This window comes from Rhodothermales bacterium, from assembly GCA_041391505.1.
Taxonomy (GTDB): Bacteria; Bacteroidota; Rhodothermia; order Rhodothermales; family JAHQVL01; genus JAWKNW01.
Map to the genome: position 1 here is coordinate 1 of JAWKNW010000020.1, position 57,671 is coordinate 57,671.

49 protein-coding genes (1 of these 49 running past the window's edge) are annotated in these 57,671 nt (G+C 63.7%); 18 read left to right on the top strand and 31 right to left on the bottom strand.

The genetic code is table 11. The annotated features are described in order from the left end of the window. The 3 genes from R2834_17100 to R2834_17110 form a co-directional block, all read right to left on the bottom strand. The coding region (locus R2834_17100; GenBank protein ID MEZ4702054.1) for a mechanosensitive ion channel family protein at positions 1 to 1,069 on the bottom strand (1,069 nt) is incomplete at its 3' end. A 21-nt stretch (positions 1,070 to 1,090) separates the two neighbouring features. Then, entirely contained in the window at positions 1,091 to 1,726 is a 636-nt protein-coding gene (locus tag R2834_17105; GenBank protein ID MEZ4702055.1) for a hypothetical protein, read from the bottom strand. 64 nt (positions 1,727 to 1,790) lie between these two features. Then, positions 1,791 to 3,005, bottom strand: coding sequence for an ATP-dependent 6-phosphofructokinase (locus tag R2834_17110; GenBank protein ID MEZ4702056.1), 1,215 nt, complete (start codon positions 3,003 to 3,005; stop codon positions 1,791 to 1,793). Between the two features lie 280 nt (positions 3,006 to 3,285). On the opposite strand from R2834_17110, the gene R2834_17115 reads away from it, so the two are divergent. Then, positions 3,286 to 4,503 carry a hypothetical protein gene (locus R2834_17115; GenBank protein ID MEZ4702057.1) on the top strand — a complete coding sequence of 406 codons (1,218 nt, stop codon included), beginning with the start codon at positions 3,286 to 3,288 and terminating at the stop codon, positions 4,501 to 4,503. A gap of 9 nt (positions 4,504 to 4,512) precedes the next feature. On the opposite strand, the gene R2834_17120 is transcribed toward R2834_17115, so the two are convergent. Next, a complete protein-coding gene (locus tag R2834_17120) occupies positions 4,513 to 5,364 on the bottom strand; it encodes an HDOD domain-containing protein (protein ID MEZ4702058.1) in 852 nt (283 codons plus the stop codon). 7 nt (positions 5,365 to 5,371) lie between these two features. Continuing rightward, entirely contained in the window at positions 5,372 to 6,388 is a 1,017-nt protein-coding gene (locus R2834_17125) for a pentapeptide repeat-containing protein (protein ID MEZ4702059.1), read from the bottom strand. A gap of 259 nt (positions 6,389 to 6,647) precedes the next feature. On the opposite strand from R2834_17125, the gene R2834_17130 reads away from it, so the two are divergent. The 4 genes from R2834_17130 (at position 6,648) to R2834_17145 (ending at position 13,401) form a co-directional block, all read left to right on the top strand. Further along, positions 6,648 to 7,868 (top strand): alanine dehydrogenase, encoded by a 1,221-nt coding sequence (locus R2834_17130; protein ID MEZ4702060.1) that lies wholly within the window; start codon positions 6,648 to 6,650, stop codon positions 7,866 to 7,868. Between the two features lie 270 nt (positions 7,869 to 8,138). After that, a complete protein-coding gene (locus R2834_17135) occupies positions 8,139 to 9,236 on the top strand; it encodes an amidohydrolase family protein (protein MEZ4702061.1) in 1,098 nt (365 codons plus the stop codon). Further along, complete coding sequence (locus R2834_17140; protein MEZ4702062.1) at positions 9,187 to 11,826, top strand: M1 family aminopeptidase; 2,640 nt, start codon at positions 9,187 to 9,189, stop codon at positions 11,824 to 11,826. Before R2834_17135 ends, R2834_17140 begins: the two co-directional genes overlap by 50 nt. Positions 11,827 to 11,958: 132 nt before the next feature. Beyond that, complete coding sequence (locus R2834_17145) at positions 11,959 to 13,401, top strand: PQQ-dependent sugar dehydrogenase (protein ID MEZ4702063.1); 1,443 nt, start codon at positions 11,959 to 11,961, stop codon at positions 13,399 to 13,401. Here the strand turns inward: R2834_17145 and R2834_17150 are convergent. Continuing rightward, complete coding sequence (locus R2834_17150; protein ID MEZ4702064.1) at positions 13,388 to 15,820, bottom strand: protein kinase; 2,433 nt, start codon at positions 15,818 to 15,820, stop codon at positions 13,388 to 13,390. The two genes, R2834_17145 and R2834_17150, sit on opposite strands and share 14 nt — an antisense overlap. 377 nt (positions 15,821 to 16,197) lie before the next feature. Between R2834_17150 and R2834_17155 the strand changes: the two genes are divergently transcribed. Together R2834_17155 and R2834_17160 are read left to right on the top strand one after the other, a co-directional pair. Further along, a complete protein-coding gene (locus R2834_17155; protein ID MEZ4702065.1) occupies positions 16,198 to 17,463 on the top strand; it encodes a threonine synthase in 1,266 nt (421 codons plus the stop codon). Positions 17,464 to 17,776: 313 nt separating this feature from the next. After that, positions 17,777 to 18,256 carry a hypothetical protein gene (locus R2834_17160; protein ID MEZ4702066.1) on the top strand — a complete coding sequence of 160 codons (480 nt, stop codon included), beginning with the start codon at positions 17,777 to 17,779 and terminating at the stop codon, positions 18,254 to 18,256. A 21-nt stretch (positions 18,257 to 18,277) separates the two neighbouring features. On the opposite strand, the gene R2834_17165 is transcribed toward R2834_17160, so the two are convergent. The 8 genes from R2834_17165 to R2834_17200 form a co-directional block, all read right to left on the bottom strand. After that, a complete protein-coding gene (locus tag R2834_17165; GenBank protein MEZ4702067.1) occupies positions 18,278 to 19,048 on the bottom strand; it encodes a hypothetical protein in 771 nt (256 codons plus the stop codon). A 25-nt stretch (positions 19,049 to 19,073) separates the two neighbouring features. Then, positions 19,074 to 19,661 carry a hypothetical protein gene (locus tag R2834_17170; protein ID MEZ4702068.1) on the bottom strand — a complete coding sequence of 196 codons (588 nt, stop codon included), beginning with the start codon at positions 19,659 to 19,661 and terminating at the stop codon, positions 19,074 to 19,076. 424 nt (positions 19,662 to 20,085) lie between these two features. Next, positions 20,086 to 21,000, bottom strand: coding sequence for a D-hexose-6-phosphate mutarotase (locus R2834_17175; protein MEZ4702069.1), 915 nt, complete (start codon positions 20,998 to 21,000; stop codon positions 20,086 to 20,088). A gap of 225 nt (positions 21,001 to 21,225) precedes the next feature. Beyond that, a complete protein-coding gene (locus R2834_17180) occupies positions 21,226 to 21,708 on the bottom strand; it encodes an asparaginase domain-containing protein (GenBank protein MEZ4702070.1) in 483 nt (160 codons plus the stop codon). Between the two features lie 35 nt (positions 21,709 to 21,743). Next, positions 21,744 to 22,889 (bottom strand): SpoIIE family protein phosphatase, encoded by a 1,146-nt coding sequence (locus R2834_17185; GenBank protein ID MEZ4702071.1) that lies wholly within the window; start codon positions 22,887 to 22,889, stop codon positions 21,744 to 21,746. A 13-nt stretch (positions 22,890 to 22,902) separates the two neighbouring features. Continuing rightward, positions 22,903 to 24,318, bottom strand: coding sequence for an adenylate/guanylate cyclase domain-containing protein (locus R2834_17190; GenBank protein MEZ4702072.1), 1,416 nt, complete (start codon positions 24,316 to 24,318; stop codon positions 22,903 to 22,905). A 101-nt stretch (positions 24,319 to 24,419) separates the two neighbouring features. Further along, the gene (locus R2834_17195) at positions 24,420 to 24,809 is read right to left on the bottom strand and encodes a response regulator (GenBank protein MEZ4702073.1); all 390 of its coding nucleotides are present in this window, start codon (positions 24,807 to 24,809) and stop codon (positions 24,420 to 24,422) included. A gap of 12 nt (positions 24,810 to 24,821) precedes the next feature. Continuing rightward, complete coding sequence (locus R2834_17200; protein MEZ4702074.1) at positions 24,822 to 26,801, bottom strand: tetratricopeptide repeat protein; 1,980 nt, start codon at positions 26,799 to 26,801, stop codon at positions 24,822 to 24,824. Between the two features lie 124 nt (positions 26,802 to 26,925). Between R2834_17200 and uvrB the strand changes: the two genes are divergently transcribed. From uvrB to R2834_17245, 9 genes are all read left to right on the top strand, one after another. Then, positions 26,926 to 28,986 (top strand): excinuclease ABC subunit UvrB, encoded by a 2,061-nt coding sequence (uvrB, locus tag R2834_17205; GenBank protein MEZ4702075.1) that lies wholly within the window; start codon positions 26,926 to 26,928, stop codon positions 28,984 to 28,986. Positions 28,987 to 29,040: 54 nt separating this feature from the next. Further along, positions 29,041 to 30,240 (top strand): helix-turn-helix domain-containing protein, encoded by a 1,200-nt coding sequence (locus tag R2834_17210; GenBank protein MEZ4702076.1) that lies wholly within the window; start codon positions 29,041 to 29,043, stop codon positions 30,238 to 30,240. Positions 30,241 to 30,325: 85 nt separating this feature from the next. Next, on the top strand, positions 30,326 to 32,671 hold the full coding sequence (locus tag R2834_17215) for a TonB-dependent receptor (protein MEZ4702077.1): 2,346 nt from the start codon (positions 30,326 to 30,328) through the stop codon (positions 32,669 to 32,671). Between the two features lie 179 nt (positions 32,672 to 32,850). Continuing rightward, the gene (gene rpmE / locus R2834_17220; GenBank protein ID MEZ4702078.1) at positions 32,851 to 33,063 is read left to right on the top strand and encodes a 50S ribosomal protein L31; all 213 of its coding nucleotides are present in this window, start codon (positions 32,851 to 32,853) and stop codon (positions 33,061 to 33,063) included. Positions 33,064 to 33,145: 82 nt separating this feature from the next. Next, entirely contained in the window at positions 33,146 to 34,489 is a 1,344-nt protein-coding gene (locus tag R2834_17225; protein ID MEZ4702079.1) for a thymidine phosphorylase, read from the top strand. A gap of 103 nt (positions 34,490 to 34,592) precedes the next feature. Then, on the top strand, positions 34,593 to 35,369 hold the full coding sequence (locus R2834_17230; protein MEZ4702080.1) for a PspA/IM30 family protein: 777 nt from the start codon (positions 34,593 to 34,595) through the stop codon (positions 35,367 to 35,369). Positions 35,370 to 35,377: 8 nt separating this feature from the next. Beyond that, positions 35,378 to 35,872 carry a hypothetical protein gene (locus R2834_17235; protein MEZ4702081.1) on the top strand — a complete coding sequence of 165 codons (495 nt, stop codon included), beginning with the start codon at positions 35,378 to 35,380 and terminating at the stop codon, positions 35,870 to 35,872. Positions 35,873 to 35,934: 62 nt separating this feature from the next. Next, positions 35,935 to 36,801, top strand: coding sequence for a hypothetical protein (locus tag R2834_17240; GenBank protein ID MEZ4702082.1), 867 nt, complete (start codon positions 35,935 to 35,937; stop codon positions 36,799 to 36,801). Between the two features lie 26 nt (positions 36,802 to 36,827). Next, positions 36,828 to 37,607: an enoyl-CoA hydratase-related protein gene (locus R2834_17245; GenBank protein MEZ4702083.1), complete on the top strand. Its 780-nt coding sequence runs from the start codon at positions 36,828 to 36,830 to the stop codon at positions 37,605 to 37,607. 12 nt (positions 37,608 to 37,619) lie between these two features. Here R2834_17245 and R2834_17250 read toward each other — a convergent pair whose 3' ends face one another. From R2834_17250 to rdgB, 6 genes are all read right to left on the bottom strand, one after another. After that, positions 37,620 to 37,910, bottom strand: a complete 291-nt coding sequence (locus R2834_17250) for a hypothetical protein (protein ID MEZ4702084.1) — start codon at positions 37,908 to 37,910, stop codon at positions 37,620 to 37,622. A 287-nt stretch (positions 37,911 to 38,197) separates the two neighbouring features. Further along, entirely contained in the window at positions 38,198 to 38,749 is a 552-nt protein-coding gene (locus R2834_17255; GenBank protein MEZ4702085.1) for a hypothetical protein, read from the bottom strand. A gap of 42 nt (positions 38,750 to 38,791) precedes the next feature. Next, the gene (gene floA, locus R2834_17260) at positions 38,792 to 39,778 is read right to left on the bottom strand and encodes a flotillin-like protein FloA (protein ID MEZ4702086.1); all 987 of its coding nucleotides are present in this window, start codon (positions 39,776 to 39,778) and stop codon (positions 38,792 to 38,794) included. 30 nt (positions 39,779 to 39,808) lie between these two features. Further along, the gene (gene moaC, locus R2834_17265; GenBank protein ID MEZ4702087.1) at positions 39,809 to 40,300 is read right to left on the bottom strand and encodes a cyclic pyranopterin monophosphate synthase MoaC; all 492 of its coding nucleotides are present in this window, start codon (positions 40,298 to 40,300) and stop codon (positions 39,809 to 39,811) included. A 122-nt stretch (positions 40,301 to 40,422) separates the two neighbouring features. Further along, a complete protein-coding gene (dtd, locus tag R2834_17270; GenBank protein ID MEZ4702088.1) occupies positions 40,423 to 40,875 on the bottom strand; it encodes a D-aminoacyl-tRNA deacylase in 453 nt (150 codons plus the stop codon). Continuing rightward, positions 40,872 to 41,474: an RdgB/HAM1 family non-canonical purine NTP pyrophosphatase gene (gene rdgB, locus R2834_17275; GenBank protein MEZ4702089.1), complete on the bottom strand. Its 603-nt coding sequence runs from the start codon at positions 41,472 to 41,474 to the stop codon at positions 40,872 to 40,874. Before rdgB ends, dtd begins: the two co-directional genes overlap by 4 nt. A gap of 108 nt (positions 41,475 to 41,582) precedes the next feature. Here rdgB and R2834_17280 point away from each other — a divergent pair, with 108 nt between their 5' ends. Beyond that, positions 41,583 to 42,008, top strand: a complete 426-nt coding sequence (locus R2834_17280) for a hypothetical protein (GenBank protein ID MEZ4702090.1) — start codon at positions 41,583 to 41,585, stop codon at positions 42,006 to 42,008. A gap of 175 nt (positions 42,009 to 42,183) precedes the next feature. Beyond that, complete coding sequence (rpsU, locus tag R2834_17285; protein MEZ4702091.1) at positions 42,184 to 42,378, top strand: 30S ribosomal protein S21; 195 nt, start codon at positions 42,184 to 42,186, stop codon at positions 42,376 to 42,378. Between the two features lie 52 nt (positions 42,379 to 42,430). On the opposite strand, the gene R2834_17290 is transcribed toward rpsU, so the two are convergent. The 11 genes from R2834_17290 to R2834_17340 form a co-directional block, all read right to left on the bottom strand. Continuing rightward, positions 42,431 to 45,847 (bottom strand): multifunctional oxoglutarate decarboxylase/oxoglutarate dehydrogenase thiamine pyrophosphate-binding subunit/dihydrolipoyllysine-residue succinyltransferase subunit, encoded by a 3,417-nt coding sequence (locus R2834_17290; GenBank protein ID MEZ4702092.1) that lies wholly within the window; start codon positions 45,845 to 45,847, stop codon positions 42,431 to 42,433. 568 nt (positions 45,848 to 46,415) lie between these two features. Continuing rightward, the gene (gene rlmD / locus R2834_17295; GenBank protein MEZ4702093.1) at positions 46,416 to 47,582 is read right to left on the bottom strand and encodes a 23S rRNA (uracil(1939)-C(5))-methyltransferase RlmD; all 1,167 of its coding nucleotides are present in this window, start codon (positions 47,580 to 47,582) and stop codon (positions 46,416 to 46,418) included. A 34-nt stretch (positions 47,583 to 47,616) separates the two neighbouring features. Beyond that, positions 47,617 to 48,261 (bottom strand): cyclic nucleotide-binding domain-containing protein, encoded by a 645-nt coding sequence (locus R2834_17300; protein ID MEZ4702094.1) that lies wholly within the window; start codon positions 48,259 to 48,261, stop codon positions 47,617 to 47,619. Beyond that, positions 48,251 to 50,623 carry a BamA/TamA family outer membrane protein gene (locus R2834_17305; protein ID MEZ4702095.1) on the bottom strand — a complete coding sequence of 791 codons (2,373 nt, stop codon included), beginning with the start codon at positions 50,621 to 50,623 and terminating at the stop codon, positions 48,251 to 48,253. The genes R2834_17300 and R2834_17305 overlap by 11 nt, the downstream gene beginning before the upstream one ends. A gap of 153 nt (positions 50,624 to 50,776) precedes the next feature. Next, positions 50,777 to 50,983 carry a DUF2795 domain-containing protein gene (locus R2834_17310; protein MEZ4702096.1) on the bottom strand — a complete coding sequence of 69 codons (207 nt, stop codon included), beginning with the start codon at positions 50,981 to 50,983 and terminating at the stop codon, positions 50,777 to 50,779. A gap of 242 nt (positions 50,984 to 51,225) precedes the next feature. Continuing rightward, positions 51,226 to 52,203 carry a M23 family metallopeptidase gene (locus R2834_17315; GenBank protein MEZ4702097.1) on the bottom strand — a complete coding sequence of 326 codons (978 nt, stop codon included), beginning with the start codon at positions 52,201 to 52,203 and terminating at the stop codon, positions 51,226 to 51,228. A 476-nt stretch (positions 52,204 to 52,679) separates the two neighbouring features. Then, positions 52,680 to 53,696 carry an HPr(Ser) kinase/phosphatase gene (gene hprK, locus R2834_17320; GenBank protein ID MEZ4702098.1) on the bottom strand — a complete coding sequence of 339 codons (1,017 nt, stop codon included), beginning with the start codon at positions 53,694 to 53,696 and terminating at the stop codon, positions 52,680 to 52,682. A 13-nt stretch (positions 53,697 to 53,709) separates the two neighbouring features. Next, positions 53,710 to 54,705 carry a MoxR family ATPase gene (locus R2834_17325; GenBank protein ID MEZ4702099.1) on the bottom strand — a complete coding sequence of 332 codons (996 nt, stop codon included), beginning with the start codon at positions 54,703 to 54,705 and terminating at the stop codon, positions 53,710 to 53,712. Positions 54,706 to 54,892: 187 nt separating this feature from the next. Continuing rightward, entirely contained in the window at positions 54,893 to 56,050 is a 1,158-nt protein-coding gene (locus tag R2834_17330; protein MEZ4702100.1) for a hypothetical protein, read from the bottom strand. Positions 56,051 to 56,255: 205 nt separating this feature from the next. Next, complete coding sequence (fmt, locus tag R2834_17335; GenBank protein ID MEZ4702101.1) at positions 56,256 to 57,203, bottom strand: methionyl-tRNA formyltransferase; 948 nt, start codon at positions 57,201 to 57,203, stop codon at positions 56,256 to 56,258. Between the two features lie 30 nt (positions 57,204 to 57,233). Next, a protein-coding gene (locus R2834_17340) for a GWxTD domain-containing protein (protein MEZ4702102.1) crosses the window boundary here: on the bottom strand, positions 57,234 to 57,671 show its 3' end. 879 nt of this gene lie beyond the right edge of the window; the window shows 438 of its 1,317 coding nt (coding positions 880-1,317); its start codon lies off the right edge, out of view; it ends in the stop codon at positions 57,234 to 57,236.

Consider the following 57,671-nt stretch of genomic DNA (forward strand, 5'->3'; position numbering starts at 1 on the left):
CCCGGAGCAGGCGTTCGGGCCATTCCTTGATGTAGAGGTCGCGCTTGGGAAACGGAATTTCGATGCCGGCTTCGTTCAGCGTGCGATAAATCGCCCGGTTGATCCGGTTCACGATCTGTTCGCGTTCTTCCGGTCGCTCGATCCAGCAGCGCACCTCGAAATCGAGCGAGGAATCGCCGAAGCCCTTGAAGTGCACGCGCGGCTCCGGGGTCTCGAGCACGCTCTCGTCGGACTTCGCCGCCGCCATGATCAGCGGTTCCATGTCTTCGATGCGCGTCCCGTAGGCCACGCCGAACGGCACGCGCATCCGCTGCCGGCGCGAGGGGCCGCCGCTTTCGTTGATGATCTTGGAGTTGGCGATGATCGCGTTAGGCACCGTCACCTCGACCTGGTCGAGCGTCAGGATCCGTGTGCTGCGCAGGCCGATCTGTGTCACCCGGCCGCGCTCCGACCCGTCGAGCACGATGAAGTCGCCGATTTTGTAGGGGGAATCCGCCAGGATGGACACGCCGGCGAACAGGTTCGCGAACGTCTCCTGGGCGGCCAGGCCCACCCCGAGCCCGACGATGCCCGCGGAGGCCAGCCATCCGCTCACGTTGATATCCCAGTTCAGCATGATCAGGTAGCTGCCGATCCCGAAAATCACCACCTTGGCCACGATGTCGAAGAGCGGCACCGTCGGCATCTGGACGGCGCGGAAGCGATCCTCGTTGCTACTCATCCAGCGCAGCACGACCGACGTGAGGCGGATCGTCGCGGTCGCCCAGATGAGGACCATGAGGGTTTTGATGATGCCCTGGACGACGTCGGCCGCCTGCCCCTCCGGCAAGACAGTCTCGATGGCGATGCGCAGTCCGACCAGCATCACGGTCTGAAACACCGGACGATGCAGCACCTCCAGGATGCGGTCGTCGACATCCGACCGGGTTCGGCTGGCCAGCCGGCGCACGAGCCCGATCATGAACCGATCGATCAGGCGCGCCAGGATCAGCGCCCCGGCGAGCACGAGGACGGCGTTCAGGTAGGGATGGGCACTGAGGTACTCCAGGTACGGGCGGATGGTATCCATGAGGCGCGGGTCACGAGGTTATCACCAGTTGGCGCCGTCGCCGTCTACGAGGCGCCAGAGGTACCAGCTGGCGATGCTGCGAAACGGACGCCACCGCTCGCCATAGGCTTCGAGGGTGCGCGGCGTCGGGAGGTCGTCCGATCCATCGAGGAGTTGAAAGCCTTTGCGTACGCCGAGATCCGTGGAGGGCAGCACGTCGGGCCGGCCGAGATTGAAGATCAGGAGCATCTCCACCGTCCATCGCCCCACGCCGCGCACCGCGCTGAGCCGATCGATGATCTCGTAGTCGGAGAGATCGTGGAGGTCGGCCATCCGGGGGACCGTCCCGTCGAGCGTCTTGCGCGACAGGTCCTGGATCGCCGCGAGCTTGTTGCGGGACAGGCCGGCGCCCCGCAGGGCCTCGTCGGGCAGCGCGAGGACGGTTTCCGGATCCATGCGCCGTTCCGGATCCAGCTCCAGCACGCGCCGATGGATGGTGCCGGCGGCCTTGCCGGAGAGCTGCTGGTAGACGATCGCCTTCAGCAGGGCGTGATACGGATCCTCGATGGGTTCCACGACGAGCGTGCAGGCGCCGCATCGCGCGATGACAGAGGCCAGCGCGCGATCGGCTTCCGACAGGGCGCGCTCGGCAGCGCGCAAATCATACGGTGTACTCACGCCGTTGCCCGATGGAGGATGCCGCCGGCCGGCAGAACGATCGCCCTGCCGGCCGGCGTGCTGTTCATCCGTTCGAAGGAAGCGGTCCGCTCGACATCAGGAAGAGCGGGCTCTGTTCGAACGCGTTGTATTTCGGACGCAACCGTTCGGTGTTGTAGTAGCGGTCGACATCCACCACCTTCTTCGTGCCCACGATCACGTCGATCGGCACGTTGCCGTAGCAGCCTTCGCGCACGCACACCAGGCGGCCCGAGACGCCTTTCATCACCAGTTCGAGCGCCAGGGTGCCGTAGGCCATCGGGACGATCGAGTCGAGCGCATCCGGGTTGCCCGAACGTACCATGTACCCGAGACGCTGGTTGATGACATTGACACGCCGGCCGTTGTTGAATTTGGCGGACAGGTTCTTGAGCGCGGTAGCCACCTTGTCGCCGATCCCACCGAGCTTCTTGTGCCCGTACTGGTCGGTTTCGTCGCTCAGGAACGACATGTTTTCTTCCCCGCGGATGCGGGCGCCTTCCGACACCAGCACCACCGAGTAGTGGCTGGGGTTGCGCTTCCGGTCGTACACCATCAGTTCCGCCAGCTGCTCGATATCGAAATCGTGCTCGGGGATCAGGCAGCGGTCGGCGGCGCCGGCCATCGTCGGCAGGACGGCCGTGAAGCCGGCGTAGCGGCCAAACACCTCGATCACCAGGAAGCGTTCGTGGGAGCCGGCGGACGTGCGCAGCGCGTGCGTCAGTTCGATCGTGCGGGTCACGCACGTGCCGAAACCGATGCAGTAGTCGGTGCCCGGCACGTCGTTGTCCATCGTCTTCGGGATGGCCACCACCTTGACGCCCAGGTCGTGCAAACGATGACCGTAGCTCAGCGTGTCGTCGCCGCCGATCGGAATCAGGTAGTCAATGCCCAGAAACTCGATGTTGTTCAGGACCGACGGGGTCACGTCGTTGATCTCCGCCGTGTATTTGTCGCGCAGATGCGGCGGCACGATCGATTGCGGGAGCGTGCTCGGCCGGGTGCGGGAGCTGTGGAGGAACGTGCCGCCCGTACGGCCGGCGCGGTTGACGGTGTCCTCCGTCAGTTCGATCACGTTGGCGCTATTATCCGCATGTTTATCGGGAATGATATCGACCAGGCCGGCCCAGCCGCGACGGATGCCCAGTACGCGATACCCTTCGCGCAGCGCGCGAATCGTCACCCCGCGGATCGCCGGGTTCAACCCCGGCACGTCGCCGCCGCCCGTCAAAATCCCGATAGTCCCTTTGTAACCTGCCATGACTTCATACCTCCTGATTGCAAGACACGGACAAACCCTGATTCGCCTCGACAGCCGGCAGGTCAGGCCGGATCCGCCGAGGCCTTGATAGTGGTCGTTACGGAGGGTCGCCTCAGAAGAGAGGACGCCCGCTGCGGTCAGGAACTGGCTGTATCTCCTCGCTGCCGCACTTCCTCACAACGCGTTGAACAAGTCCGGAATGTAGTACGGGGAACGATGAAGATGACATTAAATTCCATGCTGTCGCCTATTTTCCGGCGATCGATCACCCGCCGATTCCATGATGCACCCACCCTTCGCCCGCGCCCTGCTGACCGTTTGCCTCTTCATGGCCGCCTGCGCGACGCCCGCCCGGGAGCCGATCGTTACGCCGCTGCCAAACCCGGCGCCGGCTGGGAGCCGGACGCCCAACCTCGCCACCGGCCCCGACGGCACCACCTACCTCACCTGGCAGCGATCCGATAGCGCCGCGGCCGGACTCTATTTTGCGCCCTTCATCGCGGACGCCTGGCAAACCCCGGCGCCGATCGCCGCGGGGGTTGACGCCTTCGTCAACTGGGCCGACTTCCCCGCCCTGGCGGCGCAACGCGATGGAAGACTCCTCGCGCACTACCTCGACCGCCAGCCCGCCGGGGGCTACGCCTACGATATCGCGCTGGTCCACTCGCGGGATCGCGGCGCCTCCTGGAGCGCCCCCACGCTCGCCAACACCGACGGCACGCCGACCGAGCACGGGTTTGTGTCGATCCTCCCCTGGGAGACCGATGGCTTTTTCCTGACCTGGCTGGACGGCCGGCAGACGGGCGGCGAACCCGCCGGCGCCATGTCGCTCCGCGCCGCCTTCACCGATGCGGACGGACGCGTCACCGAAGAGGTTTTGCTGGACGACCGGACGTGCGATTGCTGCCAGACGGGCGCCGCCTGGACGGGCTCCAGCCTCATCGTCGTCTACCGCGACCGGTCGGACGCCGAAGTCAGGGACATCTATTACACCCGCCTGGCGGACGGCGACTGGTCGGCGCCGGCGCCGGTGCATCGCGACGGATGGGAGATCGAGGGGTGCCCGGTGAATGGCCCGGTGGTCGACGGCCTCGCGCCGGCGGTGGTCGCGGCCTGGTTTACGGCCGCCGGCGACGCCCCAAAGGTCCTGGCCGCCGTATCGACGGACGACGGGATCTCATTCGCCGACCCGCTGGTCGTCGACGACGCGTCGCCGATCGGGCGCGTGGCGATCCGGATGCTCGACGCACGGTCGGCGATGGTCGTCTGGCTCGCCCGCTCGGGCGATGAAGCGATGCTCACCGCGCGCGTGATCGCCTGGGACGCCGCCGGACGGGCGACGGCGCAGCCGGCCTTCCCTATTGCCCCCGTCAGCGCCCAGCGCAATAGCGGCTTTCCGCGCCTCGCCGACGCCGGCGACCGCCTCATGGTGGCCTGGACCGACCTCGACGCGTCGGGCGCGACATCCGTACGCACGGCGCTCATCGACCGCCCCTAACCGGCCGCGCTACCCCTGCAGCGCCTTGTAAAACTGATCGGCATCGCTCCGCGCCTTCTGCGCGATGCCGCGCACCAGGCTTTCGTCCAGCCCGTGCGTGCGCAGCGCCGCGTCCACGACCGTGTCGATATCCTGGTCGCTGTCGTGCGACTTGATCAGCGAAACGAGCCACACCGCCTCATCCAGATCCTCGCTTTCCCGGGTGTGGTGATCCTCGATGGCGTTGACGAGGAACTCCGGGAGCTGCCAGTTGCGGGCGAGCAGGCCTCCAATCTCGGCATGATCGAACCCGAAGATGCTCGACTCCTGCGCGCTGAGCATGGCGCTGTCGTCTTCCCGCCACCGCGCGTAGAGCGGCACGTAGCGCTCGCGCTCGCGGTCGGCGAGAAACGCGACGCCGATGTCCTGCAACAGGCCGGCAGTGAACGACTCGATCTCGGTCGCCGGATGCAGTCGCTTGGCCAGGCCGCCGGCCATCGACGCCCGCAGCGCCGCCGTCCGCCAGTACGCTTCCAGATCGAATCCCGGAATCCCTTTCCCCGGCAGCGCCGTGCTCACGGCGACGGACAGCACGAGGCACTCCAGGCGCGAGCGGCCGAGCAGCACCACGGCATGCTGGACGTTGCTCACCCGGGTAGACAGCCCGAACCCCACCGAGTTGACGAGCCGCAGCGCCTTCACGCTGAGCCCGGGGTCCTTCTGCAATTCTTCCGCGATCGGCTGCATCTCGACGCCCGGCCGGCGCAGCATGGCCAAAACATTCATCACCGTGGCGGAAAAACTCGGCAGTTCATACGCCTCGATCTGGCTGAGAACCGCGCTAGACGTGTCTTTTTTGCGTGAACTGAACAGACTGAGCATAACGGTTTTACTCGGCACGACGTGCGATTTTGTTACTAAAAATGGAGAGCAACCCCCCGAGCATGATGTAGCCCGTGAGCACCTCCAGCATGCTGAGGACCTCGGCCGCGATGCTGATCGGGACGATGTCGCCAAACCCCAGGGTGGTCATCGTGACCACGCTGTAGTAGAGACTCGAAAACCATCCGGGCTCGTGTTTGCCGTAGTCGAGCTCCACGAACGAATAGAGAAAGGCGTAGAAACAGGCCACGAACGCGATCACGAAACACCAGCGCGTGATACTGCGGCCGCAATCGCTCGTCAGCCACCAGAGGTAATACAGCATGCCGGTGTATCGACTGCGCGAGCGGAACTCCTTGATGTAGTTCTGATCCATCGCGAACCGGCGAAGCTGGTACGCGCCGGAGAAGTTGACGTCGCGCATATCCGACCCCACCCAGTTGGCCTTTTCGTAGCCGGTGACGGCATGCAGGATGGCGTGACGGAAGTCGACGTCGACAAACGAGGCGCCGGAGACCTCGGCCGAGGTCAGGTCCGCCTCCCGGAGATCGGCGCCGGTGAAGTCGCATCCGAGGCGCGCCTCGCGGAGGCGGGTGCGCTGGAGATCGGCGCACCGCAGATCGGCGCCGGTCAGATCGGCCCGCGTCAGGGTCGCATGGTAGAGATCGGCCCGAAACAGATGCGCGCGATGCAGGATGGCCATGCCGAGGCCCACTTCGCGCGCCTGGGCGCCCTCGAGGTCGGCGTCGGTGAGGTCGGCGGCGGAAAGTTCGGCGCCGTTCAGGTTGGCGCGCATGAGATTGGCGCGCTGGAGGTTGGCCTTGAAGAGGATGGCGCCGGACAAGTTTGCCCCGTGGAGGTCGGCGCCGGAAAGATCTGCCCCGGCGAGGTTCATGCCGCTCAGGTCCCGATCCTTCAGGACGGCATTCCGCAGGTCGATCTTTTGCACGGTCGGAAACACCCGTCCCTCGCGCAAATCGAGCAGTAATTGTTCGATATCGTGATCGGGTTCGGCGGTACGCATGATCGGGCGTGGTGAAAAAACGACATGTGGCGAGGGGAAGAAAACGGGGCGATACCGGCTACGAGTCAAACCCGATGCCAGCGCCGGCGAAAGCGGATCGCGAGTTGCAGAAGCGAGCGCCAGGGCCGGCCGAACCGACGCCTCCGAACGCGGCAAATTCACGCAGGGCACATGATGAGACCGATCGAACAGGTATGCACCGAGCGAGAATGTCGTATATTATCGCCCTTTCGTATCACCCTCACGCCGTAGGCCGCCCATGGAGACGCCCGCGCTACAAGGTATCGCCGTCGAAGGTGCGCTCCGCACCAAAGAGCGCCCGATTTCGTTGCGATCGGAGCACAATGCCCTGCGCATCGGCATCCCGAAAGAGATGTCGAACGAGGAGCGACGGGTAGCGCTGACGCCGGGCGGCGTGCGTACGCTGGTGTCCAACGATCACCAGGTTTTCGTGCAGAAAGGGGCAGGCGAGCTCTCCCATTTCAAGGACCAGGAATATGCGGACGCCGGCGCGGAGCTGATGGCGTCGCCGGCGGACCTCTACAGCACCTGCAACCTGATCGTCAAGGTCGGGCCCCCTACTCTCGGCGAGCTTGACCTCATCCAGGAAAAACAGATCCTCTTCTCCGCCCTCCACCTGGGCAGCACCACGCCGGACATCCTCCGCAAGCTCACCGAACTCAGCGTCACCGGCATCGGCTTCGAGTTCATCCGCGACTCCGACAACACCTTCCCCATCGTGCAGATGATGCACGAAATCATGGGGTCGATGTCGGTCCAGATCGCCGCGCGCTATCTGGAGAGCAGCGAGGGCGGGCAGGGCATCATGCTGGGCGGCATCTCGGGCGTGCCGCCGTCGACCGTCGTCATCCTCGGCGCCGGCACGATCGGCGAATGGGCGGCGCGGACGGCGCTCGGCTACGGCGCCCAGGTCATCGTGCTGGACAACGACCTCGGGGCGCTCCGGTCCGTCGAGTATTTCCTCAACCGGCGCGTCTTTACCGCGATGGCCTCCGAGCAATACATCCTCGAGTCGATCCGCAAGGCCGACGTGGTCATCGGCGCCGCCATGACGTCGGGGCAGCGGGCGCCGCTGCTCGTCACCGAAGAGATGGTGCGCAAGATGAAGCCCGGCTCGGTGATCGTGGACGTCGTGATCGACCAGGGCGGCTGCATCGAGACGAGCCGGCCCACGACGCATTCGGAGCCGACGTACCGCGAGTACGACGTCATCCATTACTGCGTCCCCAACATGCCGTCGAACGCCGCGCGCACCGCCACCTACGCACTCACCAACGTCCTCGTCCCCTACATCATCCAGATCGGGGAAGTGGGCAACATGAACGAAGCGCTCTGGCGCAACGTCGGCCTCCGCAACGGCACCTACGCCTACCGTCGTTTCATCACCAAAAAAAGTCTTTCGTCGATGTTCGGCATCGCCCACCGCGACATCGAACTGCTGATCGCCTCGGGGATCTGAGGGAATAGCGAATGTAGATTAGTGATTAGCGAGCAAGGATTGGCGAGCAAGGATTGGCGAGCAAGGATTGGCGAGCAAGGATTGGCGAGCAAGGATTGGCGAGCAAGGATTGGCGAGCAAGGATTGGCGAGCAAGGATTGGCGATTAGCGAGCAAGGATTGGCGATTAGCGAGCAAGGATTAGCGATTGGTGAGGTATGAAATCCCCTCATAAATCGCTAATCTATCGTCGCTAATCGCTAATCTTTTCGCTAATCGACCCGAACCGCCGATGACGCCGACCCGCATCCTGTCCGCCGTCGCCTTCGTGCTCGTCGTCGCTCCTGCCGGCGCGCAGGACATGACGATCGAAGCCTACGAGCCCCGCTCCACGCTCGTCGTTCCCGAGCATCCGCTCACCCGATCGAAATTTCCGTTCGTGGATGTCCATGCCCATCAGGGCCGCGCGTCGGAGATGAACGCCGGCCAGGTCGGCGAACTCATCGACGCGATGGACGACATGAACATGGCCGTGATGGTCAACCTCAGCGGCGGCAGCGGCGACCGGCTCAAGGCCGGCGTGGCCAACCTCGAGGGCCGCTACCCGAAACGGTTCGTCACGTTCGCCAACATCGACTTCAGCACCATCGACGACCCCGACTTCGGCGTCAAGGCGGCCGCACAGCTGGAGCAGGATTTCCGCAACGGCGCCCGCGGCCTCAAGATCTTCAAGAATCTGGGCATGTTCGTCAAATACGCCAACGGCGACCGCGTCCATACCGACGACCCGCGGCTCGACCCGATCTGGGCGAAATGCGGCGAACTCGGCATCCCCGTACTCATCCACACGGGCGAGCCCTCCCCCTTCTACGAACCCCACGACGAGCACAACGAGCGCTGGCTCGAACTGAAGCAATTCCCCAACCGCAAGCGCCCGCCCGAGGAATTTCCCACCTGGGAAGTGCAGATGGCCGAGCAGCACAACGTCTTCCGCAAACACCCCGAAACGATCTTTATCAATGCCCACCTCGGCTGGATGGGCAACGACCTCGACCGCCTCGGCCGGCTGATGGACGAGCTGCCCAACATGTACACCGAACTCGGCGCCGTGCTCGCCGAACTGGGCCGGCAGCCGCGCCATGCGCGCGACTTCCTGATCCGGCACCAGGACCGCGTGCTCATGGGGAAGGACTCCTGGGAGCCGTCCGAGTACCACGTCTACTTCCGCGTCTTCGAGACGAACGACGAATACTTCCCCTACTACCGCAAGCGCCACGCGCACTGGCGGATGTACGGCCTGGACCTGCCCGAAGAGACCCTCAAACACATCTACTATAAAAATGCCCTGCGCATCATCCCCGGGCTCGACGCGTCGCTCTTTCCCGATTGACCGGCTGGTCCTCGCGTTGATGATGCTGGCCGCCGGCGCCTGCCAGGCTCCCGATGACGACCGACTCTACGACCAGGGCGTCTCCTGGGAGCTGGCCGAACAGCGCGCCGCGACCCTGTCGGATATCGCGTACGACGTCGACCTCACCATCCCGGCCGAAAAATCCACCCCGATCACGGGGCGGATCGCCGTCGCCTTCACGCTGCGCCGCGGCGGCGCGCCCGTCGTGCTGGACTTCAACCAGCCGGCGGACCGGATCGACGCGGTCGAGGGACCCGATGGGCCCGTGGCCTACCGCAAGGTCAATAACCACCTCGTCTTCGACGGGCTGGGCGAGGGCGCTCATGTGCTCACGATCGCCTTTACGGCCGGCGAGGCCTCACTCAACCGCAACGCCGACTACCTCTACACCCTCTTCGTCCCCGACCGCGCCTCGTTCGCCATCCCGCTGTTCGACCAGCCCAACCTCAAGGCCCGGTACCGCCTCACGCTCCGCACGCCGGCCGACTGGGAAGCCGTCGCCAACGCCCCCCGCGCGGAGCGCACCGAGGCGGACGGCGTCGCCACACATCGGTTCGAGCAGACCGAACCCCTGCCGACCTACCTGTTCGCCTTCGCCGCCGGACGGTTCCAGACCGAAACCGCCGAGCGCGCCGGCCGGACGATGACGATGTATCACCGGGAAACCGACGCCGCGAAGGTCGCCCGCAACCGCGACGCGATCTTCGATCTCCACGCCGCGGCCCTCGCCTGGCTGGCAGACTACACCGGCATCGCCTACCCCTTTACCAAGTTCGATTTTGTGCTCATCCCGTCGTTCCAGTATGGCGGGATGGAGCACGCCGGCGCCATCCTGTATCGCTCGGCCAGCCTGATGCTCGACGCCTCGGCGACCAAGAACCAGGAACTGGGCCGCGCCAGCCTCATCGCCCACGAGACGGCGCACATGTGGTTCGGCGACCTGGTGACGATGAACTGGTTCGATGACGTGTGGACCAAGGAGGTCTTCGCCAACTTCATGGCCGCGAAGATCGTCAACCCCTCGTTTCCGGAGATCGACCACGACCTGCGGTTCCTCTTTTCGCACTACCCGGCCGCCTACGCGATCGACCGGACGGAGGGCGCAAACCCGATCCGCCAGCCCCTCGAAAACCTGCAGATGGCCGGCACGCTCTACGGCCCGATCATCTACCAGAAGGCGCCCATCGTCATGAAACACCTGGAGACGATGGTCGGCGAAGACGCCTTCCGCGATGGGCTGCGCGACTATCTCTACCGGTACCGCTATGGCAACGCCACGTGGCCGCAGCTCATCGAGATCCTGGATGCCCGCTCGCCGCGCGACCTCGCGGCGTGGAGCCACGTCTGGGTGGAAGAACCCGGGCGCCCGCGCATCGAACTCGAACGCGAAGCCGCCGGCTTCCGTATCGCGCAGCACGACCCCGCCGGGCGCGGACGCATCTGGCCCCAGCGGCTGGACGTCGCCGTCGCCTACGCAGACCGGACCACGCGTGACACCCTCGCGTTCGAAACGGCCGAGATCCTCGCACCCACCGCCGGCACGCCCCGCTACGCCATCCCGAACGCCGACGGGCTCGCCTACGGCCTGTTTCTGCTGGATCCCGAAAGCCAGCAGGCCCTGATCGACGCCCTGCCGGCGTTGGCCGATCCCCTCGAACGCGGCATCGCGTGGCTGACGTTGTGGGATGCCATGCTGGAAGGCCGGCTCGCCCCGCCTGCTTTCCTCGACCTGGCGGAGCGCTCGCTCCCGCTCGAAACCGATGAGTTGATCGTCCAGCGCATCCTCGGCTATGCCGGCGAGGCCTTCTGGCAGTACACGCGCCCGGAAGACAGGCCGGCCCGGGCGGCGACACTGGAGCCGCTGCTGCGCGGCCTGCTTGCAAACGCCGCCACCCCGTCGCGCAAGGCCGCGTATTTCAACGCACTCAAGGGGACGGCGCTGACGAAGGCAACCGTCGACGAGTTGCTGGCCGTGTGGCGCCAGGAAACCGCGATCCCCGGGCTGACGCTGGCCGAGAATGACTACAGCGACCTCGCCTTCGAGCTTGCGCTGCGCCGCGCCGACCTCGCGGCGGAGATCCTGACGGAACAGGAAGCGCGCATCGACAACCCCGACCGGAAGGAGCGTTTCCACTTCGTCTCGGCGGCACTGTCGCCCAATGCCGAGGTGCGCGCGGCGTTTTTCCAGGGACTCGCGATGCCGGCGAACCGCGAACACGAGCCCTGGGCGCTGGACGGGCTCGCCTACCTCAACCACCCGCTCCGCGCACCCTACGCCGAGGTGTACCTCCTCCCTGCCCTCGGCCTCCTCGAAGAAATCCAGCGCACGGGCGACATCTTTTTTCCCGCCCGCTGGCTCGACGCCCTGCTCGGCGGGCATCAGACCCCGACGGCCGCGCGCACGGTCCGCGATTTCCTCAGCGCCCATCCCGAGCTTTCGCCCCGGCTCCGCGCCAAGGTGCTCCAGTCCGCCGACGGGCTTTTTCGGGCGGCGGCGCTGGTGTCCGATCCTGGAATCCCGGCCGGCGAGGCGTCTACAGACACCGCCGGCGCGCGTATCCCGCACTAGGGCATGCCATCGGGCGACGGATTGAGGCCCTCGCGGACGGCATCCTGTCTGCCCCGTCATGGGCCGAGTTTTCGGCATCAATCTTGGGGTTTGAGCCGGCATCCCCACACCCCATCACAGCGCTCCAGACTCATGAATCACCGCTTCGCCGCCCTCCTGCTCCTGGCGCTTGCCGGCGTCGCCCCCGCATTTTCCCAGACCGCCGTCGAGCGCGCGTTCCCCGCGCTTTCGTTTGATCGCCCCGTCGACTTCCAGCACGCCGGCGACGGATCCAACCGGATCTTCGTCGTCGAGCAGCACCAGGGCCGCGTCCGTGTCTTCCCGGACGATCAGGCCGCGACGGATGCCGGCGTATTCCTCGACATCGGCGACAAACTCAGCCGGGAAAACGAGGAAGGCCTTCTCGGCCTCGCCTTCCATCCCGACTACGCGACCAACGGGTACTTCTTTGTTTATTACTCGACGCCCAATCCACGTCGCAGCGTGATCGCGCGCTACACCGTCGGCGCCGATCCGAACGTGGCGGATCCCGAAAGCGAACGCATCATCATGGAAATTGGTCAGCCCTACGGCAACCACAACGGCGGCCAGCTGCTGTTCGGACCCGACGGCTACCTGTACATCGGTCTGGGCGACGGCGGCGACGGCGGCGACCCCGACGAAAACGCCCGCAACCCGCGCACGCTGCTCGGCTCCATCCTGCGCATCGACGTCAACGCCTCGACGGAAGCCGAACCCTATGGCATCCCGGCGGACAACCCCTTCGCCGGCCACGCCGAGTTTCGGCCTGAAATCTTCGCCTATGGCGTCCGCAACCCGTGGCGGATGAGCTTCGACCCGGTCACGGGCTGGTTGTGGGCCGGCGACGTGGGACAGGGCCGGCGTGAAGAGGTCAACATCATCGAGAAAGGAAACCATTACGGGTGGGATCTGATGGAGGGCACGCTGGATTTCGAACCAGATTCGTCCGTTCCGCCCGAAACCCTGACGCCGCCGATATGGGAATACGGGCACGATGTCGGGCAGTCCATCACCGGCGGCCACGTCTACCGCGGCACCCGCAACCCGGAGCTGGTGGGGCGCTACATCTTCGGGGACCACGTCTCCCGCCAGATCTGGGCGTTGTCGTACGACGGTACCGCGCCGGCCGTGGTCACGCCGCTGCTCCAGGCGCCCTTCAACATTCCGGCATTCGGCACGTCGGAAGCCGGCGAGCTGTACATCTGTGGATTCGACGGCGGCATCTACCGCTTCGTCGCCACCCTGGGCGTCCCGGTTGAACCCGAGGTGCGCCCGGTGGCTTTCGCGCTCGACCCGATCTATCCCAATCCGTTCAGCGAGCAGGTCACCATCCCCTTCCGCATCGAAGAAACGGCGACGGTTTCGCTGGCCGTGTATGATATGCTGGGGCGCGAGGTGCGGCTGCTGAGATACACCGTGCTTCCGGCCGGGTCCCATGTGGAGGCGTGGGACGGCCTCGACGCCGCCGGCCAGCGCGTGGCGGACGGCGCGTACCTCGTCCGCCTGAGGGTGGATGGCGCGGCGATAGAGAGCCGGGTGACTATCCGGCGCTGAGGCGCCATGCGCTCAGCTTCATACGACGCGTGATATCCCCGAAACGCGGATCGCGCCGGAGTTCGGCAAATCGCGGGTCTACGGCAGCAAGCACGGTCCAGCTCGAGCACTCGGTCACCGCCCGATCCAGCCACAGGAACGCGTCGTCGATCTCGGCGAGCCCCGCATGAACGAGCGCACAATCGAACGGCGAGACGTACCGATCGTCCCGCGGTGCGCCAATTTCGGCGAGGATGACCCGGGCGCGATCGGCTTCGCCGGCCAGAGCGTACGCATGGCCCAGCATCCCCAGCCCCAGGGTCGAGGTGCGGGTGCCCGTCAGTTCGATGGATTTCTGGAAAGATGCGATCGCCTCGCGGTACTGCTCCCACTGCTCGTACACCAGGCCCTGCAGGGCGTGAGCCAGCCAGTAGCGGGGATTCAGTTCGAGCGCGCGGTTGGCCCACTCGAACGACTTCTCGTACAGATGCGCCTGCCAGTGAATGACGCCGGCGACGGTGTGGATCACGAAGGAGAGCGGATCCTTATGCTGGGCGATGCTGATTTCGTTGATGGCCTCCTCCATCCGCCCGGACGCGCCGAGGACAAAGCCGGCGTAGAGGGAATGCCCCGACGAAGAATTGGGGCTCAGCAATAACGCCTTCCGGCTGGCGCGTTCCGCACCCTGCCAGTCCCAGTCGCAAAACACCCGCGCCAGCCCCAGCGACGAATACGCCTCCGCAAGCTCCGGAGCGTACTCGATCGCTTTTTCGGCCGCCGCCTTCGCCCGGGGATACACCTGGTGACCGGGGAGGTAGCCGTGCAGCCCGCAAAAAATGAGGCTGTCCGACAGGCAGGAATACGCGCCGGCGTACGCCGGGTCGATCTCCAGCACCCGCTCGGAGAGTGAAATCGCCGCTTCGAGATCCTGCTTGGTGCGGCGATTCCAGTAAAACCTCGCCTTCAGGTAGGCTTCGTAAGCTTCCGGGTCGGTGGATGTGCCTCCAGTGAGCCGCTCGATCTCGGTGTCGAGGAGCTTGACCTTTAGCACCTCGATGATACTTTTCACCAGTTCGTCCTGCACGTCGAACACATCTTCCATCACGCGATCGTAGCGGCTGGACCACAGGTGATAGCCATCTTCCACTGCCGAGAGCTGCACGATGAGGCGCACCCGCATGCCCATCTTGCGCACGCTGCCTTCCAGAATGTGACCGACGTTGAGCCGCTGCCCGATTTCCTTGACCTCCAGCCCCCGTCCCTTGAATGAGTAGGATGACGTGCGCGAGGCCACGCGAAGCCCCGAAAGGCTGCACAGCCCGTTGATCAACTCGTCGCCAAGCCCCTCGCAGAAGAACTCGTCCTCCGGGTCGGTGCTCATGTTGACGAAGGGCATCACCGCGATGGAGGGCAGCTGCTTCGCGCTGCGCGTGATCTCTTTCCGCAGCCGGAGCGATGAATCGATGCTGCGAAGATCGACGAGCACATCCTGCGCCGATGGATACCGATCGCGCGGTTTTTTGGCGAGAAGCCGGTAGATGAGTTCCCGCAATTCGCGCGGCGCTTCCGGACGGAGCCGTTCCAGCGGTTTCGGAGGGTCGTTGATGATCGCCTGGATGGTGTCGTACTCGTTCTTCTCCTCGAACGGACGCGCACCGGCGATCATCTCGTACATGACCACGCCGAAGGACCACAGGTCGGTGCGGGGATCGACGTCACGGCCGCGTGCCTGCTCGGGCGACATGTACGCGACGGTCCCCCGGGTCGTCCCCGACTTCGAGAGATCCTCCGCTCCGGGCATCTTGGCGAGTCCGAAATCCGTGATGACGAGCCGGCCGTGATCGCTGATCATCAGGTTCGCCGGCTTGATGTCGCGATGCACGACACCCCGTTCGTGTGCGGCGACGAGCCCGTCGCACACCTGCATCGCGAGCCGCAGCGCCTCGGGCAGGTCGAGCGTCCGCTCCTGCTGCAACCGCTTGAGCGATTTCCCCTGGACCAGCGCCATCGCGATAAACGGCGCCCCGTCGCTCTCGCCGATCTCGTAGACCGTGCAGATGTTGGGGTGATCGAGCGCCGCTGCCGCCCTCGCTTCGTTCAAGAACCGCTGCCGTGCCTCGTCGATCACGAGCATCGGGCCGTTCAGAAATTTGAGCGCCACCGTGCGCTGCAGGGTGAGATCCTTCGCACGGTAGACGACCCCCATGCCGCCGCGTCCGATGAGGTCTTCGATCACATACTGACCGACGCGGTCGCCGCTGCGGAAGGGTTCCGTCGGTCGCAATGCATTCGGTACCTCCTGCCCCAGTTTGTCAAAAAACTGCTCCTGTTCCGCCTCTTCCGAGGATTGGACGAGCCGGAGCAGCCGCTCGCGCAAGCTGTCATCGTCCCCGCATACTTCATCCACATAACGCAGCCGCTGCTCTACGGGTAGAGACAAGGCTTCTCCCAGAAGCACGATAAGGGCTTTCTCGCGATCACCACGCATGTGGGACAGGGTTGGTGGGGGCGTAGTCGCATCGGGAAGGTTAATTTCGCGTTGTAACCATGTTTTTGCAAACGCTGCGGTTCTTTTTGGCTGGAGCGTAATCCCGCGGGACCATGCCGTCCGCCAGGCATACGGCCGCTGTTGATTCGATCGTCACGCCGGCGTTACGTCTCCAGAAGGTTCGCCGGTTCGATTTCCGCGCGCTGCGACCGCTCGGCCGGCGAAATAAGGACGTTGCACGGAAATTTGGCCCCGGACCGCCCGCCAGCCGGAACGCCGGCTCCCCTCCCTCTTTTAAGCGGGGTCCTTCCCCATTGCACCCTCCCCCTATGGGCTACGCCTCCTGCCTGCGCGGCATCCGTTCCGGCGCCGAATACCCGCCCGACACCGTCATGAACCTCGACCCGGTCGACAACCGGCCGGTCGAGATCGTCCTGGATGTCGAGCGCATCCGGCGCGAAAAGCCGGACGGCGCCTGGTACCACCCCGAGCGGAAGGACATGTGGCGCTTCGGCAGCCTGCTGCCGCTGGACATCGCCGACCCGGACGACGCCCGGCACATCGTCACCCTGGGCGAAGGATACACCCCCCTGCTGGCGTACCCCGACCACGACCTCGCGAAAAAAGCCGGCTTCCGCCTCCAGGTCAAGGAAGAAGGGCGGGCCTACCCCGGCTACGGCCGCAACCCGACGCAAAGCTTCAAGGACCGCGGGATGGCGATGGCGGTCTCGATGGCGCGCAGGCTCGGGCTGAAGAAACTGGCCGTCCCCACCCAGGGCAACGCCGGCGACGCCCTGGCCGAATACGGCCGCGCCGCCGGCCTGGAGGTGGCCATCGTCATGCCCGACGACACGCCCATGCCGATCCTCGGCAAGGTCGCCGCTTATGCCCAGATCTACCCGAGCGTGCACCTCGAACTCGTCAAGGGCACGATCCGCGAGGCAGGTCTTCGGGTCAAGGAACGGTATCTCCCGGAAGGCTATTTCAGCGTCGCCACGTTTCAGGAGCCGGGCTGGCGGATCGAGGGCAAAAAGACGATGGGACTGGAACTCGCCGAGCCGGCCGAGCCCGGCGGCGCGTGGTCGCTGCCTGACGTCATCGTCTACCCCACCGGCGGCGGGACGGGGATTCTGGGGATGTGGAAGGCGTTCGACGAACTCGAGGCGCTGGGCCTGATCGACGGCCGGCGGCCGCGCATCGTATCGGTCCAGAGCGCCCGCACCGCCCCCCTCGTTCGCGCCTTCGAGGCCGGCCTCGGGGACGCCGAGCCGGTCCAGGCCGGCGACACGCTCGCGACCGGCCTCAACGTGCCCGGCGGCGTCGGGCATTTCCGGGTGCTGGAGATCCTCTACGCGAGCGAAGGATGCGCCCTCGGCATCGAGGAAGCGGCCATCGAGGAAACCCTCCGCCACACGTTCAAGACCAAGGGCTGGTGGATCAGCCCGGAAGGAGCTGCCGGCCTGGCGGCACTTCCTTCCCTCGTCGACCGCGGCGTCATCCGCGCCGGCGACCGCGTGGTTACTTTCAACACGGGATCGTTCGAAAAGTACCTCCCGAATCTTCGCCACCTGCTCCGCCAGGATATCCGCTCCTGACCGCTCGTTTCGACGGATTTAAAGCATCGGCTGCGATGGACGGCGATTGCGGCCCGCCATCGCCATGCACTTCCTGTGAAGTTTGCGCCCCCGCAGGCAGCGGGCATATTTCATGCATCAGGTTGTCCAAGAACCTGACGGCCGGCAAAATACACCGAATGGCACGCAGCTCCCCCCGCGCTGCTACAGCGGTGTCGATTGAACAGGACAGGTAGCCGCCCCGACGGCAAAAATACCGGCCCGGATAGAATAACCATTCGCCTGCGGGACACGCCCGCTGCGCGACCTATCCACGCTGCAAGCACCTACGCCTGTGTTATATCGTTCAACCTCCTGCGCCTTCGCCGTCCTCATCCTCGGATTGAGCGCCTGCGCCACTCCGGCGGAACAACCGCCGGCGCATACCGGCTCCGTAGAAACGCCGATGACCCGCGGCCTGCGCACCAGCGCCTCGGTGGGCGACGGCGCGACACGCGTTCTCTTCCGCGACCGCTCGATGGCCTCCATCCTCGACGAACTTTCGCGCCATCAACAGGCGCTGGAGCAAATCCTGGGCACGCGTGAAACCGACCTGACCCGCTCCATCGACGCGCTCGTCGATCAGCTGGGCGAAGCCTTCGCGGATGAACTGACGACGTCTTACGATGCCCTCACGCCGGCCCAGCAAGGCATGTACAACGAAGTGCTGGTGCTGGTCGAAGAGCTGCGTATGCTCGTGGGGCGCACCTTGATGGGCGGCGCGCCGCCGCCGGCCGCATCGCCCCGGCGGGCCGAAGGACGCAATGCCGCCTGACCAACCGCTCCCCGGATGCCCTCAGCGCCGGATCGGCGCGTACATCACCGTCACCATGCCCGCCTGGGTCTTGCCGCGCTCGCGGCCCGGCTCGAAACGCCAGCGGAGCAGCGAGTCCATAACGGCCGCCTCGAACGGATCTTCCGTCCCGTCCACGATCTCGAGGCTGACGACGTTGCCCGACGCGTCGACGCGCAAACTCATCTCATACGTCGCCACGAGCGATCCCGGATTCTCCGGCAGCGGCGTGCTCAACGCCACACGTCCCAGCCCCGTCACGATGTACCGAAAGCCGCGATCCGGCTCGCTGGACGCCGGCCCCTGAAACGTAGTCGGCTCCTGCACCGTCGTGTCTGCCGCCGGCACTTCGGGGGCATACGCCGGCTCGAGTCCCCTGAGGCTGTCCACCTGGCGGATGACGAGCGGGCCGACGATAACCGCGATCACCACCACGGCTGAAACGATGAGCGCGCTGCGCAGCGTGAACAGACGCGCCCAGCGCCGCGCCGGCGCGGCCGCCGGCTGACGCGAAGCAGCCGGGCGATCTGCGGAACGGGCCGAGCGCGCGGCCGGAGCCGGCCGGGCGTCGAGTTCGGCCAGACGTTTCTTGATCGAATCCGTAAACCCGTCGTCCTCCGCCCCGAGGCCTTTTAACGCGGCATGGACGTCCGATATCGGCATCGAAGCCAGCACATCCAGGTCGAGCAACCCGTCGTCCATCCGCTCTTCCAGCCAGGCCGAGGCATCGGGCGCCGCTTCGTCTTTTTTGCTTCGATTCGATCGTTTTGCCATGGGGCGTACCGGGTCTCGGGTGGGGTCAGAGGGCGTCCTTCCAGGACTGAACGCCCCGTTTGAGGCGTTTTTGCGCTTTGTTTATTTCAAGAACAGACGTATTCAGCATGGTAGCGAGGTCGCGCGGCATCAGGAGCGGATCGCTGAACAGCAGCTCGACCATGCGAAGCACGAGTTCATCCTCGCCGAACCGTTTCCTGATGAGGCCCAGCAGGTGGCGCCGCGCCGTCTCGGACGGGAGTGAAGACCGCCCCGTGTCGGCCATCCATTCCTCCAGACCGACATGCCGGCCCCACCCCTTGCGCCCCTTTCCCTTGCTGTCTTTACGGGTGTAGCCCTCTCGCGTGAGGAAATTCCAGATGTCGCTCTGGATGTTGTTGATCAGCACGGTCAACAACGGCACATCGTCCGGCAGCCGGCGGCGACCCGTGTAGAGCTTCACGATCGCTTCCTGCACCAGATCGTCCGGTGAGGGAGCCGCACGGATCTGGGACAGGTAGCGTCGGTGAAAATGGTGCGCCCACAGGCGCAGACGGGGGACGAGATCGTCCCAATCCGCCTCCCGCAGCGCCGCCGGAGGTTCGTTGGCAGGGTCTGCCCGTTTTGCCGTCATATGCTACCGGACACCCACAGCCCCGTCGTATGCGTCTCGGGGGTATCTTCTACCCGGCTGTGTTTTTTTGCCATACCTCGTTCATCCATAGACCATGCCGACCAGCAAAAACGCCCTTTATCGACGATTAAGGGCGTTTGAGCTTATGTAAGCGTCTATAAATGTAGGCAAGCCGCAGCCACAAAGCCAGACAGCGGGGGATTGGGTTCGAGGTTTATGGTGGATGTTCGAAGCGCCTCGCTCGAAAAGCATCAGCCCCCCTCTACCAACCGTTAACCCCGGAATCTCAACCCCGACCCCGTCCCCCGAACCTCGAACCTTAAACCTCGAACCTCGAACCTCGAACCTTAAACCTCGAACCTTAAACCTCGAACCTCGAACCTTAAACCTCGAACCTCGAACCGTAACGCCGGCCCCGCCGGCGTTACAACGGCATGACCCGCAGCGTCGTCTTGAGCCGGTGCTGGCCGCGGGGCGGGACCGAGACGAGGTCGCGGCCGGCGTTGGCCGTTTCGATGCAGACCATCTCCAGGTATTCGTCGTCGCCGAAGTCCGCCATCCGGCGCGACTTGGCGATCCAGGGATTCCAGACGACGGTGGATTTGCTCCCCCCCTTCTCTACCACGATCCGACGATGGAGATTCGGGTCTTCGAGGACGCAGGCTGCCGTGGTGTCGAGGTAGATATTGTCCGTTTCCTCGAAAAAGCGGATCGGGCCGTCCTGCTGTTTCAGCGCCTCGGGCCGCAGCTGGTCGATGTAGGAAACGCCGTCGAGGCCATGCACGAGCACATCCTTCACGTTGCCGACGATCAGATACGTATGCAGGGCGCCGCCGCAGACATACGTGAAATGCCCGGTATTCCGGGCCACGAGCTCTACCGTGAGCGCGGAATCGACGGTGATGATGAGTTCGAGGTCGAACGGATGCGGCCACATCCGCAGCATCTCGGCGTCGTCCGACAACCCGAGGCGCAGCTGCGCGGCCTCGCCGTCGACGATCCGGGTGGCGCGAACCTCCCACAACCGGTTGCGCACGAATCCGTGGTTAGGCAGCGACTCGTCGGATGGCGCCGGCCCGAACCAGGGCCAGCAGACCGGGATGCCGCCCCGGATGGCGCGGCCCTCTTCGTACAGGCTCTTTTCGCTCATCCACAGCACCGGCTCGGCGCCGGCCGGCTGAAACTTGAGCACCTGCCCTCCGAGCAGCGAGATCGTCGCGCGCGCCTGATCGTGCGCCAGTTCAATCATCGGCAGACCGCCGGGGCCTTCCACAAACATGATTTGACGGCCCAGCGCGAACCGCGCACTGAGCTGATCGATCTCCAGAGTAGACTGCACGACAACGTCCGGGTTAAATGGTACAACGTGAACCCGGGGGGAAGGAGCTGAGCGAGGAACGGAACGCGGCCGGCACCCCTGCAGACGTATGCCCCGCGGGCAGAAACGTCTTTCGGGTATCGACCGGAGTGCCGGCGTGCTAAAAAATCGGGGTGGCGGCGGCGATGCCTCGGCCTCGTGAGGACACGCCGCGCCGCGATGGGCCATCCGCTATCGGGCGCCGCATCAAATCGCCTGAAAACAATTCATCTCGCGATTTTTCCGGACCGATCCGGACGAAAAGATGCGCCCGTTCATGGCGATGTACACGCCGGGTGGCATGGCCTGTACAGCGGCGAAGGCGAAGCCGATGTTGAACTCGGCATCGCTGTGCTTGAAACGCGCCGGACTCAGCGCGCCCACGAGAACGATCACCTTTCCCGTCACCTGTTCCAGCGCTCGGGCTGTATCTACCATCGTATCGGTCCCGTGCGTTATCAGAATATGCCCGATGCTTTCCTTCGACACGCGATCGAGGATCAGCGCCCGGTCGGCGTCCGTGATCTCGAGGCTGTCCTTGGAAAAAAGACGCTCGATGGCGTAGGGCACCGACACGCCGACGTCGTTCAGGATGGTGGTGATCTGCGGATCGCCGACGGCGTACTCGCTTTTCGCGTCGAAGTACACCTTGTCGATGGTGCCGCCCGTGGTGAATATCTTGATCTCCATGCGCGATGCAGGATCTGCGTTGTGTTTCTTGCGGATTATCCCCGATACGTCACGGCGAGCGCCGTCACGTCGTCGAACGAGGGGTGGCCGGCCGTAAACGCGGCGAGCGCCCCGCGGACCGACGCGACGATGGCCTCGCCACCGCCCTGCCGGCCCAGCGAGGGCATCAAACGCGCTTCCTCGAAAAAGGCGCCGGCGGGATCGGAGGCCTCCGTGACACCGTCCGTGTAGCAAAAGAACGTATCGCCCGGGGCCAGCCGGACGGTAGCTTCGGCGTACGTGAACGTCCGAAGCATGCACAGCCCGATGCCCTGCGTGCGCGGCAGCATCGTCGCCTCTCCGGCGGCGTTGACGAGGCATGGCGCATGATGGCCGGCAGTAACATACGTGACGGTGCCGTCGCGCAGGTCGATCACCGCCAGCACGGCCGTCACGAACATCTCGGACAGGCTCTGGGGATACAGCATTGCATTGACGCGCTCGAGCATCTGACCCGGCGCCCCGCCCTGCATCGCCACGGCCTGGATCAACGTCCGTGTGATGGCCATGAACAGCGCCGCCGAGACCCCTTTGCCGGAGACATCCCCGACAACCAGTCCGAGGCGATCGTCTCCGAGGGGGAAGTAGTCGAAAAAGTCGCCGCCGACCTCCCGCGCCGGCTCCAGAAAGGCATGGACCGTGTAGCGGGCGTGCTCGAACCGGTCGGCGGGCAAAAAGGCGCGCTGGATCCGGCGAGCCACCGAGAGTTCTTTCTGAAGGCCGAGCAACTCGCGCTGGGCATTCAGCGCCTCGCCATACACCAGCAGCTCGCGCACCCCTTTGTCGATGGTGCGCTCCAGATCGTCGAAATCCACCGGTTTCGTGACGAAATCGTACGCCCCGCGGTTCATCGCCACGCGGATGTTGCTCATGTCCCCGTACGCCGACACGACGACCGCCTTCAGCAGCCGATCCATGCCGTGGAGCCGGTCCAGCAGCGTAAGCCCATCCATGCCCGGCATGTTGATATCCGTGAGCACCAGCTGGATCTGGGGCTCGTTCTGGAGCACCTCCATCGCCTCGAAACCGTTCTGCGCAAAATGGAAGGTCCACTCCTCCGCCCGAATCCGCTTGCGAAACCGCTGGCGGATCAGCACCTCAAGATCGGGCTCGTCGTCAACAACCAGAATAGCGAACGGCATGGAGGCTCTCTGTTCAGCGGGGATGCGGCGCCGCGTCGGCGAGCACGCGCAACGCGGCGGCCACGTCTTCCGGGATCGCGGTGAATCGAAGGGTGGCGGTTCGCGAGGCGGCATCGACCTCGGTCGTCTTCGCATACAGGTCTCCGGCCAGCCGCGCGCCGGCCACCTCCAGATCCAGCTCGATCCGCAGGTTGACCAGCACGTCCAGCGGCTCGGCAAGCCGGATGAGCGCCGTACGGCCGGAGAGCGCCAGCAGGTCGCCTTCCATCGCGGCCCCCGTCATATGTTTTCCATCCAGCACCGTACACCGCAGCGCGACCGGCTCCGCCAGCGTCGCCAGCTGATCGGCGTGAGTTTCGAGCGACAGGTTGAAGGGAGCCCCGATGCCCTCGACCTCGTAGATCGCGACGGGCTCCGAAAACCCCTTGGTGGAAACCTGCATGCGCCGGCCGATCGCCAGCGCGCCCCCCACGGCCGAGCGCGTCCCTTCCGCGATCAGGACCTGCCCGCCGACGGTGTACGACTCGATCCGGGCGGTCAGGTTGACGTGGCTCCCCACCACGCCGTATTTCGCCCGCATCCGCGAGCCGATGTTGCCGACCACCACCTCGCCGGTGTTGATGCCGATGCCCATCTCGAGCGCCGGCCACCCGCGCGCGGCCATCACGGCGTTCACCTCCTCCATCGCCCTTTGCATCGCGAGGGCGCAGGCTACGGCGCGCGACGCGTCGTCGGGGCGCTGCAGCGGGGCGCCGAAAATCACGAGGATCGCGTCGCCGATGAACTCGTCGATCGTGCCCTGGTACGCCGCGATGACCTCGGCCATCCTGCCGAGATAGGTATTGAGGATGTCGACCACGACCTCGGGCGCGAGCCGCTCCGACACGTTCGAGAACCCGCGCAGATCGGACATCAGGATGGTGACCAGGCGTTTTTCGCCGCCCAGCCGCCAGGCGTCCGGGTCGTCGAGCAGCGCCGAGGCGACCTCATCGGACAGGTACCGCCCGAAGGTCTCGCGGACATGGACGGCACGCCGGCGTTCCTCCACCGTCTGAATCGCTTTTTTGATGGTGATCTCGAGGTCGAGCAGGTCGATGGGCTTCATCAGGAAGTCGAACGAGCCCCGGTTCATCGCCTGCCGGATGTTGTCGAGATCGCCGTAGGCGGAAATCACGACGGCCTGGAGGAGCCGCTCGAGCCGGCGGATGTGCGTCAGCAGCGTCAACCCGTCCATCCGGGGCATGTTGATGTCGGTCAGGACGATCTCGATGTCCGGATCGTTCTGCAACGCCTCGAGCGCCTGGTACCCGTCGTGCGCCGTGACGAATTCGTACGCGCCGGCGCGAATCTCCTTGCGGAATTTCTGCCGGATGAGATCCCCGAGGTCGGGCTCATCGTCCACCAGCAATATTTTGGTCGGTGTTTCCATGGGTGTGCGGCAAACGGGGAGCCTCGATCGCGGTCTCGTCTCCCACGCGCGCGATGCCGTGAGAAATCGCTACGGGCGACGCCAAGCGCTACCGGGGGTACTCAACGCGGCATCGCCGCCGCGATCATCTGTTTCAGTTCCGAGAAATCGATCGGTTTGGTCAGGTAGCCGTCGGCCCCGTACTTCAGGGCCGACTGGTAATTTTGCTCATCGCTGTAGGCCGTGATCATGTGCACGGGGATGTCGGCAAATTCTCCCTTCAGCGTACGGAGCAGCTCCAGCCCGGTCATGCCCGGCATGTTGATGTCGGACAAAACGAGCACGATATCGGCATGGTCGCGCCCCCGCATATAGGCCAGCGCCTCCTCGCCGGACAGCGCAAAATGAAAGCGCAGCGTGCCGGCCTTGAGTTCCTTTCGGAAATGCTGCCGAAACAGCCATTGCATGTCTTCCTCGTCGTCCACGACGAGCACGTTGAACGGTGGGGTCATCGGTTACGGAATTCAGGATGGTGCGTCGCCGGCGGGGAGCGCCAGTTCAAAAGCGGCCCCTTCGGCGCCCGAGGTATCGAGGCGAAGCATGCCGCGATGGCCCTGGGTGACGATATCGTAGCTGAGCGAGAGCCCGAGGCCCGTTCCTTCGCCGGGCGGTTTGGTCGTAAAAAACGGATCGAAGATGCGGGCCTGAACCGTCTCGGGAACGCCGGCGCCGTTGTCCTCCACGCGAACGACCGCAAAATCGCCGTCCAGCCACGTGGAAAGATGGACGCGCGGTTCATACCCCGCCTCGCCGAGCGCCTTCCGGGCCGAGACCGCGTAAAACGCGTTGCTGAGCAAATTAAGGATGACACGGCCGATATCCTGCGGCACCATACGAACGCGTCCGATGGCGGGGTCCATCGATTTTTCCAGCGTCACGTTGAACGACATATCCCGGGCCCGGGCGCCGTGGTAGGCGAGACCGGCGTACTCCTCGATCAACCCGTTCAGATCGACCTCGCGCCATTCGCCCGAGACGCCCCGCGCGTGCTGGAGCATTCCGTGCACGATCCGGTCGGCCCGTTTGCCATGCTGCTGGATCCGGCCGGCGTTGCTGCGCAAATCCGTCAGCAGCTCCTCCAGTTCGTCCCGCGTCGCTCGGATCGTGTCGCCTTCGTGGGCGTCCATGAAGGCGATGAGGTCATCGACGAGTTCGACGGAGAGGGCCGCGAAATTGTTGACGAAATTGAGCGGGTTTTTGATTTCATGGGCAATGCCGGCGGTCAGCTGCCCGAGGGAAATCATTTTTTCGCTCTGTACCAGCTGCTCCTGGGCCGCTCTCAGCTCCGCCAGCAGAGACTCCAGCCGCTCGTTCTGCTCCAGCAGCGCCTCGTTCCGCTCGCGCATCCATCGCGCTTCTTTCTCCGACTGCTCCATGGCCGTCCGGATCTGCAGCCGGCTCAATCGCACCCGCAGCTCGTCGCCGAACACGCGTTCCTTCGCCTCCTGGAAGGCCTTGTAGTGCTGCAGCGCGCCGGCGACGTCGCCCCGCTCCTCGGCGAGGCGCGCCAGGGCTTCGCGTACCTCAAATTTACGGGTCTCCACGCCGAGGTCGTCCGCGATGGCCAGGGCGTCCGCAAACGCGGTCTCGGCCTCGTCGAAGCGGCCGGTGCGGGCGTAGAGACGGCCGAGACTGAGCAAGCTGGTGCTCACGGCGCGCTGGTTGTTCACCTGCCGGCGGACCGACAGACTTTCCAGAAGAAAACGTTCGCTCTCGTCGAACCGTCCTTCATCCATCAGCACGACGCCCGTGTCGTGTTGCGCCCGCGCCTCGCCGGTCACATTCCGGGCTTCCCGAAACAGACCCATCGCCCGTTCGAGGTGCCCGATCGCTTCCTTGTGCTGGCCGTTTTTGTGGCAGATGTTGCCCAGCCCGATGAGGGCCCGCGCCATGCCGACGGGATAGTGGTTCGCCTCGAAAATCCCGAGGCTTTCCTCGAAATAGGCGCGGGCGCGCTCGGTGTCCCCCAGCTCAAAATACCCGACGCCAAAACCGTGGACGAGCCACCCGCGATAGACCGCGTGCTCGCCGTCCTTCAAAAAGCGCATGGCCTGCTGCCCGTACGAGAGCGCCTGCTCGAAATCGCCCAGGCTCAGGTACACGCCGCCGTAGCCGGCGTACATCTGCCCCAGCAGTTCGTCGTCGTTCCAGGCGAGCGCCATGTCCACCCCCTCGCGGAGAACGGCGATCGCTTCGTCGTATTCGGAAAGCATGTGGTGCCCCATCGACCGGAGCCAGTACCCGTCGCGTTCCGGATGGGGATCTCCGGCGAGGCGGGCTTGTTCGATCAGCTCGGGCACCCACGTCAGTGCGAGACGCGGTGCATCGTTGACGCTCCGTTCCGCGAAGGCGAGCAGCTCGGCCCGCTTCTCGGGAGCCGGCAGGTCGGCATGAAGGAGGTCCTTCCACGCCGCGGCGAGTGCGCTGGTATTTTCGGCTTCCATGCCTTTCTCATGATTGAGGATACGCAACTTACGAAAACCTACCGGGGTATGTTAGATCCCCGAGTCGCCCGACGCGATCGCCATGTACAGCCGTTTTAAAAATCGACCTTTCAAGCCCTTCACTATGTCCGCCGACGACGCCGCACGCCGCTTCGAAATCAAGGCCGGCTTTTCGCCCACCGGCGACCAACCCCGCGCCATCGATGAGTTGACCACCGGCGTCCTGCGGGGCGACACCTACCAGACCCTGCTCGGGGCCACCGGCACCGGCAAGACCTTTACGATCAGCCACCTGATTCAGAACCTGAATCGCCCGACGCTGGTCATGAGCCACAACAAGACCCTGGCCGCCCAGCTGTACGCGGAATTCAGGCAGTTCTTCCCGGACAACGCCGTCGAGTTCTTCATCTCCTACTACGATTATTACCAGCCCGAAGCGTACATCCCGCATTCGGACACCTATATCGAGAAGGATATGTCGGTCAACGAGCGGATCGACCGCCTGCGCCTCCGGGCGACGAGCGCGCTCGTGTCGGGCCGGCCGGATGTGATCGTGGTCGCGAGCGTGTCCTGCATCTACGGCCTCGGCTCGCCGGACGAGTACCGCGCCCAGATCGCGCAGGTGCAGACCGGCATGGAGATCGAGCGCAACGCATTGCTCCACCAGCTGTCGAACATCTTCTACACGCGCAACGACATCGCCTTCGAACCCGGCGCCTTCCGCGTCCGGGGCGATATCGTCGAAGTATTCCCGGCGTATCTGGAAGACATCGCCTACCGCATCTCGTTCTGGGGAGACGAAATCGAAAAGATCACCAGCTTCGAACCCCTGACCGGCAACACGATCGAGGAGATGCAGCTGCTGACGATCTACCCGGCCAAAATCTTTGTGACGCCGCGCGAACAGCTCGACCGGGCCCTCGCGTCCATCGAGGAAGAACTCCACTGGCGCCTCGCCGTCCTGCGCGAGATGGGCAAGCTCGTCGAGGCCCAGCGCCTCGAACAGCGCACCATGTTCGACCTCGAGATGCTGCGGGAAGTCGGCTACTGCTCGGGCGTCGAGAACTACTCCCGGCACCTCTCCGGCCTCCAGCCCGGCGAACGCCCGTACTGTCTGTTCGACTATTTCCCGGACGACATGCTGCTCGTGATCGACGAAAGCCACGTGACCGTCCCGCAGGTCCGCGCCATGTACAACGGCGACCGGGCCCGCAAGCTCACGCTCGTCGAACACGGCTTCCGCCTCCCCTCGGCGCTCGACAACCGCCCGATGACCTTCGAGGAGTTCGAGGCCAAGCAGAAACAGGTCATCTACGTCAGCGCCACGCCGGGCGACTACGAACTCGAGCAGTGCGGCGGCGTGTTTGTCGAGCAGATCATCCGGCCGACCGGCATCCCCGACCCGGTGATCATCCTGCGGCCGTCGAAAGGGCAGATCGACGACCTGCTGGAGGAAATCCGGGGCTGCAGCGAACGCAACGAGCGCACGCTGGTCACCACCCTCACCAAACGCATGTCGGAAGACCTGACCGAATACCTGGATTCGTTCGGCGTGAAGGTCCGGTACATGCACTCGGATATCGACGCCCTCGAACGCGTCGAAATCCTGCGCGACCTGAGGCTGGGCGTCTTCGATGTGTTGATCGGTGTCAACCTGCTCCGCGAAGGCCTCGACCTCCCCGAGGTGGCGCTCGTGGCCATTCTGGACGCGGACAAGGAAGGCTTCCTGCGCAGCGACCGCTCGCTCATCCAGACCGCCGGCCGCGCCGCCCGTAACGCCGAGGGCCGCATCATCATGTATGCGGATACGGTGACCGGATCGATGCAGCGGATGATGGACGAGACCCGGCGCCGGCGGGAGATCCAGCTCGCCTACAACGAAGAACATGGCATCATCCCGAAAACCGTCTTCAAGTCGCGCGAAGAGATCCTCCGGGGCACCGTCATCGCCGAGGAAAAGGCCGACCAGGAAGATGGCGTCAGCTCGCGCTATTACGGCAGCGACGAGAACCTGCCGATCGCCGCGGACCCGGTGGTCAAGTACCTCACCGAGGATCAAAAACGCGACCTTATCGCCCAGCTCCGCAAGGAAATGAACGAAGCCGCCGAAAACCTCAAGTTCGAGCGCGCCGCCGAACTCCGCGACAACATCGCCCAGATGGAGGCGGCGATGAACGCGCGATGAGCCCGATGTACACAACCCTTCGCCCATCGCGTATCGCCACGTCCTGACTTCACCATGGCCATCGTCTACATCCTCGGTGCGGCGCAAGGGCTGTTTCTGGCCGCCATCCTGGCCAGCCGAAGCCCTCGAACGACCCCGAATCGGCTGCTCGCCCTGGCGATGATCGCGTTTTCAGTCGACCTCGTGACAGCCTGGTACCACACCGCCGGCCTCGACCAGCAGGCGCCCCAGTTCATCGGGCTGGATGCCGGCATCGGCTTCCTCTATGGCCCCCTCTGGTTTCTCTATGCCCGGACCCTCACCACGCCGGCGCACGCGCTGCGCCGTATCGATTACCTGCATTTCCTCCCCTTTCTCCTCGCGCTCCTGGTGATGGTCCCCTTCTACAGGCTGGATGGGGCCGCCAAGCTCGCCGACATGATGCACCCGGACCATAACCGGTATCTGATTTTGGCCGGCGCACTCGCCCCCTTCAAGATCGGCTTCGGCGCGCTGTACATCGGCTGGGTGCTCGTCCTCATCCGCCGGCACCGCCGGCGCATCCGCTGGACCCACTCCATGCTCGACCACGTCCAGCTCAACTGGGTGCGTAACGTCACCTACGGCTTTGTCCTCCTCCTCGTGCTCTCGTTCGTACTCTACCTGGTGGGCAAACCCACCGCCGAACACCCCGTAGGGATGGATCCCTCGACCATCCACGACGACATCGCCCTGATCGCCCTGGCCGTCATGGTGTACCTGATCGGCTATTTCGGTCTGCGTCAGCCCGAAATCCTCCTGCCCAAGGAGAGTCCGCCCCCCGAAACGCCGACCCACGCCGGGCCGGCGAACCCGGACAAACCCAGCTACGCCAAATCCGGCATGGAGCCGGACACCGCGCGGGAAATCAAGGAGCGGCTCTGCGCCGTCATGGAGCGGGACAGGCTGTACCGCAACGGCCAGCTCACCCTGGTCGACCTCGCCGGCGCGCTCGACATCTCCCCGCACAACCTCACCGAGGTCCTCAACACCCAGCTCGGCCTCAACTTCTACGACTTCGTGAACGGATACCGCGTCCGCGAGGCCAAGGAACGGCTCGACGACCCGGCCTGCGCGCACCTGACGGTGCTGGCCATCGGACTGGATGCCGGCTTCAACTCGAAATCCTCGTTCAACGCGGTCTTCAAGAAACATACGCAACGGTCGCCATCCGCGTACCGGGACCGGGAGTCCAGCGCCGCCGACGCGAACAATCCCGCTGGAACGGACACATGATGACGTCCAGTCCCACGGGTGCGGACGACGGGACGCCGCGACCGGGCTAGTTTGGGCCCGTTGTTTCAGCGATTCCAACCCGGTCATGCGTCGTTTTCTGTATAGCCTTTTTTTCGTCCTCCATCTGGCCGGCACGGCCGGCGCCCAGACGCCGGCGACACCGTACCAGACCGTCCGCGGCGTCGTCGTCGACCGGGACAGCCGGATACCCCTGCCCGGCGCCAACGTGGTCGTGCTCAGCGTCGATCCGCCCGTGGGAACGACCACCGACCTCGAAGGCCGCTTCGAGGTGCCCCGCGTGCCGGTCGGCCGGCATCGCATCCGCATCAGCTTCCTCGGCTTCGAGCCCGTCCTGCTGCCCGATGTCCTGGTCACCGCCGGCAAAGAGGTGGTCCTGAACATCGCCCTCCAGGAAGACATCCTGCAGGGGCAGGAGATCGTGATCGAGGCAGACGCCGCGAAGGGGAATGCCATCAACGACATGGCCTTCGTGAGCGCGCGATCGTTTTCGGTTGAAGACACGCGTCGTTATGCCGGCGGCCTCGACGACCCGGCCCGGATGGCGTCGGCGTTCGCCGGCATCGCATCGGCCGGCGGCGTCAGCGACAATGCCCTCGCCATCCGTGGAAACAGCCCCAAAGGGGTGCAATGGCGGTTGCAGGGTGTCGAAATCCCGAATCCGAACCATTTCGCCGGACTGAGCGTCGCGGGCGGCGGCGGCCTCACGCTGTTCAGCAGCCAGCTCCTCGCCAACTCCGATGTGATGACGGGCGCGTTTCCGGCCACGTACGGCAACGCGCTGGCCGGCGTGTTCGACATGCAATTCAGGCCGGGGAATGCGTCCCGGTACGAGCATACCCTCCAGGTCGGCGTGATCGGCCTCGATGCCGCCTCGGAGGGGCCGCTCGGCGACGGCGGCGGGTCGTATCTGTTCAACTACCGGTACTCCACCCTCGGCCTCCTGCTGCCGCTCCTCCCCACCGAATCGAAAACCACGTTTCAGGACGTCGCCTTCCACCTCAACCTCCCCACGCGCCGCGCCGGTCGGTTCAGCCTGTGGGGGATGGGCGGAAGCGACCGCCAGACGCAGCGCGCCACCACCGATTCCACGGCGTGGGAATACGACTTCTGGGACCGCGTCGACGCCAGGCTCGCGCTCGATATCGGCGTCGCCGGCCTGACCCACCATGCGCTCCTCGGCGCGCGCACCTACCTCCAGTCCCGCCTGGCGGTAACCGTCAACCGGACGCGGTGGGACTGGGACCGTCTCGACGAGAACGTGCGGTTCCAGCCCGACCTGGCCATCCACTCGACGGACCTGCGCGCCTCCGCCGGCGTCCAGCTCAGCCATAAATTCAGCGCGCGGCATACCCAGGAGACCAGCCTGTCGGTGCAACGCATCGGATACGACCTCACGCTGCGGGATGCGCCGGGACAGCGTCCGCCGGCGGTCCTCCTCGCCGCCGGCGCGGGGCACGCCTACCTGTGGGAGGCCGGCATCCAGTCGCGGCTCCGGCCGGCCCCGCGATGGACGCTCGCGCTCGGCATCCACGGCACCTATTTCGGACTCACCGAAAGCGCGTCCATCGAGCCCCGCGTCGGGATCCGGTGGCAGGCCGACGAACGCCAGGCATGGAGCCTGGGCCTGGGCCGGCACAGCCAGGCCGAAGAGGTTCGTATCTACTTTGCCGATCCTGCCGGCGACGGCGGCCGCCCGAACGGCACGCTCGGCCTGTCCAGAGCCCATCACCTCGTGCTCGGCTACGACCTGGCCCTCGACGACGCCCATCGCCTCAAGATCGAAACCTACTATCAGTATCTGTTCGATATACCGGTCATCGCCGACAGCGCCTATTCGATGCTTAATTTTGAGCAGGATTGGGGATTTAACGCCGCCCTCGCCGGCATCGGCGCCGGCGCCAACAAGGGCGTCGAAGTGACCCTCGAACGGTTCCTGAAAGAGGGGTTCTACTTCCTGGTCACCGGCTCCTTGTTCGAATCCCGATACCGCGGCGGCGACGCGTTATGGCGGCCGACGCGCTTCGATCAGCGATATGCGGTCAACGCCCTGGCCGGCCGGGAATTCAGCTTTCGCCAGGGTAGGCGCTTGCTCGGATTGAACGGGCGGCTCATTGCGATCGGCGGCAAGCGGCACAGTCCGCTCGACCCGGTCGCGTCCGGACGTCGCCTCGAGCCGGTGTTTGACGAGACGCGCGCGTTCGAGCAGCGGTGGCCGGCCCTGTTCCTCGCGGATGTCACCGTCACCTACCGCATCAACCGACCCGAGCGGTCTCACGTCTGGGCGCTCCAGGTAAAAAACGCGCTCGGCGCGAAGGACCGCTATTTCGACTACAACTACCGGACGAACCGGGTGGACATCGTGCGCGACGGCTTCCCGCTCCCCGTTCTGAGCTACAAACTGGAATTTTGAGCGGTTTCACTCCACCGATGTCCGACACGATCCTCACCGGCGTGATTTCGAGACACGCCGGCCGTCTGCGAAGAAATCTGGAACACGCCGGCGGATGCCTTCCGGTGGAAACCTGCCGGCGCAAGACGAGTATGGATGTCCTCTCAATCGAGTTGTACGCTGCACCGCAGGCCGATACCATGAAAAAAGATATCCATCCGGAATACAAGATGATCACCGTCAAACTGGCGGATGGTACGTCATTCCAGACCCGTTCGACGATGGATTCCGACACGTACGCGTCGGAAGTCGACTCGACGAACCACCCGTTCTACACGGGCCGTCGCCAGTATGTCGACACCGCCGGCCGCGTCGAGAAGTTCAACCGCCGGTACGCGAAGACGGGCAAATAACCGCTCCCCTTCGCAGGGTACCCCATACCGTTGGGTTTCAAGGCGGTCCGCGGCGCGGATCGCCTTTTTCCGTTTTGCCTCCATGGTCGCCAACCCCGTTCAACTCATCCTCGCCAAACGAGCCGGCCACGAGATCGAGCCGGCCGATCTGCGCGCATTCATCGAGGCCTATACGGTCGGCGACGTGCCCGACTACCAGATGAGCGCCTTTCTCATGGCCTCCTTCTTCCAGGGCATGACCGACCGGGAAACCGCCACGCTCACCGACGCCATGCTGCATTCCGGCGTCGTGCTCGACCTGTCCGACATCCCGGGACGCAAGGTAGACAAGCACTCGACCGGTGGCGTGGGCGACAAGGTCTCGCTCATCCTCGCCCCCATCGTCGCGGCCTGCGGCGTACCCGTCCCGATGATCTCGGGGCGCGGCCTGGGCCACAGCGGCGGCACGCTCGACAAGCTCGAAAGCATCCCCGGTTTCCGCACCACCCTCTCGCTCGACGCCTACCGCCGGCAGCTCGCCGAACTCGGCCTCGTCATGATCGGACAGACCCGGGAGATCGCGCCGGCAGACCGTAAACTGTACGCGCTGCGCGACGTCACGGGAACGGTCGAGTTTATCCCCTTCATCGCGTCCTCGATCATGAGCAAAAAGCTCGCGGAAGGCATCGACGCGCTGGTGCTGGACGTCAAATGCGGTCGCGGCGCCTTTATGAAGGACGAAGCCGACGCGCGCCGCCTGGCGGAGACGCTCGTGGGGATCGGCGAACGATACGGCAAACCGACCGTCGCCTGGCTCACCCGCATGGACGATCCGCTCGGCATCGCGGTGGGGAACTGGCCCGAAGTCGCCGAAAGCATCCGGTGTCTTCGGGGCGAGCCGAGCGACGACCTCATGACCGTCACCTATGCCCTCGCCGGCGAGATGCTGTGGCTCGGCGGCGTGGCGGAATCCCCTGAGGCCGGCGCCGCATCCGCGCGCCAGGCCGTCGCGTCCGGGGCGGCGCTGGATGGTTTCGCCCGCCTGATCGAGGCCCAGGGCGGCGACGCCGCCGTCATTGACGCGCCCGACTACGGGTGGCCCGGCACGCCCTCCTACACGGTGACGGCGCCTGCGGGATGGGATGGCTACCTGCACGGCATCGACGCCCTGGCCGTAGGATGGTGCGCCGTCGAGCTGGGCGCCGGCCGGATGCGGAAGGAAGACGCGGTGGATCCCGCGGCAGGGCTGATCCTCCACGTGCGCCCGGGCGACGCGGTCGCCGCCGGCGACCCGATCGCCACCCTGTACACCCGGCGCGCCGACCGGGTCGAAAGCCTCCGCAAACAGCTCGAAAACGCCTGCACCATCCTGCCGGCGCCGCCCGCGAGCCGGCCCATCCTGATGGACCGCTTTACCGGGGGGGCGTGGATGTCCTCCTCAAAATAGCCACAGCGTGCATCTTTACGGATAGCGTGTTCGTTATACGCAGATGCGTTATATTGCGTGCGTTTTGGCACGTTTTACACTCAACCCTACCGTCAACGTCTCCATGTCTGTCTGGTCCCGCTTCTCCCGTTGGGTAAAATCAATCTTTGGCGGTGCCATCTCGGCACTCGAAGATCCACGCCTCATTCTCGAGCAAAACATTCGGGAACTGAACGATCAGGTGCCGAAGATGAACGAGAACATCGCCACGGTGAAAGCCAGTGTGGTGCTTCTCGAGAAAGAAGTGCGCCGCGTGGAGCGGGAAATCGCCGACCTGACCTCCAAGATCAAGGCAGGCATTCAGGCCGGCCGGGACGACCTCGCGCAGCGGTATGCGATCCAGCTTGAGAAAGCGAAGGACACGCACGATCGGTCCAAGGAACAGCTGAAATACGCCTCCGCGGCGTATGACAAGGCGATCCAGGTAAAAAAAGCCTTCATGCGCGAAAAGGATCGCAAGATCCAGGAGGCGAAAGAAGCCCTCCGCGCGCACGAACGCTCGAAATGGCAGGCCAAAGTGGCGGATGCGATGGAGCAGTTCGAGGTAGGCGGCGTCGACCAGACGCACGACGAAATGGTCCAGCGCATCAACGAACAGGCCGCCAAGAACGAGGCGCGCATCGAGATGGCGCTCGATTCGTTCGACAGCGAAGCGCTGCGCATCGAGGAAGACGCCGAATCGATCCGGGCCGCCGAACTGGTCAAGCAGTTCAAGCTGGAGATGGGCGTCGACGCCCAGGAATCCGCCGGCCGCGAGAGCGCATCCAATCTCGAACTGCCTGAACGCGAAGCCGAGCAGGGCGCCAAGACGATCGGCAAACAACGGTCTCAAACCGAATAAGCGACACCATGACGCCAGAGGAGTTCGACCGAATCAAGCAGGCTGAAAAAGAACATCTGCGGGCGCTCAAAAAGCTGAAGGAACAGGTTCGTTCTGCCGAGCGGTTGCAGACCATCAACCGGGCGCTCAAGGAGATGCAGGACGCCCCGGGCGAAGACATCCTGCGTACGCACGACGAGATGATCGAAAAACTCGCGCTGGAGACGGTCCGGCACGAGGTCAAGCTCGACATGGCCCTCTCCGAAGCCGCGGAGCAGGCCGAAGCCGACGAACAGAACGCCGTGTCGGAAGCCGAGATGGAGAAGCTCCGCGCGCAGTCGCTCATCCGCCAGGTCAAGATCGAGATGGGGCTGGAGGATGCCGGCTCGAAACAAGACCCTCCGTCAAACGTCGCACATCCTCAGACCAAGGCCGAAGCGTCCTCGGGAGGTACACCCCCAGCAAACCCTACTCCCACGACGAAGACCGGAACCGAAAAAACGATCGGCCGGCTTCGGAAATAGCGCTCGCCCGCGCGCCTCACGACACGCACACGTTTTCGCCGGATACCGTCGCTTCTTCGCCCATGAACGATGCTGAGATCAATTACACGAAAGAAGCCTTCCTGAGCCCCTGGAATCTCGGATTCCTGATCAGCTCCATGTTGGTGGCCTTCTTTCTGAGCGGGGATGCCGGCGCCGGCTCGTGGTTTAATGTTATTCTCATGCTCGCGGCGGCCGTGGAGTTGATGTACCTCGGCATTGTCCCCCGCCAGGAGCGCTTCAAACGGCTGGTCCGCGCGCAGCACGCCAAGGAGAAGAGCAAACCGCCCACCCAGAAGGAAATCTACCAGCTCCTCACCAAGTACAGCCAGCGCCGCTTCGCCCGGCTGCGGAAGCTTCAGACCGACATCCAGTCGAACTACCGCAAGATGAGCTACGCCTCCCAGGGCCTGCTCGACAGCCACATCAAGAAGATCAACGGCCTGATCGAATCCTACCTGAAACTCCTCTACCAGAAGGAACGGTACGAATATTCGTCGCAGAACGGCGCCGAGAAGGAGGTGGCCCGCGCCATCGAATCGCTGCGCGCCACGCTCAACGAACTGACGCCCCGCGTACGCGCCATCAAGGAACGCCACCTCAAGATCCTCGAACAGCGCCTCGAACGATTCAAGCGGAGCAAGGAAAACCTCGAGATCATCGAAGCCCAGCTCGCGACGATCGAGGATGTCATCAAATACATCCACGAGCAGTCGCTCACGCTGCGCGACCCCGAAGCGATCACGTTCCAGCTGGATACGCTGCTGAGCGAGGTCGAAGAAACCGAGGCCTCCGTCGAGGAAATCGAGGAAGTGTTTGCCAGCCCGGCGGATCTGTTGAGCGAGATGGATTCCTACGACATCGACGAAGAGTCCGAGCAGTCCTCCTCGCGCAACCGGACGCGCAACTAGGCCCTGTTTCCCAGCCTTTCCCAGCCATGACGTTCGACACCCTACGCTACGCCGTCGAAGACCGCGTAGCCACCATCACGATCCATCGCCCCGACGCCCTCAATGCGCTCAACGCCGCCGTCATGCAGGACCTGGCGCAGGTGCTCGACGAGGTGGATCGCGACGCGGAGGTCGCCGGCGTCATCCTTACCGGGGCCGGCCCAAAAAGCTTCGTCGCCGGCGCCGACATCAAGCAGTTTACGTCGCTCGACGGCCAGAGCGGATACCGGTTCGCCCTGGAGGGTCAGGCCGTATTCAATCGGATCGAGGGACTCTCCAAGCCCGTGATCGCTGCGGTAAACGGGTTCGCCCTGGGCGGCGGCTGCGAACTGGCGCTGGCCTGCCACCTCCGCATCGCGTCGGAAACCGCCTCGTTCGGACAGCCCGAGGTCAACCTCGGCATCATACCGGGGTATGGCGGCACGCAGCGTCTGCCGCGGATCGTCGGACTCGGCATCGCCCTCGAACTCATCCTCACCGGCGAGCGCATCGACGCGCGACGCGCCTACGAGATTGGCCTGGTAAACCGGGTCGTGCCGGCGGATGCCCTGCTCGACGAGGCCCGACGCATGGTACAGACGATCGGCTCAAAGGGACCGCTGGCTATCCGTTATGCCCTGGAGGCCATCCGGGCCGCACAGTTGCCCCTCGCGGAAGGACTGCGCCACGAGGCGGCCCTCTTCGGACATGCGTGCGCGACAGACGACTTCAAGGAAGGGGTCGATGCGTTCCTGAACCGGCGCAGCGCGAATTTCAGCGGCAAATAGCCCCGGCCTGGATCAGACAGGCATCGCGCTCGCGACAAACGTGGCGCCGGGCTCATCCACCTCGTGTTCGAAATGCCGGATTTTGATCGGGAATGTGGCTACGTGCGCCTCGGTCGGGGCATACACGATGCCCGAATACACCCCGCCTTTCTCCTGGATCGCGCGCTCGAGCGCGTCGACATCGGCCGCTTCATCGAATACGATCACGCCGCGGCATTCTTCCGCGCGATTTGCGGTGCGGACCACCTCCGCATAACCCAGCCCAGAAATCCCATTGATACTGACCTCCTGAAGAGCTCTCATCGGATACCACCCTTTCTCTGATGTGCATGGAGCAAAAGATCCCGTTGAGGATCGGACGTGCGGGGAGCATGATTGTCTTATCGGCAAAAGATGATCGGCACCAAATAAGACCGTTATGTAATAAAATCAGAATCGCCTCTGAAACAAGCCTCTGCCGGAATAATCCCCTACAACAACCGTTATTCTTTACAGAAAGCTCACTGTGCGGAACCGCGGCAGGGAAATGCGGGCTTTGAGGTATGCTGAGAAGCGGTCCAGGCGATGCCGGAAAAGTCTTCAGATCGCGCCTAACCCTGGCGTCCGAACGCCAGCGTCAGTTTGAGATGCGTCATGAGCACGTGCACGAAAGCCTGCTGCTGGAGTCGTTCGGCCGGCGTCACCGCGAGCGAAGGCAGGCTGTATCGCTCGATCCAGGTTTCCATTTTGGATCGAACGACCGGCTCGGAGGGAAAGCGATTCTCCGGGAAGTGGCCGGCGTAAAAGGCCCGGATGGTCTGGAGGCGTTTGTAGGCTGCTTCGTTTGCATCCAGCAGCGACGTATCGCGCTGGGTGATCATCGCCCCTCCTACGAGATAGTCCCGGTAGGCGAATGGCAGATCGAGGATGGTCGGCACCACCATGCTGGAGATCTGAGGCTCCTGGCGGAGCCCGACTTCGGCGGCGCGGGCGGACGTGACCGCCACGAGGCAGAGCGTTTCTTCCGCTACCTTCTCGGCATCCGAATTTTCGACGTGCTCGAGTGCGAGACGCGCCAGATCCTGCGTCGTGCCGATGATACCCAGCGTGCTAAAGGCCGTGAAGCGCGACAGACGGCTTAGCACACGATCCTTTTCAGACATATATCCTAGCATTTCGCACCGCGCATGGTACCAGATGCGCCATTATGTGGAGGGGCCTTCTTCTTCACCGCCAATCGAGTTCCGCATGCGGGTGTCGGCCTGGATATTTCTCAGTGTATAATAATCCATGATACCCAGGTTACCCGTACGAAACGCTTCGGCGATGGCGAGCGGCACCTGGGCCTCGGCGGCCACCAGTTTCGCTCGCTGCTCGACTACGGTCGCCAGCATTTCTTGTTCTTTCGCAACAGCGGCGGCACGACGTTCTTCCGCTTTTGCTTGCGCGACCTTGAGATCTGCTTCGGCCTGATCGGTCTGTAATTTGGCGCCGATGTTTTCGCCGACGTCGACATCAGCGATATCGATGGAAAGAATCTCAAAAGCCGTACCAGAATCCAGGCCCTTGGAGAGGACGACCTTGGAGATCGAATCCGGATTTTCGAGCACTTCCTTGTGCGTGGCCGAGGAGCCGATGGTCGACACGATGCCCTCGCCGACGCGCGCGATGATGGTCTCCTCGCCGGCGCCGCCGACCAGGCGTTCGATGTTGGCGCGCACGGTGACGCGCGCGATGGCGCGCACCTGGATCCCGTCCTTCGCGACGGCCGACACCGCCGGCGTCTCGATGACTTTCGGATTCACCGACACCTGAACCGCCTCGAACACGTCGCGGCCGGCGAGGTCGATCCCCGTCGCCTGCTTGAACGACAGATCGATGTTCGCCTTATCGGCCGAGATGAGGGCATTTACGACCTGCTGAACCCGCCCCCCGGCGAGATAGTGGGCTTCCAGCTCGCCGGAATCGACATAGATACCCGCCTTGTGGGCCGTGATCAACGGCTTCACGATCGCCGCAGGCGGCACCTTGCGAAGTCGCATGCCGACCAGGTCCCGCATCAGCTTCAGCCTCACCCCCGAGAAAAATGCTGTAATCCAGAGATTGACCGGGATGAAGTACAGAAACAGAATGAGGAAAAACAGGATGAGCAAGATGAGGGCGATCCCGCCCCCTGCCAACAGATCGAGCATGATTAAATCCGATTCAGCGAATACAATGGGTTAGCGTTCTTCCTTGCGATAGTCGCCGCTCTGTCCTCCTGTCTTTGCGAGCAGGTGAATGTCCGTAATGCGGATGCCTTTCGACACCGACTTACACATGTCGTACACCGTGAGCGCCGTTACCGAAACCGCGGTCAACGCTTCCATTTCGACGCCGGTGGGTCCGATCGTCTTGGCGAGCGCGCGGATATCGACCGAAAAGTCTTCTTCTTTGAGGGTGAGCACGACATCGACTCCTTTCAGCGACACATCGTGGCACAACGGAATCAATTTACTCGTTTGTTTGGCCCCCAGGATGCCGGCGATTTGCGCCACGGTGAGTACATCCCCTTTCCGAATCTTGTTTTCGGCGACCAGTCTGAACGCCTCTTCTCCAAGAACCACTTTGCCTGCGGCGACCGCGGTGCGCGCGGTGATGGATTTCTCCGCAACGTCTACCATACGCACGCCGCCCTGCGGGTCGACGTGCGTGAGTGATGGTGCGTCAGTCATACAATTCCTTTCTGCGAAAGATGAACGGAATAGGGGGTCTACCCTTGAAGATACTCCGGGGTTCTTCGATCGACAAGGACGTCGAGCGATAGAATCGGTACCGGCGGACAAAATTACAACGCTTATGCCGGCGCCTTGCGTTCCAGCCAGAGGGTGACCGGGCCGTCGTTCACCAGATGCACCTGCATCGACGCGCCAAAAATGCCCGTAGGCACGGGCCGGGCCAGCACCTCGCCCAGCCGGTCTACGAAGTACCGATAGAGCCTGTCCGCCTGCTCGGGGGGCGCCGAGTGCACAAACGAGGGGCGATTCCCTTTCTCGGCATCCCCGTAGAGGGTGAACTGGGAGACGACGAGCGCCTCCCCGCCGGCGTCGAGAACCGAGCGGTTCATCTTTCCGGCCTCGTCATTAAAGATGCGCAGCTGCGCGCACTTGCGCACGAGCCAGTCCGCCTCGCGCTCGGCATCGGCGACGTGCACGCCGAGCAGGATCAGCAAGCCCGGGCCGATCGCCCCGACGGTTTCGCCGGCCACATCGACCCGCGCCTCCGCTACCCGTTGCACCAGCGCGATCATACACCCCCCTCGCTCAAACGTGTCTCGAGAAAAGTCCGGAATGCGCGCATGGCCCGCCCCCGGTGGCTGATGGCGTTTTTTCGTGCCGGCGGCAACTCGGCGAACGTCAGCGTTTCGCCGTCCGGCAGAAAGAGCGCGTCGTACCCGAATCCCCCCGCACCCCGCTCTTCTTCCAGGATGCGCCCCGGGCAAACGCCGTCGAAAAAGTGCATGGCGTGCCCGTCATAAAACGCGAGCACCGTCCGAAACGACGCGGTGCGATCTGGCGCCTCCCCGAGTTCCTCCAGCAGAAGCCGCCGGTTCGCGGCCGGATTGGCCTCCGGACCCGCGTACCGCGCCGAATAGACCCCGGGCCGGCCGTCGAGGGCGTCGACTTCCAGCCCCGTATCGTCCGACAGGGCAGGCAGCTTCGTGTATTCGTAGACCTCCCGCGCCTTCTTGCCGGCATTGCCGCGCAAGGTCGGCTCGTCTTCCTCCACGTCCGGCATCGCGGGAAAGGCGTCGGCGCTGATCACGTCGACGGGCAATCCGTCAAGCAGCGCGCGCATTTCGGCAACTTTCCCGGCGTTGCGGGTCGCAAGAACCAGTTTCAAGGGCATGGCACCATTTCCTAAATGTCAAAAAATCAGCACTTCCGCAACAACGCCGGAAGCCCTTCCGTAGAGCTTCACGAACCTTTCAATGAATCCCTTGAGGGAGGGAGAATCATGAAACATTCGATCACTCGGCTGGGCGTATTGGCTTTTGTCCTCGCCCTCGCCATCCCGCTGCAAAGCAGCGCGCAAAACACACTCGACACCAAATCACCGGCATGGTGGACGGCCTACGGCAACCAGCTCGTGGCCTCGCTGGATTCGCCGGTGCCGAAAATTCAGGAGCAGGCGTTGAGCAATATCATCTTTTATGCGGCGCACTACCCCGGCAAAATGAACCTGGATCCGGCCACGTCGAAAATACTGGAGATCTACCAGACGGACAAAAAGGAGGCGCGCCGCACGATGGCACTCATGGCGCTCGATGCGCTGAGCAACGAAGCCGGCATGCGCCGCCTCAACACGCTCGTCCGCTACGAACCTTCGGAACGCGTAGAGCAACTTACGCGCGTCGTCCTGGCGAAATATTATGGCGGCTAGTTTACGACCGAAACCCTGAAAGAACAGAAAGGCCATGCAGACCGAACCGCTGCATGGCCTTTCTGTGATAAAGACTCGGTCAAGATGCGTGCAAGATGCTTGACGAGTGGAACAAATCGTTGTATTATTCTTTGCTTTCCTGGACTCCAACCAAACCTAGACAGGGAGAACACACTTGGCAGTAGGAATTAAAGTTCGCGATAACGAATCGATCGACCGTGCGCTTCGCCGCTTCAAACGCGCCGTGAACCGGAGCCGCGTCCTCCGTATGTTTCGCGCCAATATGGCGTACACGAAACCGTCTGAAGAGCGCCGTTTGGCCCGCGAAAAGGCCGCCCGCAACTCTCGCAAGCGTTCGCGCCAGTATTAAGAAACCAGCCGGTCTCGGACACCGTGGTGCCGAGACCGGGGGTTTGCATTTCTCAGACTTCTAGCCCCAGGGCTTCCGACACCAGCGCATCTTGTTGTTGCTGGTGTATTTTTGCGCTCCCCGACGCCGTACTCGCGCTGGCCGCCCGGCCCGCGTAGGCAAGGCGTTTGCCGCAAGCCCCGTGCTGACGTTCCAGCGCCGCCTCGATGCGATGCCGCAGGAACGTCCATGCGCCCATGTTGGCCGACTCCTCCTGGCACCACACCACCTCTTCCGCTCCGGCGAACCGCGCCAGTTCCGCGTCGATCTCCCGCTCGGGATACGGATAAAACTGCTCCACACGCGTTATCGCCACGGTTTCGGACAAACCGTCGTGCTTCTGCTGCGCCTGCAGGAGATCGTAATACACCTTGCCGCTGCAGAAGACGTGGCGCCGGACGCGAGCCGGGTCCGGCACGTTCGCCGGAATGATCGGCTGGAAGGAACCCTCCATCAACTCTTCCGGCGTCGAGATCGCGTGCGGGTGCCGCAACAGGCTCTTCGGCGACATGACGATCAGCGGACGCGCGATCGTGTTCTTGACCTGACGGCGCAACGCGTGGAAGAAGTTCGCCGGCGTGGTAAACGTGCCAACGATCATGTTGTCTTCCGCACACAACTGCAGGAAACGCTCCAGTCGCGCCGAGGAATGCTCCGGCCCCTGGCCTTCGTACCCGTGCGGCAGCAACAGCACGAGCCGGCTCTGCTGCCCCCACTTCTCCTCAGCCGCCGACAGGAACTGGTCGAAGATGATCTGCGCGCCGTTCGCGAAGTCACCGAACTGGGCTTCCCAGATGACGAGCGCATCCGGGAAGGCCACGGAGTAGCCGTATTCAAAACCGCAGGCTGCGTATTCGGAAAGGAAGCTGTCGTAAATCAGGAGTGACGCCTGCCCCTCCCGTATGTTGTTGAGCGGGATGTATTCCGCGCCCGATCGCTGATCGTACAGCACCGCATGGCGATGGCTGAACGTGCCGCGGCGCGAGTCCTGCCCGGCCAGACGCACCGTCGTGCCCTCCAGCAAGAGCGACCCGAGCGCGAGCGCCTCCGCGAAGGCCCAGTCGATCTTCTTTTCCTCGGCAAACAGGGCGTCGCGACGCTCGAATTGCCGCATCAACTTCTCATGGACGTTGAAGCCCTCGGGCAGCTGCACCAGAGAGCGCACCGTCGCCTCCAGATCCTCGCGCCGGGCCGAGGTATCCACCGGCGGCTCTTCGCGGACCTCGCGCCGGCGGGGCAGCACCTTCAATTCTTGCTTGTTTTCCTTGAGCGCCTTCACCCGATCGAACGCCTCCTGGAGCAAGCCCCGGTAATCGTCCAGCATCTTCTCGGCTTCGTCCAGCCCCATATCCCCGCGGCGAACGAGCAGCTCGGTGTAGAGTTTGCGCACGGAGCGCTTGCCTTCGATCTTCTGATAGAGCAACGGCTGGGTGTACGTGGGCTCGTCGCCCTCGTTGTGACCGTGGACCCGGTAACAGAGCAGGTCGATCACCACATCCTTGTTGAAGACCTGTCTGAAGTCGAGGGCGAGCCGCATGATGCGCACACACGACTCCGGATCGTCGCCGTTGACGTGGAAGATCGGCGCCTGGATCATCCGCGCCAGGTCGGTGGCATACGTCGAACTGCGCGCGTCGCTCGCGTTGGTCGTGAAACCGATCTGGTTATTGATGACGAGGTGCAGGGTGCCGCCGGTCGTGTAGCCGCGCAGCTGACTCAGGTTGAGCGTCTCGGCCACGACGCCCTGCCCGGCGAACGCCGCGTCGCCATGGATGAGCAGCGGCAGCACGGCGTCCTTGTAATCGCCACCGGGCGCTTCGGCCCGCGCCATGCGCATCAGGTCCTGCTTCGCCCGCACCATGCCCTCTACAACCGGATTGACGGCCTCGAGATGGCTCGGGTTGGATGCGAGCGCAATCTTGACGGTAGCCCCGCTCGGCGCCTCATGCACCCCCCGCGAACCGAGGTGATATTTCACATCACCCGATCCCTGGGTCGTATTGGGATCGATGCTGCCCTCAAATTCGGAGAAGATGACCTCGTAGGGTTTATTGAGGATGTTCGCCAGCACGTTGAGCCGGCCGCGGTGCGCCATCCCGATCACGACCTCCTTCACTTCCTGATCCGCGGCGTCGGACAGCATCGCGTCGATCATCGGGATCATCGTTTCCGATCCCTCGAGCGAGAACCGCTTGTGCCCGATGTATTTGGTGTGCAGGAACCGCTCGAACGCTTCGGCCGCATTGAGCCGATGCAGCAGCCGGCGTTTCTCCTGATCCGACAGACTGTCCATCCCGCGCATCGGCTCGATGCGCTCCTGGAGCCAGCGTTTCTCCGCCGGCTCCGAAATGTGCATGTACTCGATCCCGACCTTTCGCGAATAGGTCTGCCGCAGGATGTCCATCACCTCGCGAAGCGTCAGGACGTCATGCCCGCCAAGTCCGCCGGTGATAAACCGCCGATCCAGATCCCAGATGGTCAGTCCGTAGGTAGCGGGATCCAGCTCGGGATGATACGTCCAGTTGGAACCCAGCGGGTTTACGTCCGCCTGGAGGTGAGCGCGCACCCGGCAGGCCCGGATAAACTGAAGCACGCTGGCCTGCTTGTGGATCAGATCCATCTCGGAATCCCGGCCGCCTTCACGCACGAAATACGGCGTGGAGTCGGTGGCCATCGCATACGGCTGATACGGGATGCCCAGATCGGAGAAGACCTCGCGATAAAAATCGTGTTTGCCCTGGATCAGCTCGGACACGTACGCCAGGAAGGCCCCGCTCTCCGCGCCCTGGATGACGCGGTGATCGTAAGTGGAGGTGATGGTCATCACCTCGGAGATCCCCATCTTCTTGATGATGTCCGGCGGGACCGCCTCGTACTCCGGCGGGTACCCGATGGCGCCGACGCCGATAATCACGCCCTGGCCCGGCATGAGCCGGGGTACGCTGAGCACCGTCCCGATCATCCCCGGGTTGGTCAGCGTGGCGGTGGTCCCATCGAAGTCTTCCGGCGTCAGCTTTCCGTCGCGGGCCCGCTTCACGATGTCGTTGTAGATCCCCAGCAACTGAAGGAAATTGATCTGGTCGGCGCCCTTGATGTTGGGCACGAAAAGCACGCGCTTGCCGCGGCGCTCGATATCGATGGCCAAACCCAGGTTGGTCCCCTTCGGGACGACCTGCTGCAGCGACCCATTGGATCCACGGACGGTTGTATTGAGATTCGGGAATCGCTTCAGGCCCTTGACGACCGCCCACGCCACGAGGTGCGTAAACGACACTTTTTCGCCGCCGACATAGCGCTGATATTCGTTGATCAGCGCCCGGTTTTCGGCCATGAGGCGCACCGGCATCGCGCGCACCGAGGTCGCCGTCGGGACGCCGAGGCTGGCCTCCATGTTTTCGACGATCTTGGCGCTGGCGCCGCGCAGCGGCACCAGTTCGGTGCCCTCGGCTACGGGAGCGCTTTCGCTGCCGGCGGCGCACCGTCACCCTCCGCCGGCGGCGTCGGCGATTCGGGCGCCCCGACAGGCTGCGGGTCGCGACGTTATGAACGAGCCGTACGAATCCGCAATAAACGATTCCGACGGCTGATAGTCCGCGAAGAAATCCTGCCAGCTTTCGCTGACGCTCTGGGATCTAAGAGATACTGGTTATACAGTTCTTCGATATAACCGGTATTATATCCTAAAGCACCAACATAGACGCGGTTGAATGTCAGGGACTACGTGAACATACTCGTAACGACGGGCATTTGGGCGACCTCGAACACGGCTATCAGTCGTTCCGCTCGAGTCTGATTACGCTTTCGATGCGATGTGTGCGGAAAAAGATCGACCGCCGCACGTCGGTGATTCGATACGTGCTTCCAAGCAACGCGAGGTCCCGCGCCTGCGTCTGGGGATTGTGCTCACATAAACGATCCGCCGCGCTCCCAGGGCCGCCAGCGGCGGAACGAAAGATCAGCAGGCCTGCTCGCGGCGGATCCAGAATGACCACATCCGGTTACGGCATGCGACTAACAAAGTGGTCGAGCTGGAGTTTCCGGAGATTGGCGAGAACGAACGTACAGTTTTCGACCTGATTTGCCGCGGCATTGGCCCGGGCATTGGCAACAGCCTCGGGAACGACCTCGATGCCAATCACGTGCCGCGCGTGAGCGGCCACATAAATGGAGATGGTGCCGGCGCCGCAAAACAGATCATAGACCAGGTCGTCCGGCCGGAGGTCCGCGAAGGCCCGGGCCACTTCGTACAGGCGCTCGGCTTGCGGGGTATTGGTCTGGAAAAAAGCATTCGGGGCAATCTCGAACCGAAAGCCGCCGATGACGTCGTGGATGACCCCTGGCCCGAACATGACATGCGTCGCTTCGGCCAGCGCGGCTTGCGCCGGCCCGGTGTGGATGCTGTTGACAAGCGTCGTCACTTCCGGGATATGCGCCTTCAGGTGGCGCTGGAGCAGCTCCATCCGGTCGGGTTCATACCCGTTGGTGTAGAGGTTGACCATCAGCTCGCCCGTGCGCTGCCCGCTGCGAATCACGAGATGCCGGAGGTAGCCGTGGTGCTTCCGGATATCCCACGGCGCCCAGTCGTTCGCCTTCGCGAGGTCGCGGAGGGCATTGACGATCCGGACGCTGGTCTCCGACTGGAGGTAGCAGGCGCTGATGTCGATGACTTTGCTGAAATGGCCCGGCGCGTGGAGCCCGAGCGCAAAATGGGTGTCGATCGGATCGCCCGACGCGATCTCGTCCGTCGTGAGCCACCGGGCGGCGCTGAACGAGAACTCCATCTTGTTGCGATAATAGTAGATCGGGTCCGCGCCGATGGTGGGGCGCACGGGCACATCGGAAAAACCGCCCGTATGCCGGAGCGCGTCTTCTACGCTCTGCTGTTTGGCATCCAGCTGCGCCTGATAGTCGACATGCTGCCATTTGCATCCGCCGCAGGTGCCGAAGTACGCGCATCGGGGCGACGTACGCAGCGGGCTCGGTTCGAGGAGTTCGAGGATCCGCCCTTCGGCGTGTTTTCGCTTTTTCTTGAGCACCTGGGCGCGTACCCGATCCCCGGGCACGCCGCCGGCCACAAAAAAGACGATGCCATCCACCCGGGCGAGCGACTTGCCGCGGTCGGCGAATTTTTCAATGACCAGTTCGATCTCTTCGAGCTTCTTCACGGACTCAACCTGTAGGGACTACGGCGCGGAATGATCAGACCTGGGTCATGACGCGCGCCTCGCTGCGCATCACGGCGATATCCTGGAGTTTCATGGCGTGCACGCGGCCATCGCGCTCGGCGATGGCCCGGTTGTAGGCGATATGCTGCGCGGCCACATAATTCCCCAGCGCATGAAGCAGCAAGGCGGCCACCCGGGGCTCCTGCTTCATCATGTATTTCATCTCCGGCCGGAAGAAACCCAGCACGCGCGTCTCCGTGATCGCCTGGGCCGTTTCGAGCCGGCGAAAATCGCCCAGGACCGCCAGTTCACCGAAGATGCCGTAATCGGCCACGGTGCGCAAATCCTGCATGGCGCCATTGGCCTCTTCGACCAGCAGACGCACGCGGCCCTGCTCGACGAAATACAGCCCGAGGCTGGGATCACGCTCACGATAAATGTACTCGTCCCGCTTGTACTCACGGCTGTGCAGCGCCTCGGCCAGAATGTCCAGTTCATTGCGCTTGAACGCGGCAAGCAACGGCACCTGACGCAGCGCCTTCCGTGTTTCACGGGAGTGCTGATCCTCCGCGGGTTGCACGGCACGTCGGTACGCGGAGCGGAGCGTATCCACCAGGCGATCGACACGCGTGCGCATGGTCTCGATTTCCTGCATAGGTCGGTTGGAGTCAGAAGGCATGGCCGATTCCGAAATGGAGGCGGGATTCGCTGAAGGCGTGGTCGAAGAAGCCGCCTCCGCGCGACGGGTCATGCACTTTGTAGGCGAGATCTAGTCGTACGATAAGATATTCCCACGCCAAACGCAGCCCGAATCCGGTGCCGACGCCTAATTCGCGATAAAATGAATCGAATCGAAAACGCCCTACGGCGCCGCCCGGATTCCGGGGGCCTACCCATACGTTGCCGGCATCGCCGAACACGGCAACGATCCAGTTCGCCGCAAACACGTCGTGCATGAAGGTGCTGCGCCATTCGAGGCTCCCCTCGAGCTTGATCTCTCCCCCCAGGATCGGACTGCTGGAATCCAGCTGATTCCGGCCCGGGCCGAGTTCACGCAGCCCCCATCCCCGTACGCTCGCCGCGCCCCCGCTGTAAAAGCGGCGATCGAACGGCACGACGTCCGCATCGCCCGTCGGATGGGCGAAACCTGACACAAATTTCCACGCCAGGATCGAATTGGCGTTCAATGGTTTGTACCTGCGAAAATCCGCGCTCAACCGGATGTACTGCCGGTAAATGAGGCTGTTTTCGGACGAACTGCCGCGAAACAGGCTGAGCCCGGGCAGCCGGCCCTCGAGGCTGTCCGGCGTGGCAATATACCGGTCGATCAGATACGGCAGGTTGCCGCCGATCTCGAACGATCCCTCATAGCTGTACCCCTGATCGCGCCGCAGCGGATTGACGTTGGCCGAGCGGATGGAGTAGCGCAAGGCATTGTTCACCTGGGGCTCGGTGTAATCCTCCTCGATCTGGGCCCGCTGCACGGGGTCGTCGATCGCGTCGACGATCTTGTCCAGAAAGGCCTCCTTGAAGCCCACGAGCGTGTCCGGATTGCTGAGGGTCAGGTCGAACGCGTCGAGGAACGTGTACAGCGTGGGGCGATGCTGCATTTCGATGCGCAGCCGCGCCGAACCGCGCCCCCGGATTACGAGCCGCAACTGCTCGCGCCGTGCCGTCAGAAACGATACGGAGAGCTGGCTGCGGGCGTCGTACAAATCGAAGACGTCTTCGAACCGGTTGAACGGCTTGATCAGATAGGGCACCGTGAGCGACGAGGAGACCTCGATCTGCGCCGACGTAAAGACTTTCGAATCGATGTCCGCCGCAACGGACCCTGTCGTGCTCAACCGGAACAGCTCGCCCCGCCCCAGCACGTTCGCGTTTTCGTAGGTGACGCCGAGCCCTGTGCCCAGTTCGTTGTCCGATGTCGAGAGCACCCCGTTGCGCTGCAGCATAAACGTCTCGAATCGCATCTGATGCCGCTCGCGCGTCCGCAGCTCGATGCGATGCGGCAAGTGCAGCGGCCCGGCGACGCCGATACGGCTGGTATCGGCCATGAGGGCTTCGATGCGCGTGAACGAGAAGACGCCGGTACCTTCAAGCCGGCGCTTGGTGGCCAGTACCAGCGACTGGTTATACCATTGCCCCGGCTCGAACTGCAGGGCCCGCTGCAGGAGGCTGCTCCGGAGCCGCCTTTCCCCCGCGATGCGCGCCGTCACCGTGCCGGCGCTGTCGCTCGAGAGATCCCGGAGCGTGTCCGTCCGCACCTGGTAGACCCGCTCCGGACCAAGTACATCGAACTGCACGCCATCGAACCGAAAGCGCTCACCCGGTTGGATAAGAAACCGGATATCCAGCGTATCCGCGCTTCGCGGGAAAACGATCGCGCGGATCGAGTCGCGCGTGGCGGAAGCAAAGCCTTCGTCGCGGAGAAAGGTGAGGATCCGGCGGCGCTCATCGTGGAGCACGGGCACCGTGAAAAGCTGACGATCCGGAAGAAACGAAAGGCTGTCTCCTTCGACCCGGATCCGGGTCGGCTTGAGGAGCGATTGCCCGGCCAGTTCGCGGCGCTGAACGAGATCGAGCCCATCGACCTCGTACGATACCGCTCCGATATAGGTCGGCGGCCCCTGGTCGATGAGGAAACTCACCTCGAGCCGGCCGTTCGACAGGGTGTCGATGTGCGCTTCGATTTCGGCCTGGCGGTAGCCTTCCTGTCGGTAGGAGTTGACGAGGCGCTCGATGTCTTGCTGGACCACCGTGGTGTCCAGATACGCCGGCGGCTCTCCCGTGGCGATCAGGGCGCGCCCGAGGCGTTTCCCAAAGACGTTCGATTCACCGAGTTGATGGAGCCAGAGCCACCACGTGAAGCCGGGGATGCGAAGAAACCGACGGTTGGCGCGCGTGCGCACGCGGGCTTCGAGCTGATCGCCGGTGAACGTCCTGTTGCCCTTGAAACGGACGCGATTGACGATGGGGCGCGGGGCTTCGGTGAGGGAATCCGGACGAACCTGCGCCGTAGCGGGGGGGGCTTGCAGCACGAAGAGCAGGGCGAGAAGCGCCCGGCAAAAGCGAAACGCAGAGATGGCGGCGTGCGGGAAAACGAAGATCGGGCCGGCGTGTACCGGGTAAAGGGGATGGCGCTGGGCGGTGCGAGGTTCAGGATGTGTGCGACAGATCAGACACAAGCGTGACTACTCCTCTTCGAAATAGAAGTCATCGTCGGCGGTAGGATAGTCCGGCCAGATTTCCTCGATGCTTTCGTAGGGCTCGCCGTCGTCTTCCATCTCCCGAAGGTTCTCGATGACCTCAATAGGAGCGCCTGTACGCTCCGCAAAATCGATCAGCTCGTCCTTCGTAGCCGGCCACGGCGCGTCTTCCAGATAAGAAGCAAATTCCAAAGTCCAGTACATGGTCGACGAGTCTGCTAAAGGTGCACGTGAAGGTTGGTGGTAGCCTGGCACAGCGGCTCCGTTCGCCGTTGCGCGGAAAGCACGATAGGACGTTCGTTTTATAAAAGCAATATCTGCTCGTGGGCAATTACGCCACCCGTCCCGCTGAGCCATACTCATGCGGGGCACGCGCGAGCGATGCGTGTGTTCCGACTGGGGAAAGAGAAACGCGAGCCCTGTTTGGACCGGGATCAGTCGAGCGAACTTTCCGTCGCCTCAACTTCGGCGAACATCTCGCGGTACTGCTCCGGCGTCATGTTGGGCAGGAAGAAGTAGATAGGATTGACCGAGCGACCGTCGGCGCCACGCACTTCGTAGTGCAGGTGCGGTGCTGCGGAAAGCCCCGTATTGCCACTGTATCCGATCTTCTCACCCCGCTTAACCTGCTTGCCCCGGGCGATTCCCGACGGGATTTCCGAGAGGTGGGCATAAACGGTGGTGTATCCCGTGACGGGGTGTTTGATCTTCACAAAATTACCGAGACCCGAGTTGCGACCCGCTTCGAGAACGACGCCGTCGCCCGAGGAATGGACGGGCGTGCCGCGGGACACCAGGATATCGATGCCGTGGTGCATCCGGTTAATGCGAAGAATGGGGTGGAACCGCTGGCCATGGCCCGAAACGACGGGGCCGTCGGCCGGCAGGATGGCCGGCATCTGGGCGAGCCAGTCGCTCCGCTTTTCCGCCAGATTGGCGAGATCGCGGTAGCTTTCGTTCTGGAGGTTCATCTGGCGCTCCAGCTGATCGAGCTGGGCGGCCGTTTCGCGGAGCAGTTCGCTCGTGCTCGGGCTGAACCCATCGAATTCATCGTAGGCGTCGGCGCCGCCGACACCGACCTGGCGCACATCTTCAGGAATCGGATCGGCCTGGAGGATGGTCCGGTAGAGCTCCTGATCGGACTGGGCCAGTGCATCCAGCTGAGCCGAGAACTCGGACATCTTCTGCCGTACGGTGGTCAGCTGTTCCTGAAGCACCTCGTTCTCATGGATGAGCGCGAGTTCTTCCGGGGTGCCCACCATCTGGTCGATCCCCCACGTCAGGAAGCCGGCCATCACCAGAGCGATCAAGAAGAGCACACTGCCCTTCTTGATCATTTTAGAGCGCTTAGGCTTTAACTCGACAAACGAGAAGGTCTGTTCGTCGTAGTAGTAATATCTATTTTTTGCCATAGGAGCAACGCTTATCCCGCCATTTACTTCGAATCCAGTGCATGCTCACAGCAGGAAGAGGTATCACGGAAGCTCGCTTGACGAATCCGGGGAGCATACGCCTCTTCGAGAACTTCACGACCAGTAAGGCGCAACCGTGCGATTGTCTGCATGATGTCCATCAGGTTACAATGGCAATCGGCCGCCTGGCTGTTCACTTAAGCTTACTATGAGATACCGGACTACCTGTGGGGGATAGTCCACTATCAAACAAGGGGTAGCACGAACGAGAATGAGAAAACACTCTGTACACCTGGCTACGCTTATTTTCTGGCCCAAGAAATATAGGAGCGAGGATATCCCTTGTCAACAGTGAGACCCATCGTGCGACACGAAACGGAAAGATGGCGCTGGAATCGTGTCATTTCCATCACCTCTATACAATTTTTCTGCCAAACTACGGCCCTGGCAATACGTTCCCCATATTAAACCCTGCGTCATTCGTAATCGTGCTCGAAATATTCGATACCGCGCAGCGGCATGCTCGATTCGTTTTTCCGGATTCGCTCGGCGAGGCGCTTGGCAAAGACCTCGGCCGGATCGTATCCGTAGTGACGCAGCAGATGATTCATCGCGATCACCTCGCAGATGACCGTGATGTTTTTTCCGGGGGTGATGGGGACTTTTACGAGGGGGAGATCGACGCCGAGGATGGCATAGGTATCATCCACCATGCTGATGCGGGTATAATCCTCGTCGGGATCCCATAACTGCATGTTGACGACGACCTCGATCCGCTTCTGGAAGCGAATCGCCCGGATGCCGAACATGGCCCGGATGTCGACGAGCCCGAGACCGCGCACTTCCATGAAGTGCTGCACCAGGTCGGTACCGGAGCCCATTACGATCTGCTCGCCCTGTTTTGTGGCGATCACCACATCGTCCGCAACCAGCCGATGTCCGCGCTCCACGAGGTCGAGCGCGACTTCGCTCTTCCCGATCCCGGATTTGCCCATGATGAGCAATCCGATGCCGTAGACCGCGACCAGCGACCCGTGTACGGGCTGCTGCAGGGCAAACTGATCGTTCAAAAACTCGCCGAGGAGGGACATGAAGCGAGTCGTGGGGGTCGCCGTCACGAAGACAGGCACCTCCACTTTCGTCGCCATCTCCACCAGTTCCGGATCCAGCTGGTTGTTTTCCGTCAGAAAAATGCACGGAATGGGAAACTGGATCAAATTTTCGAAGGCTTCGCGGCGCTTGTTCTCCTTCAAATGCCCCAGGAACTGGGTTTCGGTGTTTCCCAGGATCTGCACACGCTGGTACGTAAAAAGATCGACGTAGCCGGCCAGCGCGAGCCCCGGACGATGCAGGTTGCTCTCCGTCACCCGCCGGCGCGATGCGTCCACGGCGTTGACGGACGAGATTTCAAGCCCCATCCGGGCCGAGAGCTGCTCGACGATAAAATCGACCGACAGACTCTCTTTTTTGAAGACTTGGGGTGTGTGCGCCATATCGGCCGAAACGTCAGGGTACTTCGACTTTGTCGAGAATGCGCTGCACGATGTCCTCGCTCGTTACCTCCTCCGCCTCGGCCTCGTAGGTCGGGGCGATGCGGTGCCGCATCACGTCCATCGCGATCGAGCGGACGTCTTCCGGCATCACGTAGGCCCGGTGCTGCAGGAAGGCATGCGCCCGGGCGGCGAGGTTGAGGTTGATCGTGGCGCGCGGAGAAGCGCCGTATTCGATGAGCGGCGTCAGCGCATCGAGCTTGTACTGCGTGGGCTGACGGGAGGCCATGACGAGGTCGACGATGTATTTCTCGACCCGTTCGTCGATGTACAGATCGTTGAGCACGAGGCGGGCGGAGAGGATTTGCGCCGGCTTGATCACCGGCCGCACGGTCAGTTTTTCACCGGTGCGCGCCATGCGCCGCATGATTTCCAGTTCCTCGTCGCGGGTTGGGTAGCCGACCTTGATCTTGAGCATGAACCGGTCCACCTGCGCCTCCGGCAGCGGATAGGTGCCTTCCTGCTCGATCGGGTTCTGGGTGGCCAGCACCAGGAACGGCTCCTCGAGCTTGAACGTGGTCTCGCCGATCGTTACCTGCCGCTCCTGCATGCTCTCGAGGAGCGCGCTCTGCACCTTCGCCGGCGACCGGTTGATTTCGTCCGCCAGGATGATGTTCGAGAAGATCGGCCCTTTTTTGATCGTGAAGCTGTTCTCCTGCTGGTTGTACACCAGCGTGCCGAGCAGGTCGGCCGGCAGGAGGTCCGGCGTGAACTGGATGCGCTGGAACTGGGTGCTGATCGCCTGGGCCAGCGAACTGACGGTCAGTGTCTTGGCCAGACCCGGTACGCCTTCAAGCAGCACGTGGCCGTCGCCGAGCAGCCCGATCAGCAGGCGTTCCACCATGTAGCGCTGACCGACGACCACCCGCCCGATCTCGTTGAGCAATTCATCGACAAAGACGCTTTCCTGTGCTATCCGCTCGTTCACAACGGCCAGATCAAATTGGGCCATACTCTGTTTCGTTTTGGGTGAGTCTGGATGGATACGGTACGCGACATCGGAACCACGAACCGCTGCAAAGTAGGGCGCAATCCGACGAAATGCATCCCCTGAAATCCGTGGTTCCGGGCGATGTTTCCCTGCCGCCGGCCCGGGAGCGCGTTCGTGCAGGCCCCGCCCCCGCGGAGGCGCCCGGCATCTAGAGGAGCATCGCCTCGGGCTCCCGCCCGAATCGATCCATGAAGCCCTCCTTGATGCGTTCGATGCAGCTGGGCACCGCGTAGCGCTGCCCGACCACGAGCACGCATCCGCTACGCCCCGACAGACACGCCCCGTACATGCCCTCGCCGCCGAGCGACTCCACCGTCTCTACAACGTAATCGACCTGCTCATTCGTGCCCGCCCACTCCTGACGCAGCGCGGCATGCGAGAAAAAAAGCAGTCCGCCCACGACCTGCCAGTCGGATCGCTTGAGCGCCGTATCCAGGTGGTGGGCCCGGTGGGTTTCGCCCACGAGAAAGCGAACCACCGGCCGAAGCTTTTTGGGCAGGCTTCCGAGCGCCCGGTTCAGCTCGCGAAACTCGAGCGATGCGAGCGACCTGAGGTCCCGGTACGGCCCTTTCTTGAGAATCTGGAGCGCCTCTTCGGCGAGGTGTGCGAATTGCCGGTACGCCCCTTCGTCGCGCGGCGCGCCCGAACCGACATCCACGATGCCCCAGCAGATCGCATCGCCGCCCGGGATGGGGATGTTGCGACGCGCCCGGGTCAGGGTGTTCACCATCACGATGGTGTCGACGGACCCGGCATCGGCGGCCATTAAATACGCCATGCTGTAGGGCCCGCGGATCAGGCGGGAGATTTCAGCGCTGAGGGCTGAAAAAGGCAGCTCCACGCCTTCCTCCCGGCCCCGCGCGAGCAGCAAGGCCCGCATGGTCGCGACCGCGATCGACGCCAGATAGGGCTCCGCGACATTGGGGACCCCCGTCGCAATAACAGCAACCTGGACGTGCCGGCCGGCCTCGCGCACCATCGGCCAGACCGCCGCCACGACGCGCGCCCACAACGGGGCATCCAGCTGCCCGGCCTCCAGGGCCTCGATGTCGAAACGGGTGCCGGGCCCCTCCCCCACCATCACGGACGGTCCTTCGTCCACCACGCGCACGGCGACGGCCGTCCCCTGCGACAGGGAGAGCAGCGCGGCCTCGCCATCGACGAAGCAGGTGTGCTGAGCGAAGAGGCCGAAACCGGAGTGCGCATAACCCACGTGGGTATCGCCGCCCGCTCCGAAGCGATCGGTCAGCAAGTGGCGCGCCCGGTCGGTCAACTGGTCGGAACGCAAGCGTTCACGCTTTGGCATGCGTTGGAATGCACGCTCATACGAAGCGAACAGGGCCACGGGACGTGTATGCCGGGGGCGCGGAAAGCCTGAAGACATCACGAAGCGGTAAAAGAGCAAGAGACGGACAGGAGCAACGAGCGGGGCACTTCAGCGACGGGAGGCGCTGTACCTTACTGCACCACACACTCTGTGTTTGTGCAATTGAAACGAATTTCCAAACAGCTCAGGGTGTGAGGCGATCGCCGGCCTTCAGCGCATACCCGTTCACGAACACGTCGGCCGGCAGCCGGCGGCGACCTTCCTGCTGCACTTCGAGCAGCGCGACCGCCCCCTCGCCGCACGCGACGACGAGCCGCTTGCCCGCTTCGAGCACCTCACCCGGCGCCCCCGCCCCGTCGACGATGGTTGACCGGTAGATCTTGAGCATCGTATCGCCGTGCCGCGTCCAGGCCCCCGGGAAGGGCGAGAGGCCCCGGATGAAGTCGTGCACAGCCTTTGCGGGCCGGCCCCAGTCGATGACGCCGTCTTCCTTGAACAGCTTGGGCGCCGCCGTGGCCTCTTCGTTGTTCTGGGGCAACGGCGTGGCGGTGCCGGCGACGATGCGCCGGACGGTTTCGACCACCGCCTCGGCACCGAGCATCATCATCCGGTCGTGCACCTCGCCCGTCGTTTCATCCGGGCCGATGGGCATACTGCGCTGGAGAATCAGGTTGCCGGTGTCGACCTGTTCGGCCAGAAAAAACGTCGTGACCCCGGTTTCGGTCTCGCCGGCCATGACGGCCCGGTGAATGGGCGCCGCGCCGCGGTAGCGGGGCAAGAGCGATCCGTGCAGGTTGAAGGCGCCAAGACGGGCCGCGGTATACACCGCGGGAGGCAGAATGCGGTAGGCGACGACGACGACGATATCGGGATGGAGGGCGGCCACGGCCTGTGCGAAGGCCGGATCCTTGACGTGCTCGGGCTGAAGCAGCGTATCGATGCCGAGCCGAACGGCCGCTTCCTTGACGGGGGTGAAGGTAACGTGTTGTCCGCGTCCACGGGGCTTGTCGGCGCCGGTGGCCACGGCGATCGGCGTGAACCCGGCCGCACACAGCGCCTCGAGCGACGGCACGGCGAAGGCTGCCGTCCCCATGAATACAATCCGCGGCGCGGACGTCTGGCGATCACTCATGCGCGCTCGCTACCTCACCCGCATCCGGCGTCACCGGATTGTGGAACGCTCGTCCCACGGGGGGCTGATCAGCCGAAATTCACCGCGACCCGATTCGTCCATGAATACAAACCGCCGGCCGATGCGGCGATAGTGCCAGATCTCGTAGGGATGTTTGACGTCGGCGTTGGCCTGGCCCTGCTCGATCTCATCCGGCTCGCCATACAGCACCATCGCATGGCCCCGGTCGCTTTCCCAGCCGCGTTCCTGACCCGAATAATGGCGGTTGGCGAAGTCGATCCGATGGTAATACTCCTCCATGCGTTCGTTCACGTCGGGCGTCGCCGGCGTGGGATCGCGTTTCTGCCAGAATTCCAGGAAGCGGTCGTAGCGTTCTTGCTTGGTCTTGCCTTCGCGGATATAACGCAGGTCTCGGGCCTTGGCGACATAGGCCAATTGATCGATGGCTTCATCGATATCCCGCCCTTC

Bases quoted from the DNA above. Each gene is read 5' to 3' on its own strand.
- R2834_17110 (MEZ4702056.1), bottom strand. From the start codon at position 3,005: ATGGCAGGTTACAAAGGGACTATCGGGATTTTGACGGGCGGCGGCGAC.
- R2834_17115 (MEZ4702057.1), top strand. From the start codon at position 3,286: ATGATGCACCCACCCTTCGCCCGCGCCCTGCTGACCGTTTGCCTCTTC.
- R2834_17120 (MEZ4702058.1), bottom strand. From the start codon at position 5,364: ATGCTCAGTCTGTTCAGTTCACGCAAAAAAGACACGTCTAGCGCGGTT.
- R2834_17125 (MEZ4702059.1), bottom strand. From the start codon at position 6,388: ATGCGTACCGCCGAACCCGATCACGATATCGAACAATTACTGCTCGAT.
- R2834_17130 (MEZ4702060.1), top strand. From the start codon at position 6,648: ATGGAGACGCCCGCGCTACAAGGTATCGCCGTCGAAGGTGCGCTCCGC.
- R2834_17135 (MEZ4702061.1), top strand. From the start codon at position 8,139: ATGACGCCGACCCGCATCCTGTCCGCCGTCGCCTTCGTGCTCGTCGTC.
- R2834_17140 (MEZ4702062.1), top strand. From the start codon at position 9,187: ATGCCCTGCGCATCATCCCCGGGCTCGACGCGTCGCTCTTTCCCGATT.
- R2834_17145 (MEZ4702063.1), top strand. From the start codon at position 11,959: ATGAATCACCGCTTCGCCGCCCTCCTGCTCCTGGCGCTTGCCGGCGTC.
- R2834_17155 (MEZ4702065.1), top strand. From the start codon at position 16,198: ATGGGCTACGCCTCCTGCCTGCGCGGCATCCGTTCCGGCGCCGAATAC.
- R2834_17165 (MEZ4702067.1), bottom strand. From the start codon at position 19,048: ATGGCAAAACGATCGAATCGAAGCAAAAAAGACGAAGCGGCGCCCGAT.
- R2834_17170 (MEZ4702068.1), bottom strand. From the start codon at position 19,661: ATGACGGCAAAACGGGCAGACCCTGCCAACGAACCTCCGGCGGCGCTG.
- R2834_17180 (MEZ4702070.1), bottom strand. From the start codon at position 21,708: ATGGAGATCAAGATATTCACCACGGGCGGCACCATCGACAAGGTGTAC.
- R2834_17185 (MEZ4702071.1), bottom strand. From the start codon at position 22,889: ATGCCGTTCGCTATTCTGGTTGTTGACGACGAGCCCGATCTTGAGGTG.
- R2834_17190 (MEZ4702072.1), bottom strand. From the start codon at position 24,318: ATGGAAACACCGACCAAAATATTGCTGGTGGACGATGAGCCCGACCTC.
- R2834_17195 (MEZ4702073.1), bottom strand. From the start codon at position 24,809: ATGACCCCACCGTTCAACGTGCTCGTCGTGGACGACGAGGAAGACATG.
- R2834_17200 (MEZ4702074.1), bottom strand. From the start codon at position 26,801: ATGGAAGCCGAAAATACCAGCGCACTCGCCGCGGCGTGGAAGGACCTC.
- uvrB (MEZ4702075.1), top strand. From the start codon at position 26,926: ATGTCCGCCGACGACGCCGCACGCCGCTTCGAAATCAAGGCCGGCTTT.
- R2834_17210 (MEZ4702076.1), top strand. From the start codon at position 29,041: ATGGCCATCGTCTACATCCTCGGTGCGGCGCAAGGGCTGTTTCTGGCC.
- R2834_17215 (MEZ4702077.1), top strand. From the start codon at position 30,326: ATGCGTCGTTTTCTGTATAGCCTTTTTTTCGTCCTCCATCTGGCCGGC.
- rpmE (MEZ4702078.1), top strand. From the start codon at position 32,851: ATGAAAAAAGATATCCATCCGGAATACAAGATGATCACCGTCAAACTG.
- R2834_17225 (MEZ4702079.1), top strand. From the start codon at position 33,146: ATGGTCGCCAACCCCGTTCAACTCATCCTCGCCAAACGAGCCGGCCAC.
- R2834_17230 (MEZ4702080.1), top strand. From the start codon at position 34,593: ATGTCTGTCTGGTCCCGCTTCTCCCGTTGGGTAAAATCAATCTTTGGC.
- R2834_17235 (MEZ4702081.1), top strand. From the start codon at position 35,378: ATGACGCCAGAGGAGTTCGACCGAATCAAGCAGGCTGAAAAAGAACAT.
- R2834_17240 (MEZ4702082.1), top strand. From the start codon at position 35,935: ATGAACGATGCTGAGATCAATTACACGAAAGAAGCCTTCCTGAGCCCC.
- R2834_17245 (MEZ4702083.1), top strand. From the start codon at position 36,828: ATGACGTTCGACACCCTACGCTACGCCGTCGAAGACCGCGTAGCCACC.
- R2834_17250 (MEZ4702084.1), bottom strand. From the start codon at position 37,910: ATGAGAGCTCTTCAGGAGGTCAGTATCAATGGGATTTCTGGGCTGGGT.
- R2834_17255 (MEZ4702085.1), bottom strand. From the start codon at position 38,749: ATGTCTGAAAAGGATCGTGTGCTAAGCCGTCTGTCGCGCTTCACGGCC.
- floA (MEZ4702086.1), bottom strand. From the start codon at position 39,778: ATGCTCGATCTGTTGGCAGGGGGCGGGATCGCCCTCATCTTGCTCATC.
- moaC (MEZ4702087.1), bottom strand. From the start codon at position 40,300: ATGACTGACGCACCATCACTCACGCACGTCGACCCGCAGGGCGGCGTG.
- dtd (MEZ4702088.1), bottom strand. From the start codon at position 40,875: ATGATCGCGCTGGTGCAACGGGTAGCGGAGGCGCGGGTCGATGTGGCC.
- rdgB (MEZ4702089.1), bottom strand. From the start codon at position 41,474: ATGCCCTTGAAACTGGTTCTTGCGACCCGCAACGCCGGGAAAGTTGCC.
- R2834_17280 (MEZ4702090.1), top strand. From the start codon at position 41,583: ATGAAACATTCGATCACTCGGCTGGGCGTATTGGCTTTTGTCCTCGCC.
- R2834_17300 (MEZ4702094.1), bottom strand. From the start codon at position 48,261: ATGCCTTCTGACTCCAACCGACCTATGCAGGAAATCGAGACCATGCGC.
- R2834_17315 (MEZ4702097.1), bottom strand. From the start codon at position 52,203: ATGGCAAAAAATAGATATTACTACTACGACGAACAGACCTTCTCGTTT.
- hprK (MEZ4702098.1), bottom strand. From the start codon at position 53,696: ATGGCGCACACACCCCAAGTCTTCAAAAAAGAGAGTCTGTCGGTCGAT.
- R2834_17325 (MEZ4702099.1), bottom strand. From the start codon at position 54,705: ATGGCCCAATTTGATCTGGCCGTTGTGAACGAGCGGATAGCACAGGAA.
- R2834_17330 (MEZ4702100.1), bottom strand. From the start codon at position 56,050: ATGCCAAAGCGTGAACGCTTGCGTTCCGACCAGTTGACCGACCGGGCG.
- fmt (MEZ4702101.1), bottom strand. From the start codon at position 57,203: ATGAGTGATCGCCAGACGTCCGCGCCGCGGATTGTATTCATGGGGACG.